The organism is Pseudomonas sp. GW460-LB5 (assembly GCF_059423245.1).
Genome location: NZ_JBWKXT010000046.1, coordinates 1 through 52,880, shown reverse-complemented (window position 1 = coordinate 52,880; position 52,880 = coordinate 1). Strand labels below are relative to the sequence as shown.

The following is a 52,880-nucleotide window of genomic DNA, read 5'->3' as shown; positions in this document are numbered from 1 at the left end:
GCTATCAGCTTGCCATTCACCGCTCTCACTTCAGATTCTATTCCTTCTCCAAGACACAAGCGGGCTTGCCCCGCGAACACCGGCCAAGCCGGTGCCATGCACCGCGTGCCTGCTATTGGCGGGACAAGCCCGCGCCCACAACACTGCTGCCGGGATTGCACTTTAATTAATATGCCTGCTTACCGGTAAACGCATTCAACGTGCGTACCAGAATCACAAAATCCAGCCACAGCGACCAGTTGTTGATGTACTCGATGTCCGAGTCCACCCGCTGGATCATCTGCTCAATGTCCTTGGTCTCCCCCCTGAAACCGCGCACTTGCGCCAGGCCGGTCATGCCCGGCTTGATGTTGTGGCGGGCAAAGTAATCGACGATGTCCTGGGAATACAACGTGTCGTGTTGCAACGCATGTGGCCGTGGCCCAACCAGCGACATTTCCCCGGTCAGCACGTTGAACAACTGTGGCAGTTCATCAAGGCTGGTACGGCGGATGAAGGCGCCAATTTTAGTCAGCCGCGGGTCATTCTTCTGCGCCTGTTTAACCACGCCATTGTCCGGCTGGTGAACGTGCATGCTTCTGAACTTCCAGATACGGAACGACTCGCCCGTCCAGCCCGTGCGCTCCTGGCGGAAGAACACCGGCCCGCGACTGGTGAGTTTGATGGCCAGCGCAACGCCCAGCAATACAGGCGATGCACACAACAGTATCAATGCCGCCAACACGCGGTCCTCGATATTTTTCAGGAACAGGCTCATGCCCGTCAACGGCGTTTCAGAAAGGGTCAGCACAGGAATGCCGGCAATTTCCCGCACGCTGTGATTGATAAGGCGCAACGAAAAGATATCCGGCACCCAGTTCACAGCGATGCATTTGTCGAGCAACTTGAAGTACACATCGTTGATGACCTCTGAGCCCCCCAGCGGGGTCACCAGGTAGACGGTGCGAATGCCATGTCGGGCAACGATTTCATCCAGCTCTGCAATGTGCCCAAGCACGGGCAGGCGTTGCTTGCCCTCGGCACTTTCCTGCCCCTGTTCGCCGGCTTTGTCAGTCAGCACACACCCCAGCACCCGTTCGCCAAACCAGGGGTTGTTGCTGATCTTCTGGTAAAGAAAATTGGCCAGATCGCCGTTGCCGATAATCAGGGCGTTGTCCAGGCGCGCATGCGCGGTAAAGCGTTTTTGCAGTTCACGAACCGCAAAATGCAAGAACAACTGGGCAATATAACCAATGATAAACAACTGCACGACCAACAACCGGGAGTAGGTTTCACTCTGTTTGGTCAAAAACGCCATGACCACAAGAAAACAGAACGTCGCCGACCACGCCTTGAACAGGCGGAACGCCTTGATCGAAAGGCCAACGTTGGTACGGTAGATTGCATAATGGTCGTAGATGACCGCCAGTGCGCCAATCAGCAACAGCAGCATGATTACATAATCGGAGGTAATGTAACCAAACTGGTCGTAGATGAGGTACCAGGCAATACCGGTGACTGCAATACCATCAAGCCCCGCCTGAATGGCGTTACTGACGCTGCTTCTTCTCTGGAGTAAGGAACGACTGCTTCTGGGTTCGAAAACCATTTCAGACCTCATCTATTTGAGCGTAGCAAGTGCCGTCCATCAAACATCAAGCCTTGAAAACAGCTTATTCAACGCCAGTGAAGCAGGATCGTGCAGCCCCCAAGCCACTGATCTCACTGTAGCAGCCACCCGCCATCAGCGCGGATTTTGGCCGATTCATAGGGTTCCACTGGCCGAATCGGCTGTCTTGCGGCACAGCAGGGTGCGCAGCAAGAACAATGGGTTACCCACCACATAACGCATGAACAGGCGCTTCGGCTCGCGTAACAGCCGGTAGGCCCACTCGCCCCCCAAATGCCGCAGCCACTGCGGTGCCCGGCTGACCTTGCCACCCAGGAAATCCAGAATCGCCCCGCCGCACACAATCAGGCATGGCCCGCCGACAGCTGCCAACCTGGCCGCCACCGCTTCCTGTTTGGGCATGCCCATCCCCAGCACGATCAGCTCCGGTTGGCGTTCACGGGCCAGTTGCAGGTAGGTGTCGATGCTGGCAAAGCCATCGTGGACCGATACCGGCACCACGCCAAACAAAGCTTCGCTGCGTTGCACAGCCTGGTTCAGGTACGGTTGCTGCGTGCCCCAGAATGCTACCCGTCGTCCGCGGTATGCCTCCATGAGGCTGGGAATGAAGTCGGTGCCATTCATGTTGAGCCCAGGCTCCAGGCCCAACCGGCGATAAAGGATCGCCATGCCAGAGCCGTCGCGCAACAGCACATCGGCCGCCGACAACGCCTGGCAATACGCGCCGTCGCGCACCACCAGGTTCATTGCGTGGGCATTGACGAAGCCCAGTACGGTTGCAGAGTCCGGGGTGGCAAGCCTGTCGAGCAGGCGTTGCGCTGCGGCGCTGTCAGGCACCACCTCCAGCGTGTCGATAATACCCCGCCAGCGTTTCTGCCATTGCCACTGAGCCATCAGTCATCATCCCGTTTGGAGCGCACCCATTCGACCTGGCGCTTGATCAGGAACCCCAGGTACAGGGGGATTTTCCTTGCGGCGTAAAAAGGCGCGTACAGCAGCACGGAAAACGGGATCAGCTCACGGCAGAAGCGTGCCCACGCCAGCACAACGGCAAGGCCGAGCATGACCAGCGCAGCCAGTGCGATCCACGCAGGCGCCGCATGGCCTGACAGCAGGTAGGCCAGCCAGGTCACCAGGTTGAGCCCCAGCAACGCCAGCACCAGTAGCGCCAGCGGTGGCACCAGCAGGTCCAGGGTCATGGCCAGCAGGCTACCGTTGCGCTGGCGGATGGCGGCCAGCGCACGCTTGGGCGCATCCGCCAGCATCAAGCCCAGGTGGCCATGCTCCCAGCGGGTGCGCTGGCTGTTCATGCCTTGCTGGCTTGCAGGGAACTGGCTGGTGACCAACGCCTCGGGGCAGAACACCGGCGGCTTGCCCTGCTGGCACAGGTCCAGGCCCAGCTTTACATCCTCCACCAAGTGCCCATTGGCCAGGTTGATGAGGGCCAGGTCGTGCCAACCGAATGCCATGCCTGCCCCCATCAATTGGCACGGTAGCCCCAGCCGGGCCCAGCCACGCGGCCGTACCAGGTTCTTGACACGCCAGGCAAACTCGGCCACCTGTACCTTCAGCCCGCTACCGGCGGGTGCGCGCATCAGGTAAAGCGCCTGCACCGGGCGTTGGGCCTGGTGATAACGACGCGCCAGGCAGTCAATCGCCCCCTCGCCTACCTGGCAGTCGGCGTCCACCACAATTACCACCTCGGGCGGCTGTTCGGCCAGGTGGCGTACGCCGAAGTCCAGCGCGTAGCCTTTGCCACGTAGCAACGTATCAAAGCGCTCCACCACCTCGGCGCCGGCCTCACGGGCCAGCCGCGCCGTGTCGTCCGTGCAGTTGTCGGCCACCACCAGCAAGCGGTCGCCTGGCAGCAACTGCGGGGTTACGCTCGCCAGCGTTGCACGAATGATCGCAGCCTCATCATGGGCCGGTACCAACACTGCCACCCGCGGACGCACGCTGACGCCCAAGGGCCGCGTGCGCGGCGGCAGGCAAGCCAGCAGCATCTGCAAGAAAAACACAGACACAGGCACAAAGGCGATCACCGCCAGCAGGCCCAGTAACCAACTCAATACACTCATCATGCGGATGCCTTGAAATAGCCGGCCAGCTTGGCCGCCTCGGTGTCGATATCATGCCGTTGCAGCACGCGCTGGTAAGCCGCCTCGCCCATGCGCTGCAGCGCTTCGGCGGGTTGCGCAAGGCACTCGGCCATGGCCTGGGCCAGTTCCTCCACGGCGCCAGCGGGGAACAGCCAGCCGTTTTCGCCGGGGCGCACCAGCTCCGGGATACCCGCCACATAGGTGGTCAATACGGGTCGGCGCAAGGCCATGGCCTCCATGATCACCACCGGCAGGCCCTCGGCGAAGCTGGGCAATACCAGCGCACGTGCGGCAAGGATTTCCTCGCGCACCTGTGCGCTGCTGATCCAGCCGGTGATGCGCACGTGCTGCTGCAAGCCATGACGGGTAATCAGAGCCTCGATTTGCTCGCGCATCTCGCCGTCACCCGCCAGGACCAGTTCGAAGGCAATCGACTGCTGCGCAAGCTGACGCGCCGCCTCAAGCAGCAACAGCTGGCCTTTCTGTTCACAGAGCCGGCCGACGCACACCAGCTGCGGCACCGCCGGCACGTTGACCGGCGCCACCTCATGGAAACCTCGCTCCAGGCCACAATGCACCACTTTCACTTTGGCCCAGTGCTCGTGCGCCACCCAGCGAAACAGCTGGCTGCGCCCGTAGGAACTTACCGCTGCCACAAAAGCAGCACGCCGCACCTTCTCGCCCATGTGCAAGAACTGCGGCTTGTCGAACTCCTCCGGCCCGTGCACGGTAAAGCTGTAGGCGGGACCGCCCAGCAGGTGGGCCAGCATGACCACCTCGGTAGAGTTGGTGCCAAAATGGGCATGCACGTGCCTGGCCTCATCGGCCTGCAGCCACTGCAACAGCTGGCAGGCCTCAGCCAGGTACACCAGGTGGTACGGCCACGGGCGGTCAGCACGCCGGCCAAGGCGCATGGCCAGCCTCAAGGCCTGGAAAAAGCGCCGCGGTTGCGCGCGCAGCACCTGCAACGCAGGCGTCAGCAACCCTTTTATGCCGCCTTGCAACACATAACGGGTCCTGGCCCGCTCGGCCGTGTCCTCGGCATCCTGCAATTCGGCATCCCACCCCCGCAAGGCAAAGCGTTGTACCTCTACGCCCTGGCGCTCCAGCGCCAGTATCTCGCGGCGGATGAAACTGTGGCTGACCTTCGGGTACTGATTGATGAAGTAAGCGATGCGCATACGAATCCAGATCCAAACCCGCTTGATGACCTACCTTCCCTGCCAACCCTCACTTCAGGCTGTCGACTACGGGCGGTTTGTCCACTGCCGATGCACTCACAGCAAATGCATCCCCCTGTTTTCCTTGTAGTCCAAGGTTGTGACTGCTGCTCGGCAATGCTGCCTGCAAGCGTGAGAAAACATCGTCGAGCATCGCCTGACGGCGGCGGTACATCGCCCGCTTCTTTGCTGGAATGTCGCTTTCTGCCCGCTGCGCCGGGGCCAGCGGTACGGTGAAGAAGTCCGCCTGGTTCGAGGCGCTGGCGCCGTGTTCCTGCCAGATGACGTCATAGTTGGCCGCAAGGTCCTGGCCTTTGTCGCTGCCAAAATAAGCGTGCCGGTGGTGCCGGCAGGCATCGCTGACGGCATACAGGTGCGCGACACCCAACGCCCGGGCCAGGCACTTCAGCGCTTCGAGCACCAGGCTGCGCGGGCGCAGGCCCTCGAAGTCCTTGGTCAGGTCACGATAGATGGTCAGCGAGGTTTCACTGTCGATGCCCTTGTGGATGCCCTGCACGGCCCCGATGAACAGGTACAGCTCACCGTGGCTGCGGCTCAGGGTGAACGCCAGTGAAGCCACCCGCAGGTCGCCCTGAAACAGGTTCAGCACCAACTCGCCTTCTCGCTTGAACCAGATCGGCCGGTCCAGCACCAGGCTGCAGCCTGGCGAATGGCTGGACAGCTCGCACAGCGTCAGGCTTTCGTCCCGCCCCAGCAGTAACAGCGTCGGAAACTGACCGGCCATTACTTCAAAGTGCGAAGCGATCACCGCCAGGCGCTGCGGGGCTTCCCAGGATTTGCTGAGGTAAGGCCACTGCACCACACCGATGCAGTCCACGCCCAAGCGCTGTACACCTTGCTCACCCAACGCCGCCGTCATGCGCTGCATGAAGCCATGCAGCTCAGGCCATTGCCTGGCAATCTGCAGCATCAACTTGTACTTGTTGTTCAACGCCCGCAACGAGTAGCCCGGTTGCAAGGTAAACACGCTTTTCACGAGGGTGCCGAGCATCATGGTCATCTCTCACTTGTACTCGATCAAAGCCGATTTGCCGGCCGCGAAGCGGTGGCGCAAGAACTTCACCTGTCCGAGCATTTCCGGGAACTTGCCCAGCACCAGGAACACTGCCTGGAGCCAGTTTTCGCGCGCCGACTTACTACCACGGCGCGCCAGGCGCACGGCCTGCAGCGGGTAGATCAACAGCAAAAGCAGGCCCCAGCCACCCAGCAGCAGGCAGGCCAGCACGATTACCAAGGGTACGCCCAGGCCCCATAACCAGGCCCGCCGCGACTCGCGCAACCAGTGTTGCTCGGGCGGCTGACCATGCAGGTAGGCCCCTTCGGCATAGGCATGGCCAGCACGCAGGCTGCGCCGCCACCACTGGCTGAAACGGGTCATGGCGGCGTCGTGCAAGGTCATCTCGGCGGCCAGGCGCCAGACTTTCCAGCCCTTGGCCCGCAAACGCACGCACAGCTCAGGCTCCTCACCGGCGATCAGCTCGGCGCGAAAGCCCCCGACAGCAGCAAACGCGTCTGCCCGCATCAGCGCATCACCACCGCACGCCTTGGCCTCACCGATGGGGGTGTCCCACTCGAGGTCGCACAGCAGGTTGTACACCGAGCGTTCCGGGAAGCGCTCCCGCCGGCGACCGCACACCACCGCCACCTCGGGATGCTGGTCGAGAAACAGCTGCGCCGTGGCCAGCCAGTGGGCATCCACCTCGCAATCGCCATCAACAAACTGCACCAGTTGCATCGACGGCAGCAGCCGCTGCAAGGCGCTGAAACCTTCATTGCGCGCGCGGGCGGCGGTGAACGGGATGGCCATGTCCAGCGCCAATACCTCCACACCCAGGCTGCGGGCCAGCTGCAGCGAACTGTCGGTGGAGCCCGAGTCGACATACATGACCTTCCCAGCACCGTTTACCAGCGAGCGCAGGCAGCGCTCCAGGCGCGGGCCCTCGTTGCGGCCGATGACCACCACACCGATTGCAGCCGCCATGGGCGTCACTCGACGGGCGCCGTGGCAACTGGCTGCCTGGCCTTGATGGTGGCCGGCACCCCTACCGCCAGGCAATTGTCCGGCACATCGGCCAGCACCACGGCATTGGCGCCAATGATCACGTTGTTGCCAATACGAATGCTGCCCAGCACCTTGGCCCCGGTACCAATATCGACGTTGTTGCCAAACACCGGGGCAATCGGTTCATCGACATTCTTCAAGCCCACTACCACGCCGTTGCGGATACGGCAGTCATCGCCAAACCGGGCATAACCACTGATGACGATGCCGCCAAAATGGTCGATGACGAAGTTGCGGCCAATCACCACTTCGCAGGGCAGTTCGATACCGGTGATGATCTGCACGAACTTGAACAGCACCTTGTAGATCAGCGAGAAGAGTTTGCGCAGCAGTGCCGGGCGCACGGTGTAGCGCCAGCGGCCGAAGCGATACACCAGCAGTACCCAGAAGCCCTGCGCCCCCCAATCCCCGCCATGGGCGCGCAGGTCGGCACGAATATTCTCGAACATGGCTTTACCTACCTTGTCGGTTGGCTGGCGTACCGGGTCTTGAACAACAGTGACCAGGTCGCCCGGCAATGACGCCAGCAGGCCTGAATCGCGCCCCAGCCGCGTCGCTTCAACAGCGCCTTGAGTGCCAGCACCAGGTCACCCAGGGTGACCAGCGCCATGTGCAGGGCAAGGCCCGCCACCCCGTGATGCTTGCGGAAATACAACAGCTCGCTTTCGATCTGGTAGGACGAGATCTGCCGGCTGGCCGCCTCCAGCTCTGCCACCGACTTGGAGCTTTCGCCCCCGATGTGCACCACGGTGGTATGCGGGTAGAACACGACTTTCCAGCCGGCTGCCTTCACCCGCTTGCAGTGGTCCACCTCTTCGTAATAAAGAAAATAACGCGGGTCGAACAGGCCCACCTTGTCCAGCACTTCGCGGCGCACCAGATAGAAGCAACCCGGTAACCAGTCACACTCGCGCACCGAGGCGTGGTCCCAGGTCATTTCATCGACCATCTTCAGCCCCGGGAAGAACCGCCCCAGCCCGGTACGCCCGACAAACACGTTGAGCGGCGTAGGGAAGTAGCGGCAGCTGGGCTGCAGATCGCCGTCACGGCCTTCCAGGCGCACCCCTAGCACGCCGCACTCCGGGTGGGCGTCCATGTAGTCGAGGGTTTTTTGCAGGGAGTCGGCGGCAACGAAGGCATCGGTATTGAGCAGCAAGGCGTACTTGCCCTTCAGGTGCGCCAGCAACTGGTTATTGGCCCGGCCGAAGCCCACGTTCTGCTTGTTGCTCAGCAGCAGTGCCTCGGGGCACACCTGGGCCATGCGCTGCACCGAGTCATCGCGCGATGCGTTGTCTACTACCAGGTAACTGGCCAGCCGCTCGCTGTCGGCCCGGCGCAGCGCATCGAACATCGGCTGCAGCAGCCCGGCGGTATTGAAGTTGACCACCATGACATCCACTGGTTTGCTAGCCATTGTTGCCGTCCCCAAAGAAGTATTGCCGCCTTTGCGCCATCAACAGCGGTTCAACTTCCGGGTCGTAAGCGCCGTTGCGCTGTTTTACCAGTTCGATCCACGGGTAGCTTTCGCAACGCGCCTCGACCCGTTTGATCAGCTGCTCGGTGGTGCAGATGAACTGGGCCGGGTTGCCACCAAATACGGTGCCTGGCGGCACGTCCTTGGTCACCACCGCGCCGGCAGCCACGATCGATTCCGGGCCGATGGTCACGCGGGGCATGATGATCGCACCATGGCCGATGAAACAGTTGTCCTTGATATCAATGAAACCGACCGAATCCAGGTGCTTGCCAAAGCGATGTTCGATCAGTAAAACCACCCCGTCATGACCGATCAACGTACAGTCGGACAGGCCAACGCTGTTACCGATACGTACCAGCGAAGGGTCAAGGAATTTACAGCCTGTATTGACGAAGAAATTGCTGCCAACTGAGTGAAAGTTACCCCATCGGGCGAGATAGGCCCCCCATTCAAGACCAGAAGGGTTGCAGAACCTCCTGTAGAACTTGCCCCCGCGCCCGGTTGCATGGGCGTAGTGCGCCACTGCCTTGCGTATCCATCCCTTCATACTGCCTGGCCTCGCGATCTGAACAATCTGGAGTGTCCTGAGGCGTTCCGGTCTCGTTCTTCTAGGTGCTGACCGCAGCGCACTCAACCCGTGTACAACCTGCTTCACGCAGCGGCGCCGCTGGCCGCTCTCATCTTGGTATCGAGGTGGTCGGCCAGCCGCACGGCAAACTGCAACAGGGGCATGGTCGGGTTTGAGGCGCCACCTTTGGCAAAGATACTGCTGCCGGCGACATAAAGATTCTCGGTACCGAACACCTTGCAATTGGCATCCACAACGCCGAACTGCGGCGAGGCAGCCATGCGTGTGGTGCCCATGTGGTGGGCGTGCGGTGCCATCTTCAGTGGTATCGAAGTGTCGTAGACAAAGTCGTTAAGCTTGACGAAGCCCAGGTCCATGTCGGCGAACTGCTTGGCCAGTTCGCTGCCAATGCACTTGATGGTGTGTCGGTCATCGGCGCTCAGCGCCCAGTTGACATTGACCTTGGCCACCCCCAGTGCGTCCTGCTCGTCAAGCAGCGAGATGCGACTGTGCAGGTTGGGGAACTGCTCGATCATGGTGCTGATCACGCCGTCGCCGGGGCAGCTGAACTTGGCGACGAAGGCGATCTTGCCGGCAACCCCCATGTCACAGGCCAGGTTCTCCAGAAAATGCTTGACCTCGGCAGTGCGGCCATACGTCTGCACATCGGCCAGCAACGCGGCAGTGACATTGCCTTTACCGGCCTTGTACTCGTCGACAAAGGCATCGGTGGTGTAGTACTGGCGCGGCTCCGGGTCCTGCCCGGACTTCAGGATGAACGTGCCCAGGTCGATGTTGAGGTGCTCCATGAAACACCCGCCAACCAGCCCTTCCTTGTTCACCACGCCTGCCGCCACCAGCGTGTGGCTGTTGAGCAACTGCCGGGCATTTTCGATGGCACCGGTGGCCAGAATGAAGTTTCTGGCCACCAGGCGCTGACGATTGCGCTCGTAGTCGGATAGCACCACCGCAGTCAGATGGCCAGAGCCTTTGTCGAATTCCAGGTCTACGCAGTTGCAGTTGATGAAAACGTCCAGGCCTTTGGTCTGCTCCAGTGCCGTGGCGTACTTTTGCGCAAAGCGTGTGGGCGTGCTGAGCAGAAAGCGGTCCGCCTCGAAGTCACCGCCATCCAGGCCGGTGTTCATCGCACGAAAATCCGCGCCGGGTGGCAGGTCGACGATGTCCATGGCTGCCGGCAGGTAGCCCTCGATCTCCGAATAAGGAATAGGCCAACCCGGCAAGTCACCTGGCGGGCCGACGGTAAAGTCCGACGGGGTGAATGGCCGGCAACGGCCAGCCCAGTGGTTGGAGGTGCCCCCCAGATAACGCAGGCGGGTCTCCTCGGCATACAACTCCAGGCCCGTGGACGCGCACGCGTACAACCCTTGCGAGTGCGGCGCATACTCGCGCCCCCCGCCTTCGGCGAGCAATACGTTCCAGCCGGCGGCGGCCAGGCGCAAGCCCAACGTGATACCCGCCGGGCCGGCACCGATGATGCAAAAATCGTAGTCGTCGCGCAGCGCCTTCTGCTGCTGAAAGTCCTTGATCATGCTGGCTCGTTCCGGAAATAACGGGAAGGCAATACCCAACCGTTGATCACCACGAACCCAGGCTGCTCGACAGGTTTGCCTGCAACGGACGCCGAGACGCCAAACACCGCGCCACCCACACCGAGCAAGACACAACTCTGGAGAAAGCCTCTACGGCCCAACTGCGCAGTACAAAAAGTGAGCTTCCCCATGATCCCGTGACCTGTACCCATGAAAGTTCCACCCAGCACGCTGCTTCAAAGCCAGTTGAAAAAGGCCGTCAACAACGCTCCGCACAGCGCCCCGACCAGCAGCATCGGCAGCACCACCAGCTCACGCTTGAGGCTGAACATACCCAGTTTGCAGTTCACATACACGACCAGCACCAGTGTCGGCACGGCATGCAGGGCAACCCCCCAGATCGCCCACTCCACACCACCAATCGCCAGCAATAGCGGTAGCAGCCCCCACAGCGAGACCAGGCGGATGATGTTGTCCATGGCCTGATACTTGGTCAGGCCAAGGGCAATCCACACCTGATGAGCCAATGTATAGCGCATTACGATGAACGACAGCGAAAGAATTGCCAGCATAGGGCCAGCTTCACGGTAGCGATCGTCGTACATCCAGCCAATCAGCAGCGGGCTGGCGGTCAGGAAACCACCACAGATGAACAGCACCAGCAGGTCGACCAGCAGGCGAAAGCGGTGATAAAGCGCTGTCAGGCGTTCCTTGTCGTCGGCCCGGGCTGCTTCACTGAAAGCGGGCAGCGCCACCGCCCCGACAATTTTCATCAGCGCGGTCTGCACCGCGCCAAGGATCAGCACGGCAATCGAATACACCCCCAGTTGCGCCGCCGACATGCTGGCGCCAAACCAGATGCGGTCGCCGTACATGGCCAGCACGCCGACCATCGACGACAACAGGATCCAGCGGCCAAACACGATCAACTCAGTCAGCGCCGTACGGTCCCAGCGCAGGTGATTGTTCGGCCCCTCCAGGGCGGTATGCCCCAGCACGGTCCAGGCTACGGCCGACACCAGGCCGGAGATCACCAGGGCCCAGATCGAATGGGTCAGCAAGCCCAGCACCAGCATCACCACCAGGCCGGCCACCTGCGAGGCCAGGTCGACCAGCACCACGCGCTTCTGTTGGAAAGTTCTTACAGCCACATCTATCTTGGTGGACTGGAAACCCCAGATGGCCGCCGACAGCCCGGTTACCGCCAGCACCATCGGCAGTACCGGGGCGGCGTAGGTAGAGTCCGCCGGCCACAGTTCCGCCAGTTGGGCCAACCAGGCGCCCAGGGCCAGCAGCAGGGTCAGGGCAAACAACAGGAAGCCGCGAATGATCTGCACGGTCCAGGCGGTGTTGAGAAAGTCCGGATCGTCACCACGGTGACTCTGGATGATGTTCTGGCGCAGGCCGACATCGGAAAGCAGATGCAGGAGTACCGAAACGGTGGTGGCGATGACCATCACCCCGAACATTTCCGGCAGCAGCAAGCGGGCCATGATCAGATTGCCGCCCAGGCGCATCACCTGAGAAGCCACCTGCGAGACCAGGTTCCACGACCCGGCCCTCAGGGCCCGGTTGCGCAGGCTCGCAGCGGCTGACACATCAATCGACGGCATGACTTCAATCTCTGACTGATTGGCTAAAAGTCACTATAGTTTCAATTAGCCACGATGCTAGCCGTTGCCCACCAAGGGAAAGGTGTACATAGCCGATGCCTGAACATTTTCGTGCGTTGATCGTCATCCTGTTTTTGGCGAGCGTGGTCTTCCTGATGGCGCGGCGGCCTGCCACCGACCTCATTGCGCTCAGCGATTACAAGCGCAGGCGCAATCTTTGGTTTGTGCTGACGGTGCTGGCCTTTGTCTCGCACAGCTTCTGGCTGTATCTGGGGGCGGGCGCGGTCATCCTGTTGCTCGCCGGGCGCCGTGAGCACAACCCCATGGCGCTGTTCTACATGCTGCTGTTCCTGATTCCGCCGGCATCGGTGCAGGTGCCCGGGTTCGGCGTGGTCAACTATCTGGTCGACCTGAACCATATCCGCCTGCTCACCCTCTGCGTGCTGCTGCCGGCCGCGCTGCAACTGCGGCGGCAAGCTGACACGTTGCGGTTCGGCCGCACCTGGGCCGACAGGCTGCTGGCCGCCGGCCTGGTGTTGATGAGCGTGCTGTACCTTCGCGAAACCACCCTCACCGACACCCTGCGCCAGGCGCTGTACCTGTACGTCGACGTATTCCTGCCGTATTACGTGGCCAGCCGTGGGCTGCGCCAGATCAGCGACTTCAAGGACACCCTGTTGGCCTTCGTGCTAACCGCTTTCGTCATGGCGCTGATCGCCGTGGCCGAATATGTGCGCCACTGGCTGCTGTACAGCGCCCTGATCGACGCCATGGGCGTGCCATGGAGCATGTCCGGTTACCTCAGCCGCGGCGGCGCGCTGCGGGCCAGCGTCACCACCGGCCAGGCGATTGCCCTGGGTTATGTGATGAGCGTGGCCATCGGCCTGTTCCTGTTCGTGCAGGGTTATGTGCAACGCCCGCTGCACAAGGCCATGGGCGCCCTGCTGCTGGCCGCCGGGCTGTTCGCGCCGTTGTCACGTGGGCCGTGGATCGGGGTCGTGGTCATCGTGGTGGTGTTCATTGCCATGGGCAAAGGCGCGGTCAGGCGCCTGGCGCTGCTCGGCGCGGCTGGCATGCTGGCGCTGCCCTTGCTGACCGTCGTGCCGGGCGGCGACAAGGTGCTGGACCTGCTGCCTTACATCGGCAACATCGAAAAAGAGAACATCACTTACCGCGAGCGGCTGATGGACAACTCCTGGATCGTCATCCAGCGCAACCCGCTGTTCGGCTCGTTCGACTTCCGCAACACCCCGGAAATGCAGTCGATGATCCAGGGCGAAGGCATCATCGACATCGTCAACACCTACATCAACCTGGCGCTGCGGGTCGGGCTGGTCGGGCTCGGTCTGTTCGTCGCCTTCTTTGCCGTGGTGTTGAGGGGCATCCGCAGGGCCATGCTCAGTTTTCCCGACAAGGATGACGAACGACGACAGCTGGGGCGGGTGCTGCTGGCAACGCTGATCGGCATTCTGGTGATCATCTTCACCGTCAGCAGCATCACCTTCATCCCGGTGGTGTACTGGTCAATCGCAGGGCTGGGCGTGGCCTACATCCAGATGGTCCGCCGGCTGAACAGCAGCCCGGTCATGGAACTGGCCGAACCCGACCTACAACCCAGGTAATGTCAATGAACGTGCTCACCCTGCGTCATTTCGTGCGCCTTACGGCCATTTCCGGCCTGGCCCTGCTGCCGTTGACCGGCTGGGGGTCAGACTGGCAGGTCAGTGTCGATGAGCAAAATGGCTTGCCTACCGTGACACGCGGCGGCGGCCCGGTGATGAAAGCCAAGTTCGACTTCTGGGCGGCCAACTGGAGCTGGACCGGCTTTTACACCGACTTCAAGGTCAATGGCCCCTACCAGTACACACTGTTGGGCAAGAACAAGGAGCTGGACTTTGACCTGAAGGCGGATATCCGCAAGGAACAGGCACAAACCCTGAGCTGGGCATTCGACCTCAACGCCCACAGCCGCCAGGCCGGGGTGATGGGCGGCGGCATGGTGTTCCAGTTCGACCCGGCGCAGATTGCGGGCGACATGGGCGCCCCGCAACTGCTGCCCGACAACCGCGGCTGGTCGTGGGGCAAGGCCGACCAGGGCCGGCGTGTCGAGATGCGCTTCGATCCGCCACTGGCCAAGGTCTATTTCGAGCGCGGCAACCCGTCCGAGCTGCGTGCGTTTCTCTACAAAGACCCGATAAGCGCCGGCCGCCAGCAGCTCAAGGCGGTGCTCAACGTTACCGGCGACATCGAACTGGGTCCTACGCCCACCGAGCGTTTCGGCCTGGCCGACCCCGCCACCTGGCCCGATGACCAGCTGGACTGGCGCACCTCGCCAGTGGACCTGTCGTTCCTCAATGCGGCAGAAAAGCCCGCCGGCAAGCGCGGCTTCGTCAAGGCAGTCGGCGAACAGTTGATGTTTGAAGACAACACCCCGGTGCGCTTCTGGGGTACCAACCTGTCTGCCTACTCGCTGTTCAAGAGCCCCGACGACGAAATTCGCCAACAGGCCAAGCGCCTGTCGGCATTGGGCTTCAACCTGGTGCGCCTGCACCACCACGATTCGCCGTGGGTGAGCCCGAACGTGTTTGGCGACGGCACCCTGGTGCGCGATACCCAGCAACTTAGCGCCGAGTCGCTGCGCAAGCTCGACCTGTGGATCAAGGCACTCAAGGACGAAGGCATCTACATCTGGCTGGACATGCACGTGCAACGTGCGTTTACCGCCAACGACAACATTGATGACTTCGGTGAGCTGCCCGAGAAGGAAGGTCGCGTCGACCTGAAGGGTTACGCCTACGTGAACGACAGTATCCAGAAAGCGATGAAGCGGTTTGCCGAGCAGTACCTGACCCATGTGAATGAATACACCGGCCTGGCTTACAAAGACGACCCCGCCATCGCCGCCGTGCTGATCACCAACGAAAACGATCTCACCCAGCACTACGGTAACGCACTGATGCCGAACAAGGATGTACCGCGCCACAGCGAACGCTACATGGCCGCAGCCAAAGCGTTCGCCAGGCAGCATGACCTTCCCGCCGACCTTACCTGGCGCGCCTGGGAGCACGGCCCGTCGAAGCTGTTCCTGAACGACCTGGAGCAGCGCTTCAACGCCGACATGATCGCCCACCTGCGCGGCCTGGGCGTGAAAGTGCCGATCGCCACCACCAGCACCTGGGGCGGCAATGGCCTGAGTGCACTGCCGGCGCTGACCGCAGGCGATGTCGTCGATGCCCACAGCTACGGCGCCATTGGCCAGCTGGAGAAGAACCCGTTGACCAGCGACGGCATGATCGACTGGATCGCCGCCGCCCAGGTGGTCGGCAAACCGCTAACCGTCACCGAGTGGAACGCCGAACCGTTCCCGCTGCCCGACCGCCATTCTTTGCCGCTGTATGTAGCCGGCACCGCCAGCCATCAAGGCTGGGACGCCATGATGCAGTACGCGTACAGCCAGCAAGGGTTCAACCCGGGCTGGCGCACGGCGGACAACTGGCACGCGTACAACGACCCGGCGATGATCGCCACCCTGCCCGCTGCCGCCCTGCTCTACCGCCGTGCGGACGTCAAGCCGGCAACTACCCGCTACGTATTCGCACCAACGCCCGCCACCCTCTACAACCAGGAGATCACCCCGCGCAGTTCGGTACTGTTGCGCACAGCCATGGAAAAGGGCCAACTGCAGATTGCCCTGCCGCCAACACCAGAACTGCCGTGGCTGAAACCTGCCGCCATCACCTCTGGCGCGCAAGTGCTTCAGGACCCGGGGCAATCGCTACTGGCCGCCGATGCCACTGAATCGGTCACCGACACCGGCGAGCTCAAGCGCAACTGGCAACAAGGCATCTACACCATCGATACGCCACTGACCCAGGCCGCCACCGGCTGGCTGGGTGGCCGCTCGATCAGCCTGGGGGCCGTTCAGCTACAGACAAAAACGCCTTACGCCAGCGTCGCGGTACAGAGCCTGGACGGCAAGCCCTTGGGCCAGTCGCGTGAGCTGCTGCTGTCACTGGGGACACGTGCCATGCCCAAGGCCGATGACAAGACGCCGTTCAACGTCGAACCGCTTGAAGGCAGCGTGATCATCAAGGCACCTGCCGGCCTCAAACTGTTCGCCCGCGATGCACAGGCGCAGCTGAAGACACTGCCGGTGGCGTACAAGGATGGGCATTACAGCATTACCTTCGACAGCAACTACATGTCCAACTGGCTGTTCTTGAAATAGGGCATAGGGCCATCTACGCTCAGGTCACCTGTAGCTGATCATCCCACCTGCACGTTTCAGGGACGGTTCACTGCGTCTGTAAACAGCAGATTCCAGGAGGTGCGGATGAAATTTCTGGTAGTGGGTGGCGCGGGCTACATTGGCTCGCACATGGTCAAGCACCTGCTCGGTGCCGGCCATGAGGTAGTGGTGGCGGACCTGGTTTGGCCTGGCCCCGGCATCCAGTGGGCCAAGCTCGATATCGCCGACGAAGCGGCCCTGGACGTGCTGTTCGGCGTTTGTCATTTCGACGCCGTGTTCCACTTCGCCTCGTTCATCCAGGTGGGCGAGTCGGTCAGCGCACCCGGCAAGTACTACCAGAACAACGTTGCAGCCACCCTGGCCTTGCTGCAGGCCATGGTGAATGCGGGTATCAGGCATCTGGTGTTTTCTTCCAGTGCCGCCGTTTACGGCAACCCGCAGTACGTGCCGATTGATGAAGCGCACGTCAAAGGGCCGATCAACCCCTACGGGCTGAGCAAATGGATGGTCGAGCAGATTCTCGAGGACTTCGACCGGGCGTATGGCTTGAAGTCGGTATGCCTGCGTTACTTCAATGCCGCCGGTGCCGACCCGGATGGCCAGCTGGGTGAACGCCACGAGCCGGAAACCCACCTGATCCCGCTGATCCTGCAGGCCGCCTCTGGCCGGCGTGAGGCGGTAACGGTATTTGGCCGGGATTACGATACCCCGGATGGCACCTGTATCCGCGACTACGTGCATGTGGCCGATCTGGCATCGGCGCATGCGTTGGCGGTGGACTATTTACTGGCGGGTGGCGAGCGCACTGCTTTCAACCTGGGCAATGGCCTGGGCTTTTCGGTGCAGCAGGTGATCGATACAGCCCGGGCGGTGACCGGGCGGCACATCAATGCCCTTGACGCGCCGCGCCGTGCCGGCGACCCGCCACGGCTGGTGGCGGATGCAAGCAAGGCGCTGCAAGTGCTGGGCTGGCGGCCGGAGTTTGCTTCGCTGGAGCAGATTGTGCGGCATGCGTGGCAGTGGGAGTTGCAGTATCCCTGGAGCCTGCATCAGGGCTGAGATCTCTGGGGCTGCAAAGCAGCCCCAAAATTTCGAACCTTAATAATAGGTTCGCGGCTGCTCGTCAGCCTTGTTCAGTACCGTCCCGATCAGGTTCACCGTGGCCAGGTGATGCAGGCAGTCCTCGATTTCCTTCTTGTTGTTCATCCCGTTGGCCACCACCAGCAGCACACAATCAAACTTGGGTATCACGGTGATCGCATCGTCAGAGCTGAGCAACGGCGGCAAATCGAAAATGCAGATGCGCGACTCGTAGCGGTTGCGCAAATCGCTGATCAGGTTGTTCACCTTGGGCGACGACAGCATCTCGGTCGACATCGGCACCGGCACCCGCGTCGGCAGCACCACGAAGCGTGGCAAAGTCGGGTTGACCAGGCACTCCTGCAGCTCGGCCTTGTCCGTCAGGAACTCGTTCAGCGCCTGCTCCATGGGCAGGCCCAGACAGCTGCCGACCTTGGGCCGGCGCAGGTCGAAATCCACCAGCAAGGCAGTTTTGGTGGTGTGGTGAGCGATACTCATGGCCAGGTTGATCGCCAGCACGGTCTTGCCGGCCTCAGGCGTTGGCGAGGTGATGGCCAGGGTCCGCCAGCCATTCTCCTCCATGGCCCTGAGCACCTGCGTGCGCAGCAGGTCGATGGGCCCGTTCATGTTGGAGTTCTTGTTGTACGCCACGATGCGGTGGCGCTCAAGGTGGTCAGCCCGCAGCGGCACGACTTTGGTATTCACATAGTCGAACTGCCCAGGCACCTCCGCCAATGCCGTGCCGGGGGGAGGTGATAAAGCCTGAGGGGTACCCGGGGTAACCTGGTGAATATTGTTGCCAACAGCCGGCTTGGTCCTGTCCATCACTGCTTTCCCTATGCAAACCGAGATATGACCTTGAACAACAGCACATCCAGTGGCATGTAGAAGACGTGCACCAGCACTACCATGATAGCTACCAACGCCAGTGCCGCCAGGATCAGCCAGTTCCGCCAGCGTTTGCGCCTGGCCACGTCCGCTCTGGTATCGATGTAGGGCACTGCCACCAGCACCCGTTTGCCCAGCAGGTTTTCCAACGCACCGACGCCGCGCACGCGCTGGTTGAGCATTTCCAGCAGCATCACCAAGGCACCACCGCCTGCCGGTGCCAGCACCAGGCCCAGCGCCGCGATCTTCTTGCGGTTAGGCTTGATCGGTTTTTCAGGCATCAGCGGTGGCTCCAGCAGTACAAAGCGCTCGGCCTTGTTCTCCTGCTCCAGGCTTTCGGTAATTTTAGCGCCCATTTCCTTGGCGCGGATTTCTTCGTATTTCTTGCGCGCGTTATCGTGGTCACGCATCAACGTCACCAAGCCACGCTCGACTTGCGGCGCCTCGAGGATCTCGGCCTCGTAGCCTTCCATCTTTCGGGTCAGCTCGCGCTTCTGATCGGCCAGCGAGCTGATACGTTCCTGGGCCGCGCTCATCTTGGCCCGGACGCGCGCCACGTCGAGGCTGACCGTGGACGTCGTGGCCGTACGCCCACCACTGGCTTCCAACGCCTGGATCTTGCGCTTGATCGCCACCACATCCGGGTGGGCATCCTTGTAGCGGGTCAGCAACCGGGCGTACTCGGCTTTAAGGCTCGGCAGGTCCTGAGCCTGGTCAGCACTGGCTGGCTTGCTGCCCTCGGTAACCTTGGTAGCAAGGCCAGCATTGGCCGCAGACAGTTCCAGCTCCAGGTAGCGCAGTTCTTCCTGGGCAGCCTTGTAGTCACGGTCAACTTCGCGGAACTCCAGCTCCGAACGCGAGAGCATGTTCATGCGCAGGGTCTGGTGCTCTGGCAAGGCATTGGCGTGGGCCTGCTTGAAGTCGGCCAGCTGGTTTTCCAGGCTGGCCAGTTCCGCGCCCAGCTTGTTGGCTTCCTGGGTAAGAAACTCGGTGGTTTCGTTGGCCCGCTCGGTGCGCTGCTTGAGGTTTTCGTTGAGGAACAGCGTGACCAGTTCGTCGGCCACTTCCTTGGCGACTTGCGCCTGCTTGTGTTCGAAGGACACATTGAACGCAACCGTCGCCTCGCCCCGCCCGCGCACGAACGTGGTGAGGGTTTCGACCACGATGGCATTGCGCATCTGGTCGATCTTGTCGGACTCGCTCAAGCGCTTGTCGGCGAACAGGTTGTACTTGTCGATGATGCGCAGCAGGTTCTCGCGCGTCATCACCCGCTGGCGAATCACCTCGATGCGCTCATCGGCAAAGCTGGTGGTGTTGGTCGATACCAGCTCAGGGGAAATCTGTTGCGATTCCACGAGAATGGTGCCGGTCGACTGGTAAATCGGCGGCACCATCAACGCGACAGCCACGGTCGCGGCAAGTATGACTACGGCACTCACCCCTAACACCAGGGCCCTGTCCTTGATAATGGCGATGTAATCTCTGATGGAGAGTTCGTAGTCAGACTTCATTGGGCCACCTGCCTGAAGTTCAGATGTCGGGGTACCTGTACGTCAACGTCAAACCAACGATCGTCGCGGTTGCATCGGGCGCTCGGTCCTGTTGCCGTTCCTTGTACATGAGCGACAGGCGCAAGTCCCAGTACGGTGAAAACTGGCGGCTGGCCCAAACGCTGTAAGTCTGCAGTGTGTTAGGGCTCTGCCCTTTGCTGTCTTGCCAGGCCGCGTCAGCGCCCACCCGCGCCAGTTCGGTAACGGCATAACTCCACACGCCACGCACCTGGTCCAGCTCGGCGAAACCGCCTTCGGCACTGGCCACCGTGCTGCGCTCGGCGGTCAGGCTGGCGTCGGCGCGCGTGCCGGTGTACAGCAATGCCACCCCACCCTCCCCGCGTCGGCCGCCGCCGTCGCCAGACACCTGGTTGACGCCAATGTGGGCATCGGCACTCAGGCCTTCGGCAAGCTGGTACTTGATACCGACTGCCGGGGTGTAGCTGTTGGAGGCGGTCGCGGTAAGGTCCTGCTCGGGCTCATAGCGGCGGGCACCGAAACGGGAATACACATCGGCCCGTTCGCTCCAGGCGTAGGTCCAGGTGAATACGTTTGCCAGTTCGTCGTAGCCCGTCAGCGAGCTGATGTCATAACGGGCACGGTTGTACGTGGTTTCGTTGCTCAGGGTGCTACGCTCGGTCACCGCCTGGCTCCAGTTGCCGGTCAGGGTGTAGAGCTTTTGCGTACCGTCAGTGGTGATGACCCCGGTATCCAGCACCGTCCCCGACAGCGTCGAGCTTTCGTTGTAACGTGCCACCAGCCCGAAACGCCCACGCTCGGTGGTGCGCTGCCAGCCCAGGCTGATATCGGGGTCCTCACGGTCATCTACCACATCCGTGTCGGACGAGCGCAACACATGCATGCCCAGCCCCAACCTCAGTTCATCCTGATCGAAGGTACCGATCAGGGTGTAATCCGGCGCGATGATCGTGCGCGTTACACCCTTTTCCCCCGATGTCAGCAACAAAGGGTTGCTGTCATATTCAACGGATGTCGGTACCACCACCGTAGACTGCCAATTTGCCGCCAGTACCACGTCCGTAAACGGCAAGACAATGATTGCCGTTGCAATGCTTGTTGTTCTGAGAAGAGGCATTAAGTGTTCTTATTAAAGGCAAGATCAAGGAACGACCAGCGTGTCGCCAGCCTGAAGTTGGATGTTGGTGGACATGTCCCGCCCAGACACCAGGTCCTTATATCGCACGGGCAGGATCTTTTGGGAAGCGCCAGTACCGCGGACCACCTTGATATCGCTTTCGTCAGCAAACTTGTCCAGCCCGCCCGACATGCTCAGCGCCTGAAGCACTGCGGTAGGGCCCGCCATTTGCACGGGGCCCGGCTTGATCACTTTGCCTTGTACATAGACCAGGTTGCCGGCGATGCTCTTGACGACAACGCTGACGTTTGGGTCGGGGAGGAATTTGTCGAGTTTGGCAGCCACTTGCTTTTCAACTGCCGTTACATCCAGGCCGGCAACATTGATGCGCCCGGCCAAGGGGAAGGTGATGCTGCCATCGGGGAGTACGGTGGCTTCTTGACGCAGGCTGTCTTCCTGCCACACCGAAACCATTACCACATCACCAGGGCTGAGCAGGTAAGCCGTACCACTCTGATCGGCGTTGCCAGCACTGGACCACACGGCCAGCACGCAGAATGCGGCAATCAATGAACGCATCATGAGGGTCCCTCCGGCCAAATGGCCCGAAAAAGAGCACTGAATGAGAACAGCACACCAACTCTCGCTCCGCTTCGCGGCTTGAACCCACCGCGATGGCCTCGACCTTCCTGGAAGGCCCCAACCTTGACGCCGTACATGTGGGCTGCAGTGCCCTGCAACCAAGGCCTTTGAAGGGCTACTGGGAATATAGCAACGGTTGGGAAATTCACAAGCCAGCCCCGGGCTTGCAACAACCTGCGCTCGCTTTGACAGGGAGCGGGTCAGGCTCAGATTTTTCTTCTGTTGGCGACCAGTACAAAGCCGACAACAGCGAAGGCCAACAACCAGCCGGCGGTTGAAACAGGAATGATACTGTTTTGGTTTACATACGAATCTGCCGCACGCGCAGCCCCACTCAGCAACACCAGCAAGAACATTGATTTGATAATCAGAGTCGTGCGCATACGCCCCTCCTGAAATGAGGAAAATCAATTAGTTATTTGCACAGTATGGCGGGAGTTGTTTCGCTGTTGACTTGAGCTTATGGGCACAATGACACTACGTCAATGATCCGACACCATAATAAAATTCAATGGGCGATGGCGGTATTCGTCAAAATACCGACATGCAAAAGATGCAAAGGCGGGCTGATGCGATGGCGGCTGCGTTTCACGGATGAGAACACAGGTAGGGCGTGCCCTGCCCCGTGGTTTTATTCGTCTGCGTGGTGAACCACGACAATCAATTGCGCCGGCTGGGCACCTACCGAGCGCAGTCGATGCGGTGTCTGGGCGTTGAAATGCAAGGCATCACCCTGCTCCAGCAGCACCCGTTCGTTCATGAAATCCACCTCCACCTGGCCGGCGTGCACGAACAGGAATTCCTCGCCTTGGTGTTCCTTGAACGTGGGGTCGCTGAACTCGGACGGCGGCTGGATCAGGAACGGCAACAGGCTGCGCTGCCCGACCTGGCTGGTCAGGGCTGCATAGCCAGGCCCTTGCCCGTCGCCTACCAGGGCCTGGCGTTCGCCGTGGCGCACCAGGCTGTAGCGGCTCGGGCCAGCCTGCTCTTCGGCGAACAACTCTTCGACATTCACGTTCAACGCCCGGGCCAGCTTTAGCGCGGCAGCAATCGAGGGTGTATTCAGGCCGCGCTCGACCTTGGACAGATAGCTTTTGGTCATGCCGGTCTTTTCGGCCAGCATTTCCAGGGTCATTCCCAGTTTCTTACGCAGCAGTTTCAATCGGATAGACATGTGACGCGGGTTTCCCAGGCTGAGTCAGCCTGACCATGATACGTGGACTGCCGGCGAAATGCTGGGGCTGCTTTGCAGCCCATCGCGGGCAAGCCAGGTTCCACACATACAGCGTCAGCCGGGCCTGTGGGAGCTGGCTTGCCGGCGATGGGCCGCACAGCGGCTCTGCCTTCATGGCATCACAGGCGGTACGTATTGCAGCGTCGTACCCAGCGCCCACAGCAACACCAGCACCAACGGCACATGCACCAGCAACTGCACGAACGAGAAGCCGATCAGGTCGCGCGCCTTGAGCCCCAGTACGCCCAGCAGCGGCAGCATGTAGAACGGGTTGATCAGGTTCGGCAAGGCTTCGGCAGCGTTATAGATCTGCACCGCCCAGCCCAGGTGGTACTGCAGGTCGTTGGCCACCAGCATCACGTACGGTGCTTCGATGATCCACTTGCCACCGCCCGAAGGGATGAAGAAGCCCAAAACGGCCGAGTACACTCCCATCAGCACGGCATAGGTGTCGTGGGTGGCAATCTGGGTGAAAAACAGCGAAATATGGTGGGCCAGCGTCTGTTCATCGACGCCCTTCACCTGGGTGAGAATGGCAGCGATGGACCCGTACAACGGGAACTGGATCAGCACACCCGTGGTGGTCGGTACGGCGCGCGCCACAGCGTCCAGAAAGCTGCGTGGGCGCCAGTGCAGCAAGGCGCCGAGCATGATGAACAACAGGTTGTAGGTGTTCAGCCCGGAGATCGCGGTAATCGCCGGCTTGGTGGCGAACTCCTGGTAGAGCCAACCAGCGGCCAGGGCCACCAGCAGCAAGATCAGGATCGGGCTGTGCTCCAGCCACTCACCCGGGCGCGTGCGCTGCGGTGCAGGTGGCGCTGTGAAGCTGGGGTCGACGCCGCAGTCTTCGGCACTGCGCGCGCTGTTCGGGCCAGGGGCCGTGGCATAGGCGATTACCAGCGAGACCAGCACCAACGCCAACAGCATCACGCCGGACTGCCAGAGGAAGATGGTTTCAGTGAACGGGATTACCCCGGTAATCGACAGGATGGACGGTGGCAGGCTGGCCGGGTTGGCCTGCAGTTGCGCCGCCGACGATGACAAGCCCAGCGCCCACACTGCACCCAGGCCCAGGTAGGCGGCCGCGCCAGCGGCGCGGTAGTCCATCTTGAGTTCGGTGCGCCGCGCCAGGGCGCGTACCAGCAGGCCCCCGAACACCAGCGACAGGCCCCAGTTGAGCAAGGAGGCCAGCATCGAAATCAGGGCTACCCAGCACACTGCCGAGCGACCATTGCCGGGGATACGCGCCAGGCGATCAATCAGCCGCGCGGCCGGAGGCGAGCTGGCCACGACATAACCGCCAATGACCACGAAGGCCATCTGCATGGTAAACGGGATCAGGCTCCAGAAACCGTCACCAAAGGCCTTGGCAGTGTCGGTCGGTTTGGCGCCCATGGCCAGGGCACCGATACACACCAGCAGCACCGCCAGGGCGGCGAACACCCAGGAATCGGGGAACCAGCGTTCGGCCCAGTTGGAGCAGCGCAAGGCAAAGCGCGCAGAACGGCTGTCTTGGATTTCAGCGGCCACAGTTGAATTCCTTTTATTGGTTTTATCGGATAAATCAGCCAAAACACAAAACCCCTGTAGGAGCAGCCTTGTGCTGCGAAGCGGCCAGTACAGACAAACATTACATGAATGCCTGCACTGGCCCCTTCGCAGCCCAAGGCTGCTCCTACAGGGGAATGCATGAAGCCCGTTGAATCAGAAGGTCATTTCCTTCACGTCATCCGGCACGATCAACTTGCCGGCGGTTTTCGCGATGATCTCTTCAACGCTTACCCCCGGCGCGGTCTCGCGCAGGATGAAGGCGCCGTCTTCGATTTCCAGGTAGGCCAGGTCGGTCAGCACCTTGCGGATGCAGCCGGCGCCGGTCAGCGGCAGGCTGCAGTGTGGCAGCAGTTTGGACTCACCGTCCTTGGAGGCATGGGTCATGGTGACGATGATGTTCTCGGCGCCAGCCACCAGGTCCATTGCACCGCCCATGCCCTTCACCAGCTTGCCGGGGATCATCCACGAGGCGATGTTGCCTTGCACGTCTACCTCGAAGGCACCCAGCACGGTGAGGTCGACGTGGCCACCCCGGATCATGGCGAACGACTGTGCCGAATCGAAGATCGAGGCGCCGCGGCGGGCGGTGACGGTTTGCTTGCCGGCGTTGATCATGTCGGCATCGAGGGTGCTTTCGGTCGGGAATTCGCCCATGCCGAGCAGGCCGTTTTCTGATTGCAGCATCACATCCATATCGGCGGGTACGTAGTTCGCTACCAGGGTAGGAATGCCAATGCCCAGGTTGACGTAGTAGCCGTCCTTCAGTTCACGTGCGACGCGTTGCGCCATCTGTTCGCGGGTCAGTGCCATGGTCAGGGTCTCTTTGTTGTTCTGGTGGATGGCGCTCAGGCCTTGACGGTGCGCTTTTCGATGCGTTTTTCGAAGGTGCCGACGATGACACGGTCCACATAGATGCCCGGGGTGTGAATTTCGCTGGGCAACAGCACGCCGGGTTCGACGATCTCTTCCACTTCGACCACAGTGATCTTGCCGGCGGTGGCCGCCAGCGGATTGAAGTTTTGCGCAGTATTGCGGTACACCACATTGCCGTAGTGGTCAGCCTTCCAGCCCTTGACGATGGCGAAGTCACCGGTAATGGCTTCTTCGAGGATGTACTTGCGGCCCTTGAACTCGCGCACTTCCTTGCCCTCTGCAACCGGGGTGCCGTAGCCGGTGGCGGTGTAGAACGCCGGGATCCCGGCGCCGCCGGCACGCATCTTCTCAGCAAGGGTGCCCTGCGGGGTCAGCTCCACGTCCAACTCACCACTGAGCAGCTGGCGTTCGAATTCGGCGTTCTCGCCCACATAGGAGGCAATCATCTTGCGAATCTGACGATCTTCCAGCAACACGCCCAGGCCAAAGCCGTCAACGCCGCAGTTGTTCGACACCACGGTCAAGCCCTTGACGCCGCGTCGCTTGATTTCGCTGATGAGGTTTTCCGGGATGCCGCACAGGCCAAAACCACCGGCCAGTACTGTCATGTTGTCGGTCAGGCCTTCAAGGGCCTGTTCATAGGTTGCAACGCGCTTGTCCAGTCCGGCCATGCTGATCCGCCTTTTGTAGTTGTAGAACCGACGAGGCTGTCGGTGAGCGTGTGCAGACATCTTCACCGCACGCGACTGATTTGTTAATTTTGTTTTCGTCATCGATTGATAACTTTTACAAAACAGACAATAGGCCTGTCATGAACGTCAAGCAACTGCGTGCCTTTGTCGCCGTGGCCAAGTACCAGAGCTTTGCCCAGGCCGGGGAACACCTGCATATCTCGCAACCCGCCCTGAGCCTGACCATCAAGGCCCTGGAAGAGAACCTCGGCGGCGCCCTGCTCAGCCGCACCACGCGCAGCGTCAGCCTGACCGCCGAGGGCGAAGTGTTGCTGCCGCTGGCGCGGCGCCTGCTGGCAGACTGGGACGACACGGAAGAGATGCTGCGCCAACGCTTCACCTTGCAACTGGGCCGTGTGTCGGTGGCGGCCATGCCGGCCTTTGCCGGCAACCTGCTGCCCCACTCGCTCAAGGTATTTCGCCAGTGCTACCCCAAGGTCAATGTCACGGTGCATGACGTGATCAACGAACAGGTGCTGGAACTGGTACGCCATCGCCGCGTCGAATTGGGCATCGGCTTCGAGCCGGACAACATCGACGGGCTGGACTTCCACCCGTTGTACCTGGACCGCTTTGTCGCGGTGGTACCCGCAGACTCGCCTTTGGCGCTGCTGCCACAGGTCAGTTGGGCACAGCTGATGGCCGAGGACTTCGTGGCGCTGCAACGCCCTTCGGCGGTACGCCTGCTGATGGAGCAGAATGTGGCCGCCCACCACGGCAAACTGGCCGTGGCTTTCGAGAGCCACCAACTGGCAACCATCGGCCGAATGGTCGCCAGCGGCCTGGGGGTCAGTGCCGTACCGGCGCTGTGCATCAACCAGATGCAGGAACTCGGCGCCCGCTGCGTCACCCTGGTGGAGCCCACGGTCGAGCGGCGCATCGGCGTAATTGCCCTCAGCGAACACAAGCTTTCCACTGCAGCGCAAGCGCTGCTTGAGGTTGTGCTTTCCAATACCCGCATCCGGGAGGTGACATGCGTTACGTGAAACTGGCAGGTTCGAGCGTTCCGGCCATCGGCCAGGGCACTTGGTACATGGGCGAGGACCCTGGCCGCAAAGCCGCCGAGGTGGCGGCGTTGCAACAGGGCATTGAGTTGGGCCTGAGCCTGATCGACACCGCTGAGATGTACGCCGAAGGTGGGGCGGAAGACGTGGTTGGCCAAGCCATTGCCGGGCGCCGCGACCAAGTGTTTCTGGTCAGCAAGGTGTACCCGCACAATGCCGGCCGACGCAGTATGGCGGCCGCCTGCGAGCGCAGCCTCACACGCCTGGGTACCGACTGCATCGACCTGTACCTGCTGCACTGGCGTGGCCAGCACCCGCTGGAAGAAACCGTCGAAGCCTTCGAGCATTTGCGCGAACAAGGCAAGATCAAGCGCTGGGGCGTGTCCAACTTCGACCTCGACGACCTGCGCGAACTGCACAACCCTGACTGCGCCACCAACCAGGTGCTGTACAACCCGGCTCAGCGTGGCATCGAGTTCGACTTGCTGCCGTGGTGCGAAAAGCGCGCGTTGCCGACCATGGCCTACTGCCCGCTGGCCCAGGCCGGGCGCTTGCTGCAGCACCCGGTGCTGGCAGAAATCGCCGAGCGCCATGGCGCCACGCCAGCCCAGGTCAGCCTGGCCTGGGTGACCCGTAATGACGGAGTGATCGCCATCCCCAAGGCCGTGGCGCCCGAGCATGTGCGGCTGAATGCAGCCGCAGGTGCGCTGACCTTGAACAGCGAAGACCTTCGGGCAATCGACCGGGCGTTCCCGGCACCGACGCGCAAGCAGCGGTTGGCGATGGTGTAACTGGCGAGCGGTGAATCGTCTTTATCTTGCCAATCTGAAAGCGTGAGCGGCCCCTGTGGGAGCGGGTTTACCCGCGAAGAAGGCAACACGGTGGATGGCACGGGCTTCGCCCGTGTTCGCGGGTGAACCCGCTCCCACAAGGAATACGCGAGCATCACGGCTTTTGGTAGGGCCGGGGGTTAGTGGAAATCCCGGCTGCGCACATCCAGCCCTTGCAGCAACGGGGTCACATCCTCCAGCCGCCGTGCTATCAGGTGCCGCACGCCGTTCTCCTGCTCCAGCCGCCCACTCACCTTGAGCAGCTGCGCCCCCACCAGCGCCCGCCGCTGCCGTTCGGCAATGTCCCGCCACACCACCACGTTGACCATCCCGTGCTCGTCTTCCAGGGTGACGAAGGTCACTCCGCTGGCTGTCTGGGGCCGTTGCCGCCCCACCACCAACCCGGCTACGGCAATGTTGTCGCCATGCTCGACACCCTGCAGCTCGCTGGAGCTGCGACACCCCAGCGCCCTCAGCCGTGAGCGCAACAGTGCCAGCGGATGCGGCCCCAGCGTTGTGCCCAGCGCCTGGTAATCGGCCATCAGGTCTTCGCCTACGGTGGGCACAGGCAAGTCCACTGGCGTTTCAGGCACCGCTTGCACATCAGTGAACAGCGGCAGCTGCGGCTGCACCGCCGCCACCTGCCAGCGTGCCTGGTGACGATCGCTGGCCAAGGCTCGCAGCGCCCCGCCATCGGCCAGCCGGGCTCGGGCCCGTGCGTCGAGCCCGGCACGCAGGCACAGGTCCTCGACATCGCGCCATGGCCGTTGAGCCCTCGCCTGCTCCAGCCGCCTGGCATCGGCCTCAGCCAACCCGCGCACCAGGCGCAAACCCATGCGAATGGCCAATGTGCCTTGAGCATCAGGCTCGAGGGTACAGTCCCATTCGCTGTGGCAGACATCTACCGGCCGCACCTCGATACCCTGGCGCCGGGCCTCTTGCAGCAACTGGTCAGGGCTATAGAAGCCCATGGGCCAGCTGTTGATCAGCGCGCAGGTGAAGATCGCCGGTTCATGGCACTTCAGCCAACTGCTGGCATAACACAGCAAGGCAAAGCTGGCCGCGTGCGACTCCGGGAAGCCATAGCTGCCAAAACCCTTGATCTGCTCGAAAATGCGTTCGGCAAACGCCAGTTCGTAACCATTGCGCAGCATGCCTCGCACCAGCCGCTCGCGGTGCGGGTCCAGGCCCCCGTGGCGTTTCCAGGCCGCCATGCTGCGCCGAAGCTGGTCGGCCTCGCCCGGTGTGTAGTCGGCGGCAACCATGGCCAGCTCCATTACCTGCTCCTGGAACAGCGGCACGCCCAAGGTCCGCTCAAAGACTTCCTTGAGCTGCGGTGAGGGATAAGTGACGGGCTCCTGCTTCAGCCGCCGGCGCAGGTACGGGTGCACCATGTCACCCTGAATCGGCCCAGGGCGCACAATCGCCACTTCGATGACCAGGTCATAGAAGGTCTTGGGCTGCAGCCGAGGCAGCATGGCCATTTGCGCACGCGACTCGATCTGGAACACCCCCATGGTCTCGGCACGGCTGATCATCGCGTAGGTGGCCGGGTCTTCGCTGGGGATGGTGGCAAGGGTCAGGTGCTGGCCCCGATGGCGCTGCAGCAAGTCGAAGCAGCGGCGCAAGGCACTGAGCATGCCCAGCGCCAGCACATCGACCTTGAGCAGGCCGACCATGTCCAGGTCGTCCTTGTCCCACTGGATGACCGTGCGCTCCGCCATCGCGGCATTCTCCACCGGCACCAGCTGGTCGAGCGGTTGCTGGGAAATGACAAAGCCGCCCGGGTGCTGCGACAGGTGCCGGGGGAAGCCGATCAGCTCGCCCGCCAGCACCAGTACCCGCCGCAGTGAAGGGCTGCTGGCCTCAAAGCCGGCTTCGGCCAAGCGCTGGTCATCGGGAATACGGTCGCTCCAGCGACCACAGCATTTTGCCAAGGCATCCACCTGGTCCACCGGCAAACCCAATACCCGCGCCACATCGCGCACAGCCCCGGCGGCGTGGTAGGTGTTGACCACCGCCGTCAGCGCCGCACGATGCCGGCCATAGCGTCGAAACACATACTGGATCACTTCTTCGCGCCGATCGTGCTCGAAGTCCACGTCAATATCCGGCGGCTCGTTACGTTCACGCGACAGGAAGCGCTCGAACAGCAGGCGATGCTGCAGGGGATCGAGCTCGGTAATGCCCAGCACGAAACACACCACCGAATTGGCCGCCGAGCCGCGGCCCTGACACAGAATGCCTTGGCTGCGGGCGAAGGCGACAATGTCATGCACGGTCAGAAAGTAGCTTTCGTAACCGAGTTCCTCGATCAGCGCCAACTCCGTGGCCAGCACTTCGCGTACCTTGTCACCCGGCCCGTCTGGCCAGCGTAACGGCAACCCCTGTTCGCACAGTTCACGCAACCAGCCTGCCGGGGTATGGCCCTGGGGCACCAGTTCGCGCGGGTACTGGTATTGCAGCTGGCTCAGGTCAAACTGGCAGCGCCCGGCAATGGCCAGGGTCTCGGCCAGCAGGTCGGCAGGATAGAGTTCGCCCAGCTGTGCCTGGCTGCGCAGGTGCCGCTCGCCATTGGCAAACAGAAAACGCCCGGCCTCGGCTACCTGGCAATGCTGGCGGATGGCAGTCATGCAATCCTGCAAGGCACGCCGACCGCGCACATGCATGTGCACATCGCCACAGGCCACGGCGCGGATACCCAGTTCAGCGGCCAGGCCACGCAAGTGCTGCAGACGCTGGGTATCGTCACTGCCTCGATGCAGGTGCACCGCCAGCCACAAGCGCTCGCTGAACACACTGCGTAACCACTCCCCGGTGGCCATATCGGCGCAGTCATCGGCCACCCATAGCGCCAGCAAGCCTTGATGGTGCTGCTGCAGGTCGTCGCGAAACAGCTGGTACTCGCCCTTTTGCGCCCGCCGCCGGGCCCGGGTGATCAACGCGCACAAGCTCTGGTAACCGGCCAGGTTCTCGACCAGCAGCACCAGCTTGGGGCCTTCTTGCAGCCGCACCTCACTGCCTACGATCAGCCGCAGCTGATGGGCCTTGGCGGCCTGCCAGGCCCGGACGATGCCGGCCAGGGTGCACTCGTCAGTGACCGCCAGGGCCTGGTAGCCTTGTTCGCGTGCACGCCTGAACAGCTCGTCAGCGCTCGACGCCCCGCGCTGGAAGCTGAAGTTGGACAAGCAATGCAACTCGGCATAACCCGGCGTGCTCATGCGAACCAGCCCTGCAGCCACAGCGGGCCGGCCTGGCCGAGGTCGCGGTAGGCCCAGCCGCGCAGGCCGTCACGGGTTTCGATGCGGTAGTAGTCCCGGCGCACGTCGCCGCCATCCCACCAGCCCGACTCGATGCGTTCGGCCTGGCCCTGTACCTGGTAGCTGCTGGCGTCCAGCGCCATCGGGGCTGGCAGCAGCCAGCCCGGGCGACTGCCCGGAGCCACCGTCATACTGCCTTGGGCGCCTTGCTCGGTCAGCTGCCAGGCGCACTCGGGGCGGTGATCGGCTGCCGCGCTCAGCCCCTTGACGGCCTCATCCCCCAGGCGAGCGCGCAGCCGCTCGCGCAATTGTTCCCAGGGTTGTGCCTGCTGCGCGCGTGGGTCGAACAACGCCTGATGCTGCGGTACAAAGGGCGGCAGGTCTTCGGCAACCAGCCGCAGGTTGCGTACAGGGGCGGGAATGCGCAGCGGCTCCAGGCGCCCACGGGCCAGTTCGAACAGCATGGCGGCATCGCGTTCGGCCGCCAGCAGGCCTACCTGCAGCAGGGTATCAGGCCCTTCGGCATGTTCCAGGTGCAGGCAAAAACGCTGCACGCCACAGTCGCGCCCGGCGAGGAAAGCGGCAAGGTCGTTGAGCATACGCCGCAGCGGAAACAACAACGCCTGGTGCGACTCAACGTCGAAGTTCAGCTCCAGCCGGGTTTCGAAGCGGTCCGGTGGCTGGTAGAAGTCCAGCCCCGCATTGCGCAGGCCAAGCAACTGGTCGAGGTGCAACTGCACCTGGGCCGAAAAGCGCCGGGCCACTGTATCGCGCGGCAAGGCCAGTACCTGGCCCAACTGCCGCAGGCCCATGCGGGCAAACGCCTCGGCGGCATCTGCCGGCAGGCCGATACGGGTGATGGGCATGCCCAGCAGTGCCGCACGGGTGGCGTCGGCGTCGCTCAAGGCCAAGCCATCATGACCATTGGCAAGCATGCGCGCCGCTACCGGGTTACTGGCCAGGACGATGCGTTGACGCAGCCCCAAATCTGCCAGCTCCTGGCGCAGGCGTGCCTCGAACAACGGCCAGGGGCCGAACAGTTGCAGGCTGGACCCCACTTCCAGGAGCAAAGCCCGCGGGTAATGCAGGCTGACCTGGGCACTGAAGCGATAGGCCCAGGCTGCCAGCAATTGCTGAACCTGCTCGATGCGCCTGGGGTCGGCTTCGACGCAAGTAAAACCCTCTGCCAGGGCACGTGCCGCCGTAAGGGTCTGCCCTGCCCGCAACCCGAGTGCAGCCGCTGCGGGGCTGACCGCTTGCAATACCCGACGTTGGCTAGGCCCGCCAACCAGCACCAAGGGTGTGTCGGGGTCGTCACGCTCCCGCAGGACGGTGTCCAGCGCCAGCTGCGGGAGCAGGATGCAGGCCCAAAGCATGGGGCATCAGCCCCGCCCAGGGCAGGCGATGGGCAGCGCCGGTGGCATGCCGCCCCGGCTTTTCAGCACACGCCACTGTGCCGGACGGGTGTCGACGGCAACGCGCAGTGCTGCTGGCGAGGGGTTGTGTGCTGCCTGATGCGGCCGGCAGGCGAATGCCAGCGCCTGGCCGGTTTCTGCGGCCACCTGCAAACGCCGCAAGGCACGGTCATCGGCACGTTCAGGCCAGCACAGCACCGCCGCGCAACTGCCCGAGCGCAGGCACTGTTCGGCGGCCCACAGGGCATCGGCGGGGGCGGCGTCCACCTGCACCAGCCAGCGCAGGTCCACCCCCGCTGCCTGCCAGGCCGGTGCGTAAGGAATGAAGGGCGGCGCCACCAGCACCACCCGGCTGCCTTCGGCGCTAAGCCGCGCCAGTGTGGGCCATAGCAGTTGCAACTCGCCGCAACCGGGGTTGGCCAGCAGCAACTCGCTGAGTGCCGCCGCCGGCCAGCCACCTTCAGGCAGGCGCGCGTCGAGGGCAGCATGACCGGTCGGCTGCAACCCCAGTGGCCGTGCCTGGGCCTGCCGCCCGCGCCAGACACGGCGCTGGTCGAGCAGCCTGTCGAGGTCGACCACCGCGCCCATCAGTCACGCCTCAGCAAGCCGCAGAACACGCCTTCGATGAAAAACGCCTGGTCGGGTTTCACATCGATGGGTGCATAGGCCGGGTTGCGTGGCAACAGCCGGTACCCGCTGCCCAGGCGTTGCAGGCGCTTGATGGTCACTTCGCCGTCCAGGCGCGCCACCACGATCTGGCCATCGCGGGCGTCGGCCTGTTGAAGGATGCCGACCAGATCACCGTCGAAGATGCCGTCGTCGATCATCGAATCGCCACGCACTTTAAGCAGGTAGTCAGGGGTGCGACGGAACAGGCTGGGGTCGAGCAGGAGCTGTTCGTGGATATCCAGGTCCGGGCCAATGGGGGCACCTGCCGCCACTTGGCCCAGTACCGGCACTTCCAGGATTTCCGGCCGGCGCAGCGGTTCGGCCAGGCGAATGCCCCGCGCCTGGTTGGGCGTGACATCAATGTAACCGGCCTGGCACAGGGCGGTAATGTGCTTGCGCGCGACGCTGCGCGAGGCAAAACCGAAGCGCGTGGCGATATCGGCCAGGCTCGGTGGCTGGCTGTGCTCGGCAATGCGCTCGCGGATGAATTCGAAAATGGCGCGGCGTTTGGGGGTAAGAGTGTCCATGGAGCACATTTGTACTCTTTTCGGAGTACGCTGAACAGCCCCCTTTGTCGCCAGCATTGGTTATGATCCCAAGGCTTGTGTTTTCTTGATCTGGATACCCCATGCTCACCGCCCTGCTGTTCGACCTCGACGGAACCCTCACCGACACCGATACCCTGCACCTGCAGGCCTTTCGCCAACTGCTGCGTGAGCATGACGGCCGCGAACTGAGCCAGGCGCAGTTCGATGCCCAGGTCAGTGGCCGCGCCAACGGCGAGTTGTTCGCCGAGCTGTTCAGCGGCGCGAGCGTCGAACAGTGCCGGGCACTGGCCGATCGCAAGGAGGCGCTGTTTCGCGACTTGTCGCCATGTCTTGACCCGATGCCAGGCCTTTTGCGCCTGCTTGCGCATGCCAAGGCCTATGACATCGGCATGTGCGTGGTGACCAACGCACCGCGGCTGAACGCCGAACACATGCTGAATGCCATGGGCCTTGGGCAGCATTTCGAGCATGTGCTGGTAGCCGAGGAGCTGGCGCGGCCCAAGCCAGACCCGCTGCCCTACCTCACCGGCCTGCAGCAACTGGGCGCCGAGGCCGGCCAGGCGCTGGCCTTCGAGGATTCATTGCCGGGGGTTGCGGCCGCCAGTGGCGCGGGGATATTTACCGTGGGCGTGGCGACGACACAGACGCCGCAGCGGTTGCTGGAGGCGGGTGCCAGGCTGGTCGTGAATGATTTCAATGACCCGGCATTGTGGGCGTTGATCGAGCGTATGGCTTGAGGTGTGGGGTGTGTTTGAGATCGAGCGCCGCCCGCGCGGCGCATCGCGAGCTGCGCCCGCTCCTACGTTTGTTTCGGGCCAGTAACACCTGCGCCAACGCGCGCGACCGCCCTGTTCGTACGACACGATATCGAGCCATGCACCAACGCGTTCGCGCGCAAATCCCACAGGATTAATTGGCCCGGAACAAACGTAGGAGCGAGCGCAGCTCGCGATGCGCCGCGCGGGCGGCGCTCGATCTCAAACACCCCATAACTCTATCGCCATACTCACCCAGGCCCCCATGCTCATCGACGAAGAACTGACCCTCAAAAAGCTGGAAACCTTTCTTGCCTTCATGCGCACGGGCAACCTCGGCCGCGCGGCGGTTGAGTTGTCCACCAGCGCCGTGAGCGTGCACCGGGCCATCCACTCACTGGAAAGCGCCTTGCGCTGCCCGTTGTTCAAGCACGAAGGCCGCCAGCTGATCCCGCTGGAAAGCGCCTACGTGCTGGAAAAGAAAGCCCGGCAATTGATCCTGGACGCCGAGCAGATGGTCCGCCAGACCCGTGAAGCCGCCGGCTTCTACGCCGAGCGTTTCCGCCTGGGCGCACTCTACTCGCTGACGGTGAAGACCGTGCCCAAACTGGTCATGGGGCTGAAACTGCGCCGCAGCGAGCTGAACATCGACCTTACCCTGGGCTCCAACGTCGACCTGCTGCAGCGCCTGAAAAACCACGAGCTGGAAGCTATCCTTGTGTCGCTCGACGACAGCATCAGCGACCCGGCATGCGAGCAACTGCCGCTGTTCTCCGATGATATCTTCCTTGCTGTGCCCACCGACTCGCCTTTCGCCGGGCAGGCCGAGGTGGACCTGGCCGACCTCGCCGACTCCACCTTCATCACCCTGACCCAGGGCTTCGCCACCCACCGCGATGGCGCGCGGGTGTTCCAGCAGGCCGGCTTCGAGCCCAAGGTGGCCATGCAGGTGAACGACATCTTCACCCTGCTGAGCATGGTCAGCTCGGGCGTGGGCTTTGCCCTGCTGCCCGGGCGCATTGCGGCGGTGTACGAAAACCGCGTCAGGCTGATTGCCTTGAAGCCGCAATACCGCTTGCAGCAACATATAGGCGTGGTGTTCCTGAAGGCTAGGGAGCGGGAGCCGAACCTGCTGGCGCTGCTGGCGGAGTGCCGGATGTACAGCCTTGAGCGTTAAACCGTAGCGCAGCATTGCGCCCCTGCAGCCATACCGCCAATGCCGCCAGCCCGGCAGGGATCAGCAATGATGCAAACACTTGCGCAAAGCTCCAGCCCAATGCCAGCATCTGAGCCCCGGCGAAGGCGCTGAGCACGGCACCAATGCGCCCAATGCCGCTCATCCAGCTGGCCCCGGTTGCCCGTGCCTCAGTGGGGTAAAAAGCTGCGGCCAATGCATTCATGCCAACGCTTGCGCCATTCAGCCCAAAGCCCACGGCGCAGGCAATGGCGCACAGCCAGGCGAAATCCCCCACCACCTGGCCAATCGTGAAAATCACCGCACCACTGAACAGAAAAGTCAGCATCAATACGCGCTGAGGGTTACAGCGGTCCATGGCCCAGCCTACTGAAATCGCCCCTGCCGGCCCCCCAATCTGGAAGCAGGCCGTGACAATGGCTGCTTCGGACACCGAAAAACCACCGCCCTCCTTCACCAGCGTCGGCAGCCAGCCGCTGAACAGGTAGACCAGGAACAGCGCCAGCACATAGCCAGCCCAGAGCATGCAGGTACCAAAACGATAGCGCTGCGAGAGGATGGTGCCAATCGCACCGTCAGTGCCCTGGCGCTTGGCGGGCATGACGAACGTACTGTCGGCGTTGACATGGTCGGGGGCCAGGCGGCGGACAATGGCCAGAATGCGCTGGCGATCTGCGCCCTTGCTGACCAGGAAGGTGACCGACTCTGGCAGGCGCCAGTACAGCAGCGGCAAGACCAGCAGCGGCAACACCCCGCCCAGCACCAGCACACTGCGCCAACCCAGGTTGGGTATCATCCAGGCGCTGACGAAACCACCCATCGCTGCCCCCAGGGAGAACCCGCAGAACGCCAGTGTGATCAGCAGCGAGCGGCTGCGCGCCGGGGCGTACTCGCTGACCAGGGTGCTGGCATTAGGCATTGCAGCCCCCAGGCCCAGGCCAGTAAGAAAGCGCAGCACGACCAAGGTTTCCAGGTTCGGGGAAAAAGCCGAGGCCAGGGTCCAGATGCCGAACAGCAGCACGCTGTACAGCAATACTGCCTTGCGTCCGTAGCGGTCAGCCAAGGGGCCGGCGATCAAAGCGCCAAGGGCCAGGCCGATCAGCGCTGCGCTCAAAACCGGGCCCAGGCTTTGCGCGCCCAGGCCCCAGTCGCTTTTCAGTTGGGGGGCAATGAAGCCGATGATGGCCACATCCAGGCCGTCCAGGGCGATGATCAGAAAGCCGAGGAACACCACCCATTTCTGGTAACGGCCGATGGGTTGCTGGTCGATCAGTTGGCGCACGTCGAGTGTGTTGTTCATGGGTATCACCTGTTGTTGTTTTTATGACGGTGTTTCGGGGCCGCGTTGCGGCCCAATCGCCGGCACAGGCAACATCACTGCCTGTCGAGGCTGCGCAGATACACAGGCCTTAGGATCCGGGTTTCCTGCGCCACCACCAGGTCACGGGTGGCATGCAGATAAGCGGCAAAATCCGGGTCGGCATCCCGCGCCGCGCTGCGCTTTTCAAAGTCATCGAGGCTGTCATAACCCCACAGGTGCACCACCTGGTTCAGCGGCCCGATGCTGCTGGTGTAGAACGCCAGCGGTGCGCCGAGGTGGCGCAGCAAGATCGGCATCGCCAACTGGTCGAAGGCTTCGATAAAGGCCGCCATGCAGCGCGGGCGAATGGTGTAGATGCGGTGATCGACCACAGCCTTGTCCATCACGCTACCTCCCGCGCTTTGCTCGCTGCCGCCAGCCCCTGCTCGACACCTGCCAGGTGGCGCCCGGTGATGTAGCCAAAGGTCATGATCGGCCCCAAGGTAATGCCGGCACCGGGGTAGTTGCCGCCCATGATGCTGGCGCGGTCATTACCCACCGCATACAGCCCTTCGATGGCTTGCCCGTCGGCGGCCAGCACTTCGCCGACCACGCTGGTGCGCAGCCCGTCGAAGGTGCCCAGATCGCCCATGATGACCTTCACGGCAAAGTAAGGCCCCTCGCCCACCGGCGCCACGCACGGATTGGGCTGTTGCTGAGGGTCGGCCAGGTAGCGGTTGAAGCTGCTACTGCCGCGGCCGTATTGGCGGTCCTCGCCCTGCACTGCGCCTAGGTTGTAATCGCGCACGGTCCGCTCCAGCCCTTGCGCATCGATGCCGGCCTTGCCTGCCAGCTCGGCCAAGGTCTTGCCCTTGAGCAGGTAACCGTTACGCAGCAATGGCCCCAGTGGCATTGGTGCAGGTTTGGCAAAGCCCAGGCCGTACTTGGCCAGCGTACGGCGGTCGCACACCAGCCACATGGCGGTTTCTGCCTGGCCGGCGCAGGCTTCGATCAGCGCTGCGCCCACGTCGTGGTAGGAGTTGGACTCGTTGGTGAAACGCCGGCCCGAGCGCAATACACCGATCACGCCCGGCTTGTAGCGGTCCAGCAGATGCGGAAAGGCGATGTATCGCCCGCCACCCACCGGCACCTTCGACACCGGCATCCAGGCAGCTGGCGCTTGCAGGCGTATATCGACCTTGGCACCCAACGCCTCCGCCATGCGGGCACCATCGCCGGTATTACCCGCTGGCACCGGGGAAAAATGCTCACCACCACGGCGCACATGCGGGTAGGCCTGGCGCAACCGCTGCAAGTCATGGGAGAACCCGCCACAGGCCAGCACCACCCCGCGGCGTGCCTGAATACGCAGTTCGCTGTCGCCTTGCCCGGCCAGTACCCCCACCACCCGCCCACCGTCGCGCAGCAGCTGCCGCGCCGGGGTGCCGGTGAGAATCGGGATGCCAAGGTCCAGCGCCGAGCGCACCAGGCGCGCCGCCAAGGCATTGCCGCTGGTCACCTGGGTACCGCGGCGATACAGGGCCAGCTCCTTCAGGTGGGTGAGCAGGCGCCTGGCCACGTACACGAACGAGGTCAACGAGCGGGTGACGTTGAAGAAGTGCTTGAGGTCGGCATTCGACGAGTTGAACATCATGCCGATGAAGGTGATGGTCTTCAGCGGCGGGCGCAGGCGTGCCATGTCCGGCCCCAGGCCACGGATGTCGTAAGGTGCGGCCAGTATCGAACGGCCCACATCGACGCCCCCTTCGACTTGTGGGTGATAGTCGGGGTACAGCGTGGGCACGAACTTCACGGCGGTTTCCCGCTCGAAAAAGTCCACCATCTGCGGCCCGTAGCGCAAGAACGCCTCGACCCCGGCCGCGTCAAAGCAGGCCCCGGTTTCGTTGCGCAGGTAGGTCATGGCCGCCTCGGGGCTGTCGTTGCCAGCGTGCCGGTTGCCAGGCACCCACAACACACCGCCGGAAAACGCCGTGGTACCGCCAAAGCAGTCGTCCTTTTCGATGACGATCACGTCAAGGCCCTGCTTCTTTGCAGTAATGGCAGTTGCCAGGCCACCCGCACCCGCCCCGACCACCAGCACATCGCAGTTACGTGTGGTCATGCGCGTACCCCCTCAAAGCCTGGCCGCGGGATCAGCGCCATGGGCATGCTCTCGAGCCCCCCATCCACGGTCAGCTCTGCACCATTGATGTAGTCGGCGCGCTGGCTGGCCAGGAACAGCACAGCGTCGGCGATATCCTGTGGTTCACCAATACGCTGGTTGGCCGTCATGGCGCTGCGCTGGCATTCGATTTGCGGGTCGGCATAAAACGCGGCAGACAAGGGAGTGCGGATCAACCCTGGGCAGACTGCGTTGCTGCGCACACCTCGTGGCCCCCATTCCACGGCAATCTGGCGCGACAGCATGCTGACCCCGGCCTTGGCCGCACTGTAGGCACCGCTATTGGGTTGCGGGTAATGCGCGGCGATCGAGGCCACGTGCACCATACGGCCTCGGCCACGGGCCAGCATCGAACGGCCGAAGGCCTGGGCACACACCAGGTAGCCCGTGAGGTTGACCGCCAGCACCTGGTTCCATTGCTCCAGGCTCAGCACGTCCAGCGCGCCGGGGCGCAGCACGCTGGCATTGTTGACCAGTACATCGCAGCGCCCGTGCAGCGCCTGAACCTGGGCTGCGGCCTGCTCCACGCTGGCCGGGTCGGCGATGTCGCAGCCCAAGGCGCTGAACTCTCCGACACTGTGTTCGCCCAAGGTGGCGGCCAGTTCACGGCATTTGTCCAGGTCACGGTCCAGCAGCACCACATGGGCCTGCTGTGCGACCAGGGCGCCGGCCAGCGCCGCGCCAATACCACCGGCGGCACCGGTTACCACGCATACGGCCGAATCCAGGCCCAGCCATTGAGAGGGGATCTTGTTGTTGTGCATGCTGCTCTCCAGAGTGTCGCTTCATCTGGGCCACAGCCTAGGGCCGGCAGGCACACCGGCAGAATGGACAAAACCTGCAACCAGCCCCACATTCCCGACAAAATTCGTCCTGCCGCCTGAAGCCTGCAGGCAGCTGTGGCACAGTAACCAGGTACCGAACAGAACAATTACAACAACATGAACAAGATCCCCAACTACGCCCTGTATGGTGAAACCGCCCGACCGGTGTGGCACGAAGCCCTGCATGTGGAACAGATCTCCCAACGTTCTGGCGCACATAACTGGGAAATTGCCGCGCACCGTCATGAAGGCTTGCTGCAACTGCTGTACCTGCAGAGCGGCGGCGGTGAGGTGCTGTTCGACAGTGACCGGCTCCAGGTGCAGGCACCCTGCGTGGTGTATGTACCGGCGCAAGTGGTGCATGGTTTTCATTGGGCCGGCCAGGTCGAGGGCCTGGTGATCACCGCCGCCCAGCACCCACTGGAAAGCATTGCCCAGGTGCTGGCACCCAACCTGCTGGCGCAGGTGCGCAAACCCCAGGTGATCGCACTGCCTTCGTGGGCAGTCGACGAAGACCCGTTGCTGCCGCTGTGCATGGCCTTGCGCGAGGAGTACCACAACCGCGCCCGTGAGCATGTGGCCAGCAGCATGGCCCTGCTGCTGACGCTGCTGATCCAGGTGCTGCGCCATGAACCGCACATGCCCGAGGGTGGGCAGCGCCCAGTGTCAAGGCGCAGCCAGCAGCTGACCGCTTTGCGTGAATTGGTGGACATGCACTACCGCGCGCACTGGCCACTGGCGGACTACGCTGCCGAGCTCGGCATGACCTTGGCGACACTGGGGCGGTTGTGTCAGGAGCACCTGGGCATGACGCCCATGAACGTGATCAATGCCCGGCTGGTACTGGAAGCCAAGCGCATGCTGGGGCATTCAAGCCTGAGCGTGAAAGAGATCGCCCATGAGCTGGGGTTTGCCGATGTAGGGTATTTCAGCCGGTTCTTTCGCAAGCATGCGGGGGTGAGCCCTAGCGGGTTTCGGGAGGGCCAGTGACATCTGCCGGCTTTTGCTGTGGCCTGCACTGGCCTCTTCGCAGCACAGGTCAGCACTAGCCCGCCAAGGCCCGCTGCACATCGTCTACCGTGGTCGCCAGGCTGCTCAGGTGCAAATTCATTACTCGTTCCACCGGTGCCTGATCCAGCGGCCAGTGCAAGGCAATGCTCCCGGCCAGGCGCCCTTCGGCGTGCACCGGCAGCGCAATGGCGCGGATCAGGAACGGCAAACGCACCGGGTACTCCCAGTACCCTTCGGTGCGCTGACCAAAGCCCTTGTGCGCGTCTTCTTCGATGTTGCGCAGCACCGTGTCATCGCGCAGGCGCTCATGGGCCGCCAGGCGTTGCACTTCATCGACCGCCAGCTCACCCAGGCACGCCCGCCCCATCGCCGAGTGAAACAGGCTGGCATGGTGCCCGACGATCTGGCAGGTATGCGGGTACCGCTTGCGCAATACCTGAGGGATGGCGCTTTCCATCACCTCCAGCCGCTCGCCGTCGAAACACGACAGGTCCACCACCAGCCCGGTGCGCTCGCTCAGGTCCAGCAGCAGCGGTGCAGCACTTTCCACCAGCCGCCGCTTGAAGCGCATCTGCCGGTCACCGAACAGCCGCCGTGCGCACAGGCGATAACGCCGGTCGCTGAGGCCACGGTAGACCCAGCCCTGCTCCTGCAAGGTGGCGAGCATGCGCGAGGCCGTGGCCTTGGGCAGGCCGGTGAGGTAATGCAATTCTTCCAGGCCCAGTGCCTGATGCTCGCCCAGCAGGTCGACAATGGCCAATGCGCGCTCCACCGAACGCACACCGCCACTGTCTGCCGTAATGCCCATGGGTATGACCTCCCTGTAGCTGGATGGTCAGCATAGCCAGCAAGAACCGCGCCTGCCCAGTGCTTTCATCAGGCCAGCAGGCACGGTGGCGGGCGCCGCTCAACCCACCGGGTCAGCTGTTCATGGGCGTACGCCAGTTGCAACACCGCATGGTCGGCCTGGGCCGGGCCTATGATTTGCAGGCCCATGGGCAAACCGTCGCTGTTGAAACCGACCGGTACGCTGATGCTGGGTAAACCGGCCAGGGTCGGCCCGATCACCACCTCCATCCAGCGATGGTAGGTGTCCATCGCCCGGCCCCCAACGGCCGTCGGCCACGCCAGTTTTGCATCGAAAGGGAACACCTGGGCGGACGGCAACAGCAGGTAGTCGTAACGTTCGAACAGGTGTGCCAAGGCGCGGTACCAGTCACTGCGGTCCAGCGACGCCTGGTACAGCGAGGCCGCGCTCAGTTGCAAGGCGCCCTCTACCTCCCACTGTGCTTCGGGCTTGAGCAAGGCGCGCCTGGCTGGGTCGGCATAGGCCGCGCCAAGGTTGCCGTGCACCAGGAAGTGGCGGTGGGTGAGCCAGCATTGCCACAAGCGCGCCGGGTCGAATGCCGGTTGGCAAGCCTCCACCCGGCAACCCAGTTCGGCGAAATCGGCCAAGGCTGCTTCACACAGGCCCATCACCCCGTCATCCATCGGCAGGTAGCCGTTGTAGTCACCCAGCCAGCCAACCCGCACACCCCGAAAATCGCGCTGCAGCCCTGCAGCGAAATCGCGGCGGCCCTCGCTCAGCGACAGCGGCACCCGTGCATCAACGCCTGCCTGGGTCGACAACAGCCGCGCCACATCCACCACGCTGCGCCCCATCGGCCCTTCGGTAGCCAGCTGCTGCACGAACAGTTCGGGTGCCGGACCATGGGGCACACGGCCCTGCGAAGGACGCAGGCCGAACACATTGTTGAACGCCGCCGGGTTGCGCAGCGAGCCCATCATGTCGCTGCCGTCAGCCACCGGCAGCAGGCGCATGGCCAGCGCCGCTGCCGCCCCGCCACTGCTGCCGCCGGCCACCCGCTGCGGGTCGTAGGCATTGGTGGTGGTACCGAACAGGGTGTTATAGGTTTGCGAACCGAGACCGAACTCTGGCACGTTGCTTTTGCCAACGATCAGCGCCCCGCTCGCCCGCACCCGCGCCACACTGATGGCGTCATGCTCAGGTATCTGTTCGGCGAATAAGGGCGAACCCAGGGTGGTGCGCAGCCCGGCAGTGGCAGCCAGGTCCTTGATCGCTTGTGGCATGCCGTGCATCCAGCCGCGGGAATGGCCCCGCTTCAGCTCGCGGTCACGTTCATCGGCCTCCGCCAACACTGCCTCGGCCGGGCGCAGCGACACCAGTGCGTTAACCTGCGGGTTGCAGCGCTCGATGTGCGCGAGATAAGCCTGCATCACCTCCCGGCACGATACCTGGCGGGCATGGATGGCCTGGGACAAGGCTTCGGCATCGAGGGCGACGATGGGGTCGATGGCTAACGGCTTCACGGTTTTACTCCAAGGTTGAAAGTGGCGGGCTTGCCTGCCCGGGGTGCTTCTTTCAGGCAATAGGTACCCAACAGCGTCAGCAGGCAGGCGAACAGCACGTAGAACGACGGTGCGACCGGGGTACCGAGTACCTTGGTAAGCCAGGTGACGATCAACGGGGCAAAGCCACCGAACACCATCACCGCCACGTTATAGGCCACCGATACCCCGGTGGAGCGCACCTCGACCGGGAACTGCTCGGCCAGGGCGGTCGGCGCCGGGCCAAAGAAGCCGCCGATGGCGGTGCACAACAGCAGCTGCATCACCAGCAGCCGCTCCACGGATGGCGCGGCAGCCACCCACACATACAGCGGGTAGACCATTATGAAGAACGCCAGGGTAAAGACCATCAGCACCGGGCGGCGCCCCAGGCGGTCAGACAACGCGCCGGACAGCGGAATGACCACGGTCATCAGCCCCACGGCCAGCATCTGCACCAAAAGCACCTGGTCCAGTGGCAGCCCGAGGTTCTTGTGGGCGAAGGTCGGCATGTTCACCAGCACCACGTAGAACGACACCGTAGCGCCACAGGCCAGGCCCATCGATACCAGCAGGCTGCGCCGATGCTCACGCAGTACTTGCCACAGGCTGGGCGACTGGCCCTTGGCCTGGCGGCGCGCCTCGACGAACTCCTCGGGCTCTTCCATATGCTTGCGAATCCACAGCCCCACCGGGCCGATCAGCAGGCCGAGCACGAACGGGATCCGCCAGCCCCAGCTGTCCAGCGCCTCAGGCGAACACCAGTGCGTCACCAGGGCCACCATCGCCGCCCCGGAAAACACCGCCAGGCACTGCCCTACCAATTGCCACGAGCCATACAGGCCCTTGCGGTGGGCCGGCGCGCTTTCCACCAGGAACGCCGTGGCACTGGCGTACTCGCCACCGGTGGCAAACCCTTGCAGCATGCGCGCCACCACGATCAGCAGCGGCGCGGCCATGCCGATGGCCAGGTAGTCGGGGGCAAAGGCGATCATGGCAATCGACACGGTCATCAGGCGGATGATCATCTGCATGGCCGCCTTGCGGCCCTTGCGATCGGAATACATGCCCAGCAACACGCCGCCCACCGGGCGCATGAAAAAGCCCACGCCAAAGGTGGCCAGGGCCATCAGCAGCGAGGCGTACTCGTCGTCGGACGGGAAAAACTGCCGGGCAATGATGCTGGCCAGAAAGCCGTACACGATAAAGTCGTACCACTCCAGGGCGTTGCCGATAACGGCGGCCACCACTTGCCGGGTACGCGACACGCCAGTGCTCGAAGTCTGCATAGGAAACACTCCACACAATGATTGGGTGATCGCCCAGGCGCGATCGCGCCCGGGTTCCAGCGGCAGTCGTCAAAAGGCAGTCAGGCGGGCGCGAGCCATCGCTCTGCCAGCGCGCCCCAGTAGGCGGCACCGGTCAGCAGGATCTCGTCGTTGAAGTCGTAGGCCGGGTTGTGCACCATCGGCCGCGATACACCATTGCCGATGAACAGGTAGGCACCTGGGCAGCGCTGCAGCATCCAGGCGAAGTCCTCGCTGCCCATGAGCTTGCGGGTGTTGCCATCCACCGCCTTGGCACCGAGCAACTCCACCCCCACCTGCGTGGCAAAGGCATTTTCTGCGGCATGGTTGACCAGCACCGGGTAGGCCGGGCGGTGTTCGATGCTGGCACGGCAGCCAAAGCTTTCGGCCTGACTGACGATGATCGCCCGCACCCGCTCCAGGGTCTGCGCCCGCACCTCGGCGTTCAGCGCACGCAGGCTAAGGCGTAGCAGCGCCTGTTGGGGAATCACGTTGGCCGCTTCGCCGGCCTGCAAGGCACCGACGGTGACCACCGCAGCCTCCTGCGCATCGATGTTGCGCGCCACCACGGTTTGCAGCGCCATTACCACACTGGCCGCTGCCACCAGCGGGTCTACGGTCAGGTGCGGCATCGAGCCATGGCCGCCCACCCCGTCGAGGGTCACCGTGAGCAGGTCTTGCGAGGCCATCATCGGCCCCTCGCGAAAACCAAGATGCCCGGCCGGCAGCCCGGGCATGTTGTGCATGCCGAACAGCGCATCGCAGGGGAAGCGTTCCAGCAGGCCGTCCGCCAGCATCGCCTCGGCACCGCCCTGGCCCTCCTCGGCCGGCTGGAAGATCAGCGTCAGCGTGCCGTCGAACTGCCGGGTTGCCGCCAGGTAGCGCGCCGCCCCCAGCAGCATGGTGGTGTGCCCGTCATGGCCACAGGCGTGCATGCAACCTTGGTGCTGGCTGCTGTAGGCCGCGCCCGTTGCTTCGTGTATGGGCAGCGCGTCCATGTCGGCGCGCAAGCCCAGCCGGCGTGGGCTGCTGCCATTGCGCAGCACACCGACCACACCGGTCTTGCCGATGCCGGTGTGCACTTCATAGCCCCACTGCGCCAGCAGACGGGCGACCAGCGCCGAGGTGCGGCTCTCTTCAAAACCCAGTTCCGGGTGGGCGTGGATATCGTGACGGATCGTGTGCAGGTCGCTGGCCACGTCGTCAAGCCAGGCCAGGATGTGCTGATGTCGGGACATGTAGAGTCTCCTCGCGCGGGTGGTTTCCCGTTCTTGTTGTTTGCCTTGAGGTCACGACGGCTAAGGCAGGTCGTGCTTGGCTGACAGATAAGCGCGAGGCGGGATGAAGCACAATCGAATCTGGTTTCACACCGTGGAACCGAAAGGGTCGAAATTGCTGTTACCTTGGGGCTCACTGCTCAGCCACAGCCAAGGACTGCGTCATGCCTTCACGCCCAACCTCCCCCAGCGGCTTCGTCCGCGTACGCGGTGCCCGCGAGCACAACCTGAAGAACATCGATGTGGATGTTCCACGCGATGCCTTGGTGGTATTCACTGGCGTCTCCGGCTCGGGCAAGTCCTCGCTGGCCTTTTCCACGCTTTATGCCGAAGCCCAGCGCCGCTACTTCGAGTCGGTGGCGCCCTATGCCCGGCGCCTTATCGATCAGGTTGGCGTGCCCGACGTCGATGCCATCGACGGCCTGCCGCCGGCGGTAGCCCTGCAGCAGCAACGCGGCACGCCAAGTGCACGTTCCTCGGTGGGCAGCGTAACCACCTTGTCCAGCTCGATCCGTATGCTGTACTCACGCGCCGGCCACTACCCGGACGGGCAAGCGATGCTGTACGCCGAGGACTTTTCGCCGAATACGCCCCAGGGCGCCTGCCCAGAGTGCCATGGCTTGGGCCGGGTCTACGAGGTGACCGAAGCAACCATGGTCCCCGACCCGTCGCTGACCATCCGCGAGCGTGCGGTGGCGGCGTGGCCCATGGCCTGGCAAGGCCAGAACCAGCGCGACATCCTGGTGACGTTGGGTTATGACGTTGACATTCCCTGGCGCGACCTGCCGCAGGCGCAGCGCGACTGGATCCTGTTCACCGAGGACACGCCCACCGCCCCCGTTTATGCCGGCCTGACCCCGGCGCAAACCCGTGAAGCGCTAAAGCGCAAACAGGAGCCCAGCTACCAGGGCACGTTCATGGGCGCCCGACGGTACGTGCTGCATACCTTCATGCACTCGCAAAGCGCACAGATGCGCAAGCGCGTGGCTCAATTCATGCGCCCCAGCCCCTGCCCGCTGTGCCAGGGCAAACGCCTGAAACGCGAAGCGCTGGGCGTGACCTTTGCCGGGCTGGATATCGCCGAGCTGTCGCACCTGTCATTGCAAGCGCTGGCCGAGGTATTTCGCAAGGTGGCAGCAGCGGGCTACCTGACACACCAGCAAGACGAGCTGACCCTGGAAAAGCGCCTGGCAGCCCAACGCATCGCAAACGAGTTGCTCGAACGCATCGATACCCTGCTCGACCTTGGCCTCGGCTACCTGGCCCTGGAGCGCAGCACCCCGACCCTGTCTTCTGGTGAACTGCAACGCCTGCGCCTGGCCACCCAGCTGAATTCGCAGCTGTTCGGCGTGATCTACGTACTCGACGAGCCTTCGGCCGGCTTGCACCCTGCCGACAGCGAAGCGCTGTTCGAAGCCCTTCAGCGCCTGAAGCACGCGGGCAACTCGGTGTATGTGGTGGAGCACGACCTGGACACCATGCGCCGCGCCGACTGGCTGGTGGATGTCGGGCCAGCTGCCGGCGAGCATGGCGGCACCATCCTCTACAGCGGGCCACCCGCAGGCCTGGCCGAGATCGAGCCGTCACGCACGCGCGCCTACCTGTTCAGTGCCCCGACCCACACCATGCGTGAACCCCGACCGGCCCGCGACTGGCTGAAGCTTGAAGGCATCACCCGCAACAACCTGAATAACCTCAGCGCGGCATTTCCGCTTGGCTGCTTTACCGCCGTCACCGGTATCTCCGGCTCGGGCAAGTCCAGCCTGGTCAGCCAGGCCCTGCTGGAACTGGTGGGCGCGCACCTGGGCCATGCCGAGCAGCGCAGCGAAGCCGAAGAGCAAAGCCTGGAAGACGCACCTGAACTGGCCAGCAGCGGCCATGTGAGTGCGGGCCTTGGCAGCATCAAGCGCCTGGTGCAGGTCGACCAGAAACCGATCGGCCGCACGCCACGCTCCAACCTGGCTACCTACACGGGCCTGTTCGACCATGTGCGCAAGCTGTTCGCAGCCACAGACCAGGCCAAGGCCAAGGGCTTCGACGCCGGGCGCTTTTCCTTCAATGTTGCCAAGGGCCGTTGCGCCAACTGCGAGGGCGAAGGTTTCGTCAGCGTCGAGCTGCTGTTCATGCCCAGTGTCTACGCACCTTGCCCCACCTGTCATGGCGCCCGCTACAACCCCGAAACCCTGGCGGTGAGCTGGCAAGGCATGAACATCGCCCAAGTGCTGCAACTGACGGTCGACCAGGCCCTGCAGGTATTTGCCGAACAGCCCCCGGCGCGCCGGTGCTTGCAAGTGCTTCAGGATATCGGCTTGGGCTACCTGCGCCTGGGCCAACCGGCCACCGAACTGTCCGGTGGCGAAGCGCAGCGCATCAAGCTGGCCACCGAACTGCAGCGCACGGCCCGTGGGGCAACCCTGTACGTGCTGGATGAGCCCACCAATGGCTTGCACCCGCAAGACATCGACCGGCTGCTGGTGCAGTTGAACCGCCTGGTCGAAGCCGGGCACAGCGTGGTGGTGGTCGAACATGACATGCGCGTGGTGGCGCAGAGCGACTGGGTGATCGACATCGGGCCAGGGGCCGGAGACGCCGGGGGCAAAGTAGTGGTCAGCGGGCCGCCCAAGGTTGTGGCCGCGTGTGCCGACAGCCGCACAGCGGCGTTCTTGGCCAAAGCCTTGTAGCACCTGCGCATCGCCATCACAAAAACCAAAGGATGCACCTAGCAGCACCAACCGCCGCTCAAGTACAGTCTGTCCCATGGACAAATACGCCCCTCGCCAGTGGCTCCCCCACGAAAAACCCAGCCTGCCGGGCTCGCCCTCCACGCCTCTGCATTCGCCAGCCAAGCGCCTGGCCTACGGCGTGGTTGGCCTGCTGGTGGCAATTACCGGTGGCCTGGGCAACGCGCTGGTCACCGCCAACCTGGTGTTCCTGCAGGGCGCCCTGGGTGCGACCACGGCAGAAATGGCCTGGCTACCGGCCGCCTACGTCATGACCAACGTGTCCATGAACCTGCTGTTGGTGAAATTCCGCCAGCAGTTCGGCCTGCGCGCGTTCACCGAAGTGTTCCTGGTGCTGTATGCCTTGGTCACTTTCGCCCACCTGCTGGTCAACGATCTCAACTCGGCCATTGCCGTGCGTGCGGCCCACGGCATGGTCGGCGCAGCGCTCAGCTCGCTGGGGCTGTACTACATGATTCAGGCGTTCCCCGCCAAATGGCGGCTGAAGGCCATGGTACTGGGCCTGGGCGCCTCGCAGCTGGCGCTGCCGCTGGCGCGGATTTTTTCCGAAGACTTGCTGCAGATCGCCGAATGGCGTGGCCTGTACCTGTTCGAACTGGGCCTGGCGCTGACTGCGCTGGGGTGCGTACTGATGCTCAAGCTGCCGCCCGGTGACCGCTTCAAGACGTTCGAACCACTGGATTTTCTCACCTTTACACTGATGGCCAGCGGCACCGCCCTGCTCTGCGCGGCGCTGTCGCTGGGGCGCATAGACTGGTGGCTGGAGGCGCCGTGGATCGGCGTGGCACTGGCGGCATCGATCGCGCTGATCTTCACAGGCCTGGCCATCGAGCACAACCGCCGCAACCCGTTGCTGATGACCCACTGGCTGGGCAGCGGTGCAATCATTCGCCTGGCCCTGTGTGTGGTACTGATCCGCATGGTCACGTCCGAACAGTCCACCGGTGCGGTCGGTTTCCTGCAGGTGCTCAACATGGGCAGCGAGCAGATGCGCACGCTGTACTGGATCATGCTGCTGGGTGCGGTGGCTGGCCTGGCCAGCAGTGCCCTGACCATCAACCCCAACCACTTGGTGATCCCGCTGTTCGTCTCGCTACTGGCCATGGCCACAGGCGCGTTCATGGACAGCAGCTCCAGCAACCTCACCCGCCCGGCACAAATGTACTTCAGCCAGTTCCTGCTGGCGTTCGGCAGCACCTTTTTCCTCGGCCCTTCGATGGCACTGGGCATCAGCCATGTGCGCGCCAACCCGCGCAATCTGGTGAGCTTTTCGGTGCTGTTTGGCATCTGCAACAACCTCGGCGGCCTGATTGGCGCGGCACTGCTGGGCACCTTCCAGACCTGGCGCGAAAAGTTTCATTCAAGCCACCTGATGGACCGCCTCAGCTACCTTGAACCGTTGGTGACCAGCCGCGTTCAAAGCGGTGGCGCCGGCTACGGCGGCTTGCTCGCCGACCCGGCCATGCGCAACGAAGCTGGCATGCGTGTGCTGGCCAATGCCGCCACCCGCGAGGCGAATGTCATGGCCTATAACGATGTGTTCGTGCTGATCGGCAGCATCGCTATCCTGACCATGGTCTGGATCTGCATCCGCAGCACCTGGCTCTGGTACGCAAGGCGCCAGACCACTTCCACCGACTCCACCCCCGGCGCGCCCACCCGATGACCGACGACACCCGCACCACGACCACCAACGCCATCGCCGAAACCCCGGAAGGCACCACACCGCCCAGCGAGCCCACCAGCCCGACGCGTTCGCGGCGGGTGCGCATCCTGTCGACGATCAGCTTCGCCTGCGTGGCCTTGGCCGGCATCCTGCTGGTGCTGTATGCCTGGCGCCTGCCGCCGTTCGGCAGCGCCATCGAAAGTACCGAAAATGCCTTGGTGCGCGGCCAGGTGACCATCATTGGCCCGCAGCTCAGTGGTTACATCGTCGACGTGCCGGTGCACGACTTTCAGTTCGTCAAGACCGGTGACTTGCTGGTGCAACTGGACGACCGCATCTACACGCAGCGCCTGGCCCAGGCCATCGCCCAACTGCAGCAACAGCAGGCGGCCCTGGCCAACAACCTGCAGCAGCGTAACAGCGCCGAAGCCACCATCGCCCAGCGTCAGGCGGCCATCGGCGATGCGGCGGCCCAGGCAGCCAAGGCCAAAGCCGACCTTGGCCGCAACCAGGCGCTGGTCAATGACGGCTCTGTGTCGCGCCGTGACCTGGACCTGGCCCGTGCCAGCGAAGCCGCTGCCGTCGCCAGCCTGGCCCAGGCCAAGGCGGCGCTGGAAATCGCTCGCCAAGACCGGGAAACGGTGGTGGTCAACCGGGCCGCGTTACAAGCTTCGGTAGAGAATGCCAAGGCGGCGGTGGAGCTGGCGCGCATCGACCTCGACAACACCCGGGTCACCGCCCCGCGCGACGGCCAGCTGGGGCAGATCGGCACGCGCCTGGGGGCTTATGTGAATTCCGGCGCGCAGTTGATGGCCCTGGTACCCGACACCCTGTGGGTGATTGCCAACATGAAGGAAACCCAGATGGCCAATGTACGCATCGGCCAACCGGTGAGCTTCACCGTGGATGCGCTCAACCACCTGAAGCTACAGGGGCATGTACAGCAGGTCTCGCCAGCAACCGGCTCGGAGTTCGCCTTGCTGCAAGCGGACAATGCCACCGGCAACTTCGTCAAGATTGCCCAGCGTATTCCGGTGCGCATTACCGTGGATGCCGACCAGCCGGAAGCCAGGCACCTGCGGCCGGGGATGTCGGTAGTGGTCAGTATCGATACCCGTAGCCAGGATTGATGTGTTCGCGGCCGGCCTCTTCGCGGGGCAAGCCCGCTCCCACAGAGACTGCACAGCTTTCAAAGGCTGCGCTGGACCTGTGTGAGCGGGCTTGCCCCGCGAAGAGGCCAGAACAGGCTTACATCCACCAGGCCAGCACCACCGGCAACCAGACAAACGAAAGCACCGTCGAACACATCACCAGGTTCGCCACCTGCTCCGGCTCACGATTGGCCCGCACCGCCATCAGGTAGTTGAACACAGCAACCGGCATCGCCGACTGTACCACCAGTACCGCGTGCTCAAGGTTGTCCATGCCTAGCGCCGCCCCCACTGCCCAGCCCATCGCAGCCCCCAGGCCAATGCGCAAGCCGCCCAGCAACAGGCCGCTGCCCACGTGACGCAGGCGAATGCTGGCCAGCGACACCCCCAGGGTCAGCAACATCAGCGGAATGGTCATGCCGCCGAGCAAATCTGCAGTGTTTGCCAGCCAGCGCGGTAGCTCGAAATCGAGAAAGATGATGGGCATGGCGCCGGCCAGGCTGATGACAATAGGGTTGCGCAGCAGCGCCTTGAGCGAAGCCGCTGTGCCAGAGATGGCCATGCCGATGGTGAACTGCACGATCGACAAGGTCAGGAAAAACGCCACGGCCAGTGCCAGGCCGTGCTCACCGAAGGCATACAAGCTGATCGGCAGGCCCATATTGCCCGTATTAGGAAACATGAACGCCGGCAGCAGTACCCGCCAATGCATGCCCGAAGCACGACACACCAGCAAGGCGACCAAGGCCATGCCCAGGGTGCACAGCAGGCAAGCCAAGGCCATGCTGGTGAAGGCGTCAGGGTTCAGCTCGGTGCGACTCAGGGTGGACAGCACCAGCGACGGGGTACCGACAGTCATCACGACCCGGGCAATGAAATCGGTGGGGTAGTCCAGGCCCTTGCGGGCCCAGGCAAAGCCGATGCCGGCGACGATGAAGACCGGGGCCAGGACTGCGAACAGCGACGCGAACATGATGGGCCTTCCTTGGGGTGGGTTCAGCATTATGCAGCAGTCCGTGAGATGGCCGGGGCTGCACAGCGGCGCCAAGATGTCTGCCCAAGACACGTTCATGTCGCCCTTGGACTGCGGCGTCTCGTCGCATACCCGTGCCCCTTGGGCAAAAGCTTCCAAGCCCGTAGAATCCCGCTTCCTTTTCGCCCGTCGCCTTGAACGGTGGCAACCCGCAGCAATGACAGAGTCCGTGCCTGAACACATGAACGCACATGTGAAATAGGCTCAACCCTCCCCGCCCGGCCCCTTCCCAAAGGGGCCAGCGGGTGGG

At 63.1% G+C, this 52,880-nt stretch carries 44 protein-coding genes; 11 read left to right on the top strand and 33 right to left on the bottom strand.

The features are described 5' to 3' along the window. Nucleotides 1-166 precede the first annotated feature (166 nt). From AC07XM_RS23340 to AC07XM_RS23290, 11 genes are all read right to left on the bottom strand, one after another. On the bottom strand, nucleotides 167-1,588 hold the full coding sequence (locus tag AC07XM_RS23340; protein ID WP_016487248.1) for an undecaprenyl-phosphate glucose phosphotransferase: 1,422 nt from the start codon (nucleotides 1,586-1,588) through the stop codon (nucleotides 167-169). A 156-nt stretch (nucleotides 1,589-1,744) separates the two neighbouring features. After that, nucleotides 1,745-2,503 carry a WecB/TagA/CpsF family glycosyltransferase gene (locus tag AC07XM_RS23335; RefSeq protein WP_095115345.1) on the bottom strand — a complete coding sequence of 253 codons (759 nt, stop codon included), beginning with the start codon at nucleotides 2,501-2,503 and terminating at the stop codon, nucleotides 1,745-1,747. Next, nucleotides 2,503-3,690: a glycosyltransferase family 2 protein gene (locus AC07XM_RS23330; RefSeq protein ID WP_016487250.1), complete on the bottom strand. Its 1,188-nt coding sequence runs from the start codon at nucleotides 3,688-3,690 to the stop codon at nucleotides 2,503-2,505. The genes AC07XM_RS23335 and AC07XM_RS23330 overlap by 1 nt, the downstream gene beginning before the upstream one ends. Then, entirely contained in the window at nucleotides 3,687-4,889 is a 1,203-nt protein-coding gene (locus AC07XM_RS23325; RefSeq protein WP_016487251.1) for a glycosyltransferase, read from the bottom strand. The genes AC07XM_RS23330 and AC07XM_RS23325 overlap by 4 nt, the downstream gene beginning before the upstream one ends. A 49-nt stretch (nucleotides 4,890-4,938) precedes the next feature. After that, complete coding sequence (locus AC07XM_RS23320) at nucleotides 4,939-5,943, bottom strand: VirK/YbjX family protein (RefSeq protein WP_031312020.1); 1,005 nt, start codon at nucleotides 5,941-5,943, stop codon at nucleotides 4,939-4,941. Nucleotides 5,944-5,952: 9 nt separating this feature from the next. Next, nucleotides 5,953-6,930, bottom strand: a complete 978-nt coding sequence (locus tag AC07XM_RS23315) for a glycosyltransferase family 2 protein (RefSeq protein WP_016487253.1) — start codon at nucleotides 6,928-6,930, stop codon at nucleotides 5,953-5,955. Nucleotides 6,931-6,935: 5 nt separating this feature from the next. Continuing rightward, entirely contained in the window at nucleotides 6,936-7,460 is a 525-nt protein-coding gene (locus AC07XM_RS23310; RefSeq protein ID WP_023048151.1) for a serine O-acetyltransferase, read from the bottom strand. Nucleotides 7,461-7,468: 8 nt separating this feature from the next. Then, a complete protein-coding gene (locus AC07XM_RS23305; RefSeq protein ID WP_016487255.1) occupies nucleotides 7,469-8,425 on the bottom strand; it encodes a glycosyltransferase family 2 protein in 957 nt (318 codons plus the stop codon). Beyond that, nucleotides 8,418-9,035: an acyltransferase gene (locus AC07XM_RS23300; protein ID WP_016487256.1), complete on the bottom strand. Its 618-nt coding sequence runs from the start codon at nucleotides 9,033-9,035 to the stop codon at nucleotides 8,418-8,420. The genes AC07XM_RS23305 and AC07XM_RS23300 overlap by 8 nt, the downstream gene beginning before the upstream one ends. A gap of 104 nt (nucleotides 9,036-9,139) precedes the next feature. Continuing rightward, a complete protein-coding gene (locus tag AC07XM_RS23295; RefSeq protein ID WP_096426106.1) occupies nucleotides 9,140-10,606 on the bottom strand; it encodes a GMC oxidoreductase in 1,467 nt (488 codons plus the stop codon). Between the two features lie 236 nt (nucleotides 10,607-10,842). Next, complete coding sequence (locus AC07XM_RS23290) at nucleotides 10,843-12,219, bottom strand: oligosaccharide flippase family protein (protein ID WP_016487258.1); 1,377 nt, start codon at nucleotides 12,217-12,219, stop codon at nucleotides 10,843-10,845. Nucleotides 12,220-12,314: 95 nt separating this feature from the next. On the opposite strand from AC07XM_RS23290, the gene AC07XM_RS23285 reads away from it, so the two are divergent. The 3 genes from AC07XM_RS23285 (at nucleotide 12,315) to galE (ending at nucleotide 17,527) form a co-directional block, all read left to right on the top strand. Continuing rightward, on the top strand, nucleotides 12,315-13,841 hold the full coding sequence (locus AC07XM_RS23285) for an O-antigen ligase family protein (protein WP_016487259.1): 1,527 nt from the start codon (nucleotides 12,315-12,317) through the stop codon (nucleotides 13,839-13,841). Nucleotides 13,842-13,846: 5 nt separating this feature from the next. Next, nucleotides 13,847-16,447: a glycoside hydrolase 5 family protein gene (locus AC07XM_RS23280; RefSeq protein WP_102688838.1), complete on the top strand. Its 2,601-nt coding sequence runs from the start codon at nucleotides 13,847-13,849 to the stop codon at nucleotides 16,445-16,447. 105 nt (nucleotides 16,448-16,552) lie between these two features. After that, nucleotides 16,553-17,527 (top strand): UDP-glucose 4-epimerase GalE, encoded by a 975-nt coding sequence (gene galE, locus AC07XM_RS23275; RefSeq protein ID WP_016487261.1) that lies wholly within the window; start codon nucleotides 16,553-16,555, stop codon nucleotides 17,525-17,527. 39 nt (nucleotides 17,528-17,566) lie between these two features. Here the strand turns inward: galE and AC07XM_RS23270 are convergent, their stop codons facing one another. From AC07XM_RS23270 to AC07XM_RS23230, 9 genes are all read right to left on the bottom strand, one after another. Further along, entirely contained in the window at nucleotides 17,567-18,373 is an 807-nt protein-coding gene (locus AC07XM_RS23270; RefSeq protein WP_016487262.1) for a CpsD/CapB family tyrosine-protein kinase, read from the bottom strand. Nucleotides 18,374-18,384: 11 nt separating this feature from the next. After that, nucleotides 18,385-19,947 (bottom strand): GumC family protein, encoded by a 1,563-nt coding sequence (locus AC07XM_RS23265; RefSeq protein WP_016487263.1) that lies wholly within the window; start codon nucleotides 19,945-19,947, stop codon nucleotides 18,385-18,387. Nucleotides 19,948-19,966: 19 nt separating this feature from the next. After that, a complete protein-coding gene (locus AC07XM_RS23260) occupies nucleotides 19,967-21,082 on the bottom strand; it encodes a hypothetical protein (RefSeq protein ID WP_016487264.1) in 1,116 nt (371 codons plus the stop codon). Between the two features lie 24 nt (nucleotides 21,083-21,106). Continuing rightward, nucleotides 21,107-21,664, bottom strand: a complete 558-nt coding sequence (locus AC07XM_RS23255) for a polysaccharide biosynthesis/export family protein (protein ID WP_016487265.1) — start codon at nucleotides 21,662-21,664, stop codon at nucleotides 21,107-21,109. A 266-nt stretch (nucleotides 21,665-21,930) separates the two neighbouring features. Further along, entirely contained in the window at nucleotides 21,931-22,107 is a 177-nt protein-coding gene (gene eppA / locus AC07XM_RS23250) for an EPS-associated small membrane protein EppA (protein WP_016487266.1), read from the bottom strand. A 248-nt stretch (nucleotides 22,108-22,355) separates the two neighbouring features. Further along, complete coding sequence (locus tag AC07XM_RS23245; RefSeq protein WP_102688837.1) at nucleotides 22,356-22,898, bottom strand: helix-turn-helix domain-containing protein; 543 nt, start codon at nucleotides 22,896-22,898, stop codon at nucleotides 22,356-22,358. A 171-nt stretch (nucleotides 22,899-23,069) separates the two neighbouring features. After that, a complete protein-coding gene (locus AC07XM_RS23240; protein WP_016487268.1) occupies nucleotides 23,070-24,488 on the bottom strand; it encodes a short-chain fatty acid transporter in 1,419 nt (472 codons plus the stop codon). A gap of 174 nt (nucleotides 24,489-24,662) precedes the next feature. Further along, nucleotides 24,663-25,319: a CoA transferase subunit B gene (locus AC07XM_RS23235; RefSeq protein ID WP_016487269.1), complete on the bottom strand. Its 657-nt coding sequence runs from the start codon at nucleotides 25,317-25,319 to the stop codon at nucleotides 24,663-24,665. A 35-nt stretch (nucleotides 25,320-25,354) separates the two neighbouring features. Continuing rightward, nucleotides 25,355-26,053 (bottom strand): CoA transferase subunit A, encoded by a 699-nt coding sequence (locus AC07XM_RS23230; protein WP_016487270.1) that lies wholly within the window; start codon nucleotides 26,051-26,053, stop codon nucleotides 25,355-25,357. 140 nt (nucleotides 26,054-26,193) lie between these two features. Between AC07XM_RS23230 and AC07XM_RS23225 the strand changes: the two genes are divergently transcribed. Together AC07XM_RS23225 and AC07XM_RS23220 are read left to right on the top strand one after the other, a co-directional pair. After that, nucleotides 26,194-27,099 carry a LysR family transcriptional regulator gene (locus AC07XM_RS23225; RefSeq protein ID WP_016487271.1) on the top strand — a complete coding sequence of 302 codons (906 nt, stop codon included), beginning with the start codon at nucleotides 26,194-26,196 and terminating at the stop codon, nucleotides 27,097-27,099. Further along, a complete protein-coding gene (locus AC07XM_RS23220; RefSeq protein WP_016487272.1) occupies nucleotides 27,087-27,908 on the top strand; it encodes an aldo/keto reductase in 822 nt (273 codons plus the stop codon). Before AC07XM_RS23225 ends, AC07XM_RS23220 begins: the two co-directional genes overlap by 13 nt. Nucleotides 27,909-28,087: 179 nt before the next feature. Here the strand turns inward: AC07XM_RS23220 and AC07XM_RS23215 are convergent, their stop codons facing one another. The 4 genes from AC07XM_RS23215 to lexA are packed head-to-tail and all read right to left on the bottom strand — an operon-like array spanning nucleotide 28,088 to nucleotide 33,827. After that, nucleotides 28,088-31,168 carry an error-prone DNA polymerase gene (locus AC07XM_RS23215; RefSeq protein WP_102688836.1) on the bottom strand — a complete coding sequence of 1,027 codons (3,081 nt, stop codon included), beginning with the start codon at nucleotides 31,166-31,168 and terminating at the stop codon, nucleotides 28,088-28,090. Then, entirely contained in the window at nucleotides 31,165-32,583 is a 1,419-nt protein-coding gene (locus AC07XM_RS23210) for a Y-family DNA polymerase (RefSeq protein ID WP_070086426.1), read from the bottom strand. The genes AC07XM_RS23215 and AC07XM_RS23210 overlap by 4 nt, the downstream gene beginning before the upstream one ends. A 6-nt stretch (nucleotides 32,584-32,589) precedes the next feature. Further along, complete coding sequence (imuA, locus tag AC07XM_RS23205) at nucleotides 32,590-33,210, bottom strand: translesion DNA synthesis-associated protein ImuA (protein WP_016487275.1); 621 nt, start codon at nucleotides 33,208-33,210, stop codon at nucleotides 32,590-32,592. Continuing rightward, nucleotides 33,210-33,827, bottom strand: a complete 618-nt coding sequence (lexA, locus tag AC07XM_RS23200) for a transcriptional repressor LexA (protein WP_016487276.1) — start codon at nucleotides 33,825-33,827, stop codon at nucleotides 33,210-33,212. The genes imuA and lexA overlap by 1 nt, the downstream gene beginning before the upstream one ends. A gap of 92 nt (nucleotides 33,828-33,919) precedes the next feature. On the opposite strand from lexA, the gene AC07XM_RS23195 reads away from it, so the two are divergent. Beyond that, the gene (locus AC07XM_RS23195; protein ID WP_023048282.1) at nucleotides 33,920-34,576 is read left to right on the top strand and encodes an HAD family hydrolase; all 657 of its coding nucleotides are present in this window, start codon (nucleotides 33,920-33,922) and stop codon (nucleotides 34,574-34,576) included. A gap of 283 nt (nucleotides 34,577-34,859) precedes the next feature. Next, nucleotides 34,860-35,771 (top strand): LysR family transcriptional regulator, encoded by a 912-nt coding sequence (locus AC07XM_RS23190; protein WP_016487278.1) that lies wholly within the window; start codon nucleotides 34,860-34,862, stop codon nucleotides 35,769-35,771. Here AC07XM_RS23190 and AC07XM_RS23185 read toward each other — a convergent pair. The 4 genes from AC07XM_RS23185 to AC07XM_RS23170 all read right to left on the bottom strand — a co-directional run bounded on the left by AC07XM_RS23185 (nucleotide 35,704) and on the right by AC07XM_RS23170 (nucleotide 40,035). Next, nucleotides 35,704-37,089 carry an MFS transporter gene (locus tag AC07XM_RS23185; RefSeq protein ID WP_016487279.1) on the bottom strand — a complete coding sequence of 462 codons (1,386 nt, stop codon included), beginning with the start codon at nucleotides 37,087-37,089 and terminating at the stop codon, nucleotides 35,704-35,706. The two genes, AC07XM_RS23190 and AC07XM_RS23185, sit on opposite strands and share 68 nt — an antisense overlap. Nucleotides 37,090-37,163: 74 nt before the next feature. Further along, nucleotides 37,164-37,493 carry an NIPSNAP family protein gene (locus tag AC07XM_RS23180; protein ID WP_016487280.1) on the bottom strand — a complete coding sequence of 110 codons (330 nt, stop codon included), beginning with the start codon at nucleotides 37,491-37,493 and terminating at the stop codon, nucleotides 37,164-37,166. Continuing rightward, entirely contained in the window at nucleotides 37,493-39,211 is a 1,719-nt protein-coding gene (locus AC07XM_RS23175) for an FAD-dependent oxidoreductase (protein ID WP_102688835.1), read from the bottom strand. Before AC07XM_RS23175 ends, AC07XM_RS23180 begins: the two co-directional genes overlap by 1 nt. Beyond that, complete coding sequence (locus AC07XM_RS23170) at nucleotides 39,208-40,035, bottom strand: SDR family NAD(P)-dependent oxidoreductase (RefSeq protein ID WP_102688834.1); 828 nt, start codon at nucleotides 40,033-40,035, stop codon at nucleotides 39,208-39,210. The genes AC07XM_RS23175 and AC07XM_RS23170 overlap by 4 nt, the downstream gene beginning before the upstream one ends. Nucleotides 40,036-40,212: 177 nt before the next feature. Between AC07XM_RS23170 and AC07XM_RS23165 the strand changes: the two genes are divergently transcribed. After that, nucleotides 40,213-41,085: a helix-turn-helix domain-containing protein gene (locus AC07XM_RS23165; RefSeq protein ID WP_096426112.1), complete on the top strand. Its 873-nt coding sequence runs from the start codon at nucleotides 40,213-40,215 to the stop codon at nucleotides 41,083-41,085. Nucleotides 41,086-41,140: 55 nt separating this feature from the next. Here AC07XM_RS23165 and AC07XM_RS23160 read toward each other — a convergent pair whose 3' ends face one another. The 4 genes from AC07XM_RS23160 to AC07XM_RS23145 form a co-directional block, all read right to left on the bottom strand. Beyond that, complete coding sequence (locus tag AC07XM_RS23160) at nucleotides 41,141-41,914, bottom strand: IclR family transcriptional regulator (RefSeq protein WP_016487284.1); 774 nt, start codon at nucleotides 41,912-41,914, stop codon at nucleotides 41,141-41,143. A gap of 68 nt (nucleotides 41,915-41,982) precedes the next feature. Further along, on the bottom strand, nucleotides 41,983-43,437 hold the full coding sequence (locus AC07XM_RS23155) for an amidase (protein ID WP_102688833.1): 1,455 nt from the start codon (nucleotides 43,435-43,437) through the stop codon (nucleotides 41,983-41,985). Then, a complete protein-coding gene (locus AC07XM_RS23150) occupies nucleotides 43,434-44,744 on the bottom strand; it encodes a citrate-proton symporter (protein WP_102688832.1) in 1,311 nt (436 codons plus the stop codon). The genes AC07XM_RS23155 and AC07XM_RS23150 overlap by 4 nt, the downstream gene beginning before the upstream one ends. Before the next feature lie 80 nt (nucleotides 44,745-44,824). Then, complete coding sequence (locus AC07XM_RS23145) at nucleotides 44,825-46,000, bottom strand: M20 aminoacylase family protein (protein WP_102688831.1); 1,176 nt, start codon at nucleotides 45,998-46,000, stop codon at nucleotides 44,825-44,827. Between the two features lie 203 nt (nucleotides 46,001-46,203). On the opposite strand from AC07XM_RS23145, the gene AC07XM_RS23140 reads away from it, so the two are divergent. From AC07XM_RS23140 to AC07XM_RS23130, 3 genes are all read left to right on the top strand, one after another. Next, nucleotides 46,204-48,720 (top strand): excinuclease ABC subunit UvrA, encoded by a 2,517-nt coding sequence (locus tag AC07XM_RS23140; protein WP_102688830.1) that lies wholly within the window; start codon nucleotides 46,204-46,206, stop codon nucleotides 48,718-48,720. Between the two features lie 76 nt (nucleotides 48,721-48,796). Then, nucleotides 48,797-50,446 carry an MFS transporter gene (locus tag AC07XM_RS23135; RefSeq protein WP_102688829.1) on the top strand — a complete coding sequence of 550 codons (1,650 nt, stop codon included), beginning with the start codon at nucleotides 48,797-48,799 and terminating at the stop codon, nucleotides 50,444-50,446. Further along, nucleotides 50,443-51,576 carry an HlyD family secretion protein gene (locus AC07XM_RS23130; RefSeq protein WP_102688828.1) on the top strand — a complete coding sequence of 378 codons (1,134 nt, stop codon included), beginning with the start codon at nucleotides 50,443-50,445 and terminating at the stop codon, nucleotides 51,574-51,576. The genes AC07XM_RS23135 and AC07XM_RS23130 overlap by 4 nt, the downstream gene beginning before the upstream one ends. Nucleotides 51,577-51,694: 118 nt before the next feature. On the opposite strand, the gene AC07XM_RS23125 is transcribed toward AC07XM_RS23130, so the two are convergent. Next, nucleotides 51,695-52,570: an AEC family transporter gene (locus AC07XM_RS23125; RefSeq protein WP_070086555.1), complete on the bottom strand. Its 876-nt coding sequence runs from the start codon at nucleotides 52,568-52,570 to the stop codon at nucleotides 51,695-51,697. Between the last annotated feature and the right edge of the window lie 310 nt (nucleotides 52,571-52,880).

Coding starts and splice junctions, on each gene's coding strand:
- AC07XM_RS23125 (WP_070086555.1), bottom strand. CDS start 52,570: ATGTTCGCGTCGCTGTTCGCAGTCCTGGCCCCGGTCTTCATCGTCGCC.
- AC07XM_RS23255 (WP_016487265.1), bottom strand. CDS start 21,664: ATGATGCGTTCATTGATTGCCGCATTCTGCGTGCTGGCCGTGTGGTCC.
- AC07XM_RS23340 (WP_016487248.1), bottom strand. CDS start 1,588: ATGGTTTTCGAACCCAGAAGCAGTCGTTCCTTACTCCAGAGAAGAAGC.
- eppA (WP_016487266.1), bottom strand. CDS start 22,107: ATGCGCACGACTCTGATTATCAAATCAATGTTCTTGCTGGTGTTGCTG.
- AC07XM_RS23140 (WP_102688830.1), top strand. CDS start 46,204: ATGCCTTCACGCCCAACCTCCCCCAGCGGCTTCGTCCGCGTACGCGGT.
- AC07XM_RS23160 (WP_016487284.1), bottom strand. CDS start 41,914: ATGGGCATTACGGCAGACAGTGGCGGTGTGCGTTCGGTGGAGCGCGCA.
- AC07XM_RS23225 (WP_016487271.1), top strand. CDS start 26,194: ATGAACGTCAAGCAACTGCGTGCCTTTGTCGCCGTGGCCAAGTACCAG.
- galE (WP_016487261.1), top strand. CDS start 16,553: ATGAAATTTCTGGTAGTGGGTGGCGCGGGCTACATTGGCTCGCACATG.
- AC07XM_RS23265 (WP_016487263.1), bottom strand. CDS start 19,947: ATGAAGTCTGACTACGAACTCTCCATCAGAGATTACATCGCCATTATC.
- AC07XM_RS23280 (WP_102688838.1), top strand. CDS start 13,847: ATGAACGTGCTCACCCTGCGTCATTTCGTGCGCCTTACGGCCATTTCC.
- AC07XM_RS23150 (WP_102688832.1), bottom strand. CDS start 44,744: ATGCAGACTTCGAGCACTGGCGTGTCGCGTACCCGGCAAGTGGTGGCC.
- AC07XM_RS23170 (WP_102688834.1), bottom strand. CDS start 40,035: ATGCACAACAACAAGATCCCCTCTCAATGGCTGGGCCTGGATTCGGCC.
- AC07XM_RS23315 (WP_016487253.1), bottom strand. CDS start 6,930: ATGGCGGCTGCAATCGGTGTGGTGGTCATCGGCCGCAACGAGGGCCCG.
- AC07XM_RS23290 (WP_016487258.1), bottom strand. CDS start 12,219: ATGCCGTCGATTGATGTGTCAGCCGCTGCGAGCCTGCGCAACCGGGCC.
- AC07XM_RS23130 (WP_102688828.1), top strand. CDS start 50,443: ATGACCGACGACACCCGCACCACGACCACCAACGCCATCGCCGAAACC.
- AC07XM_RS23285 (WP_016487259.1), top strand. CDS start 12,315: ATGCCTGAACATTTTCGTGCGTTGATCGTCATCCTGTTTTTGGCGAGC.
- AC07XM_RS23195 (WP_023048282.1), top strand. CDS start 33,920: ATGCTCACCGCCCTGCTGTTCGACCTCGACGGAACCCTCACCGACACC.
- AC07XM_RS23145 (WP_102688831.1), bottom strand. CDS start 46,000: ATGTCCCGACATCAGCACATCCTGGCCTGGCTTGACGACGTGGCCAGC.
- AC07XM_RS23330 (WP_016487250.1), bottom strand. CDS start 3,690: ATGATGAGTGTATTGAGTTGGTTACTGGGCCTGCTGGCGGTGATCGCC.
- AC07XM_RS23310 (WP_023048151.1), bottom strand. CDS start 7,460: ATGTTCGAGAATATTCGTGCCGACCTGCGCGCCCATGGCGGGGATTGG.
- AC07XM_RS23320 (WP_031312020.1), bottom strand. CDS start 5,943: ATGATGCTCGGCACCCTCGTGAAAAGCGTGTTTACCTTGCAACCGGGC.
- AC07XM_RS23220 (WP_016487272.1), top strand. CDS start 27,087: ATGCGTTACGTGAAACTGGCAGGTTCGAGCGTTCCGGCCATCGGCCAG.
- AC07XM_RS23300 (WP_016487256.1), bottom strand. CDS start 9,035: ATGAAGGGATGGATACGCAAGGCAGTGGCGCACTACGCCCATGCAACC.
- lexA (WP_016487276.1), bottom strand. CDS start 33,827: ATGTGCTCCATGGACACTCTTACCCCCAAACGCCGCGCCATTTTCGAA.
- AC07XM_RS23270 (WP_016487262.1), bottom strand. CDS start 18,373: ATGGACAGGACCAAGCCGGCTGTTGGCAACAATATTCACCAGGTTACC.
- imuA (WP_016487275.1), bottom strand. CDS start 33,210: ATGGGCGCGGTGGTCGACCTCGACAGGCTGCTCGACCAGCGCCGTGTC.
- AC07XM_RS23230 (WP_016487270.1), bottom strand. CDS start 26,053: ATGGCCGGACTGGACAAGCGCGTTGCAACCTATGAACAGGCCCTTGAA.
- AC07XM_RS23190 (WP_016487278.1), top strand. CDS start 34,860: ATGCTCATCGACGAAGAACTGACCCTCAAAAAGCTGGAAACCTTTCTT.
- AC07XM_RS23305 (WP_016487255.1), bottom strand. CDS start 8,425: ATGGCTAGCAAACCAGTGGATGTCATGGTGGTCAACTTCAATACCGCC.
- AC07XM_RS23210 (WP_070086426.1), bottom strand. CDS start 32,583: ATGCTTTGGGCCTGCATCCTGCTCCCGCAGCTGGCGCTGGACACCGTC.
- AC07XM_RS23295 (WP_096426106.1), bottom strand. CDS start 10,606: ATGATCAAGGACTTTCAGCAGCAGAAGGCGCTGCGCGACGACTACGAT.
- AC07XM_RS23165 (WP_096426112.1), top strand. CDS start 40,213: ATGAACAAGATCCCCAACTACGCCCTGTATGGTGAAACCGCCCGACCG.
- AC07XM_RS23135 (WP_102688829.1), top strand. CDS start 48,797: ATGGACAAATACGCCCCTCGCCAGTGGCTCCCCCACGAAAAACCCAGC.
- AC07XM_RS23335 (WP_095115345.1), bottom strand. CDS start 2,503: ATGGCTCAGTGGCAATGGCAGAAACGCTGGCGGGGTATTATCGACACG.
- AC07XM_RS23260 (WP_016487264.1), bottom strand. CDS start 21,082: ATGCCTCTTCTCAGAACAACAAGCATTGCAACGGCAATCATTGTCTTG.
- AC07XM_RS23235 (WP_016487269.1), bottom strand. CDS start 25,319: ATGGCACTGACCCGCGAACAGATGGCGCAACGCGTCGCACGTGAACTG.
- AC07XM_RS23180 (WP_016487280.1), bottom strand. CDS start 37,493: ATGGACAAGGCTGTGGTCGATCACCGCATCTACACCATTCGCCCGCGC.
- AC07XM_RS23175 (WP_102688835.1), bottom strand. CDS start 39,211: ATGACCACACGTAACTGCGATGTGCTGGTGGTCGGGGCGGGTGCGGGT.
- AC07XM_RS23215 (WP_102688836.1), bottom strand. CDS start 31,168: ATGAGCACGCCGGGTTATGCCGAGTTGCATTGCTTGTCCAACTTCAGC.
- AC07XM_RS23325 (WP_016487251.1), bottom strand. CDS start 4,889: ATGCGCATCGCTTACTTCATCAATCAGTACCCGAAGGTCAGCCACAGT.
- AC07XM_RS23185 (WP_016487279.1), bottom strand. CDS start 37,089: ATGAACAACACACTCGACGTGCGCCAACTGATCGACCAGCAACCCATC.
- AC07XM_RS23245 (WP_102688837.1), bottom strand. CDS start 22,898: ATGTCTATCCGATTGAAACTGCTGCGTAAGAAACTGGGAATGACCCTG.